This window comes from Jannaschia sp. Os4, from assembly GCF_016820245.1.
Classification (GTDB): Bacteria; Pseudomonadota; Alphaproteobacteria; order Rhodobacterales; family Rhodobacteraceae; genus Jannaschia.
The window spans coordinates 205001-260832 of the sequence record NZ_JAFCAR010000003.1 but is presented as its reverse complement, the minus strand read 5'-3'; the positions used below and the strand labels follow the sequence as shown (position 1 = coordinate 260832).

The 55832-nt window shown below is 71.9% G+C and carries 52 protein-coding genes, 1 tRNA gene and 2 rRNA genes (2 of these 55 running past the window's edge); 29 read left to right on the top strand and 26 right to left on the bottom strand.

From position 1 onward, the window contains the following. The 7 genes from JQC91_RS06265 to JQC91_RS06235 all read left to right on the top strand — a co-directional run. Positions 1–542, top strand: partial view of a TRAP transporter small permease gene (locus JQC91_RS06265; RefSeq protein WP_203285953.1) — the 3' portion only. It extends 94 nt beyond the left edge of the window; only the last 542 of its 636 coding nucleotides appear in the window; its start codon lies off the left edge, out of view; the stop codon is at positions 540–542. Continuing rightward, positions 539–1942: a TRAP transporter large permease gene (locus tag JQC91_RS06260; protein ID WP_203285952.1), complete on the top strand. Its 1404-nt coding sequence runs from the start codon at positions 539–541 to the stop codon at positions 1940–1942. Before JQC91_RS06265 ends, JQC91_RS06260 begins: the two co-directional genes overlap by 4 nt. 77 nt (positions 1943–2019) lie before the next feature. Then, positions 2020–3120 carry a polysaccharide biosynthesis protein gene (locus JQC91_RS06255; RefSeq protein ID WP_203285951.1) on the top strand — a complete coding sequence of 367 codons (1101 nt, stop codon included), beginning with the start codon at positions 2020–2022 and terminating at the stop codon, positions 3118–3120. Continuing rightward, entirely contained in the window at positions 3120–4274 is a 1155-nt protein-coding gene (locus tag JQC91_RS06250) for an NAD-dependent epimerase/dehydratase family protein (protein ID WP_203285950.1), read from the top strand. The genes JQC91_RS06255 and JQC91_RS06250 overlap by 1 nt, the downstream gene beginning before the upstream one ends. Positions 4275–4312: 38 nt before the next feature. Further along, positions 4313–6334: a hypothetical protein gene (locus JQC91_RS06245; protein WP_203285949.1), complete on the top strand. Its 2022-nt coding sequence runs from the start codon at positions 4313–4315 to the stop codon at positions 6332–6334. Further along, the gene (locus JQC91_RS06240) at positions 6331–7251 is read left to right on the top strand and encodes a hypothetical protein (RefSeq protein ID WP_203285948.1); all 921 of its coding nucleotides are present in this window, start codon (positions 6331–6333) and stop codon (positions 7249–7251) included. Before JQC91_RS06245 ends, JQC91_RS06240 begins: the two co-directional genes overlap by 4 nt. Further along, positions 7248–7556 carry a hypothetical protein gene (locus tag JQC91_RS06235; RefSeq protein WP_203285947.1) on the top strand — a complete coding sequence of 103 codons (309 nt, stop codon included), beginning with the start codon at positions 7248–7250 and terminating at the stop codon, positions 7554–7556. Before JQC91_RS06240 ends, JQC91_RS06235 begins: the two co-directional genes overlap by 4 nt. Here JQC91_RS06235 and JQC91_RS06230 read toward each other — a convergent pair. The 5 genes from JQC91_RS06230 to JQC91_RS06210 form a co-directional block, all read right to left on the bottom strand. After that, a complete protein-coding gene (locus JQC91_RS06230; RefSeq protein WP_203285946.1) occupies positions 7549–8679 on the bottom strand; it encodes a glycosyltransferase family 2 protein in 1131 nt (376 codons plus the stop codon). The genes JQC91_RS06235 and JQC91_RS06230 overlap by 8 nt on opposite strands. Continuing rightward, positions 8676–9440, bottom strand: a complete 765-nt coding sequence (locus JQC91_RS06225) for a lysophospholipid acyltransferase family protein (RefSeq protein WP_203285945.1) — start codon at positions 9438–9440, stop codon at positions 8676–8678. The genes JQC91_RS06230 and JQC91_RS06225 overlap by 4 nt, the downstream gene beginning before the upstream one ends. 68 nt (positions 9441–9508) lie before the next feature. Then, positions 9509–11038: a phytoene desaturase family protein gene (gene crtI, locus JQC91_RS06220; RefSeq protein WP_203285944.1), complete on the bottom strand. Its 1530-nt coding sequence runs from the start codon at positions 11036–11038 to the stop codon at positions 9509–9511. Further along, entirely contained in the window at positions 11035–12606 is a 1572-nt protein-coding gene (crtI, locus tag JQC91_RS06215) for a phytoene desaturase family protein (protein ID WP_203285943.1), read from the bottom strand. The genes crtI (JQC91_RS06220) and crtI (JQC91_RS06215) overlap by 4 nt, the downstream gene beginning before the upstream one ends. Continuing rightward, on the bottom strand, positions 12603–13028 hold the full coding sequence (locus tag JQC91_RS06210) for a DUF2141 domain-containing protein (protein ID WP_203285942.1): 426 nt from the start codon (positions 13026–13028) through the stop codon (positions 12603–12605). Before JQC91_RS06210 ends, crtI (JQC91_RS06215) begins: the two co-directional genes overlap by 4 nt. A gap of 95 nt (positions 13029–13123) precedes the next feature. Between JQC91_RS06210 and JQC91_RS06205 the strand changes: the two genes are divergently transcribed. From JQC91_RS06205 to hpnE, 3 genes are read left to right on the top strand one after another with little or no spacing between them, the layout of a single operon-like run. Continuing rightward, positions 13124–13981, top strand: a complete 858-nt coding sequence (locus JQC91_RS06205; RefSeq protein WP_203285941.1) for a squalene/phytoene synthase family protein — start codon at positions 13124–13126, stop codon at positions 13979–13981. Continuing rightward, positions 13978–14838: a squalene/phytoene synthase family protein gene (locus tag JQC91_RS06200; protein ID WP_203285940.1), complete on the top strand. Its 861-nt coding sequence runs from the start codon at positions 13978–13980 to the stop codon at positions 14836–14838. The genes JQC91_RS06205 and JQC91_RS06200 overlap by 4 nt, the downstream gene beginning before the upstream one ends. Beyond that, positions 14835–16067 carry a hydroxysqualene dehydroxylase HpnE gene (hpnE, locus tag JQC91_RS06195; RefSeq protein ID WP_203285939.1) on the top strand — a complete coding sequence of 411 codons (1233 nt, stop codon included), beginning with the start codon at positions 14835–14837 and terminating at the stop codon, positions 16065–16067. Before JQC91_RS06200 ends, hpnE begins: the two co-directional genes overlap by 4 nt. Here the strand turns inward: hpnE and JQC91_RS06190 are convergent. After that, positions 15999–16688: a hypothetical protein gene (locus JQC91_RS06190; protein ID WP_203285938.1), complete on the bottom strand. Its 690-nt coding sequence runs from the start codon at positions 16686–16688 to the stop codon at positions 15999–16001. The genes hpnE and JQC91_RS06190 overlap by 69 nt on opposite strands. Before the next feature lie 106 nt (positions 16689–16794). Between JQC91_RS06190 and ltaE the strand changes: the two genes are divergently transcribed. Beyond that, a complete protein-coding gene (gene ltaE, locus JQC91_RS06185; protein ID WP_203285937.1) occupies positions 16795–17841 on the top strand; it encodes a low-specificity L-threonine aldolase in 1047 nt (348 codons plus the stop codon). A gap of 4 nt (positions 17842–17845) precedes the next feature. On the opposite strand, the gene JQC91_RS06180 is transcribed toward ltaE, so the two are convergent. Beyond that, entirely contained in the window at positions 17846–18757 is a 912-nt protein-coding gene (locus JQC91_RS06180) for a zinc ABC transporter substrate-binding protein (RefSeq protein WP_203285936.1), read from the bottom strand. 63 nt (positions 18758–18820) lie between these two features. Here JQC91_RS06180 and JQC91_RS06175 point away from each other — a divergent pair, with 63 nt between their 5' ends. Genes JQC91_RS06175 through JQC91_RS06165 form a run of 3 tightly spaced genes read left to right on the top strand, consistent with a single transcriptional unit; the run spans position 18821 to position 20798 of the window. Next, a complete protein-coding gene (locus JQC91_RS06175) occupies positions 18821–19300 on the top strand; it encodes a Fur family transcriptional regulator (RefSeq protein WP_203285935.1) in 480 nt (159 codons plus the stop codon). Next, positions 19297–20007 carry a metal ABC transporter ATP-binding protein gene (locus JQC91_RS06170; RefSeq protein ID WP_203285934.1) on the top strand — a complete coding sequence of 237 codons (711 nt, stop codon included), beginning with the start codon at positions 19297–19299 and terminating at the stop codon, positions 20005–20007. Before JQC91_RS06175 ends, JQC91_RS06170 begins: the two co-directional genes overlap by 4 nt. Continuing rightward, a complete protein-coding gene (locus tag JQC91_RS06165) occupies positions 20007–20798 on the top strand; it encodes a metal ABC transporter permease (protein ID WP_203285933.1) in 792 nt (263 codons plus the stop codon). The genes JQC91_RS06170 and JQC91_RS06165 overlap by 1 nt, the downstream gene beginning before the upstream one ends. Before the next feature lie 27 nt (positions 20799–20825). Here JQC91_RS06165 and JQC91_RS06160 read toward each other — a convergent pair whose 3' ends face one another. The 6 genes from JQC91_RS06160 to JQC91_RS06135 all read right to left on the bottom strand — a co-directional run bounded on the left by JQC91_RS06160 (position 20826) and on the right by JQC91_RS06135 (position 26637). Beyond that, positions 20826–21287, bottom strand: coding sequence for a hypothetical protein (locus JQC91_RS06160; protein ID WP_203285932.1), 462 nt, complete (start codon positions 21285–21287; stop codon positions 20826–20828). After that, complete coding sequence (locus JQC91_RS06155) at positions 21284–21769, bottom strand: RNA pyrophosphohydrolase (protein WP_203285931.1); 486 nt, start codon at positions 21767–21769, stop codon at positions 21284–21286. The genes JQC91_RS06160 and JQC91_RS06155 overlap by 4 nt, the downstream gene beginning before the upstream one ends. A 26-nt stretch (positions 21770–21795) precedes the next feature. Further along, complete coding sequence (bktB, locus tag JQC91_RS06150; RefSeq protein ID WP_203285930.1) at positions 21796–22971, bottom strand: beta-ketothiolase BktB; 1176 nt, start codon at positions 22969–22971, stop codon at positions 21796–21798. Positions 22972–23044: 73 nt separating this feature from the next. Beyond that, positions 23045–23827, bottom strand: coding sequence for a metallophosphoesterase family protein (locus tag JQC91_RS06145; protein ID WP_203285929.1), 783 nt, complete (start codon positions 23825–23827; stop codon positions 23045–23047). Continuing rightward, positions 23824–25419, bottom strand: a complete 1596-nt coding sequence (gene serA, locus JQC91_RS06140; RefSeq protein ID WP_203285928.1) for a phosphoglycerate dehydrogenase — start codon at positions 25417–25419, stop codon at positions 23824–23826. Before serA ends, JQC91_RS06145 begins: the two co-directional genes overlap by 4 nt. A gap of 87 nt (positions 25420–25506) precedes the next feature. After that, positions 25507–26637 carry a phosphoserine transaminase gene (locus JQC91_RS06135; protein ID WP_203285927.1) on the bottom strand — a complete coding sequence of 377 codons (1131 nt, stop codon included), beginning with the start codon at positions 26635–26637 and terminating at the stop codon, positions 25507–25509. A gap of 108 nt (positions 26638–26745) precedes the next feature. Here JQC91_RS06135 and serB point away from each other — a divergent pair, with 108 nt between their 5' ends. From serB to JQC91_RS06120, 3 genes are all read left to right on the top strand, one after another. Next, positions 26746–27621 carry a phosphoserine phosphatase SerB gene (gene serB, locus JQC91_RS06130; RefSeq protein ID WP_203285926.1) on the top strand — a complete coding sequence of 292 codons (876 nt, stop codon included), beginning with the start codon at positions 26746–26748 and terminating at the stop codon, positions 27619–27621. A gap of 268 nt (positions 27622–27889) precedes the next feature. Then, positions 27890–28696: an alpha/beta hydrolase gene (locus tag JQC91_RS06125; protein ID WP_203285925.1), complete on the top strand. Its 807-nt coding sequence runs from the start codon at positions 27890–27892 to the stop codon at positions 28694–28696. A 23-nt stretch (positions 28697–28719) separates the two neighbouring features. Next, on the top strand, positions 28720–30063 hold the full coding sequence (locus JQC91_RS06120; protein WP_203285924.1) for a PAS domain S-box protein: 1344 nt from the start codon (positions 28720–28722) through the stop codon (positions 30061–30063). On the opposite strand, the gene rlmN is transcribed toward JQC91_RS06120, so the two are convergent. Beyond that, a complete protein-coding gene (rlmN, locus tag JQC91_RS06115; protein WP_203285923.1) occupies positions 30060–31235 on the bottom strand; it encodes a 23S rRNA (adenine(2503)-C(2))-methyltransferase RlmN in 1176 nt (391 codons plus the stop codon). The genes JQC91_RS06120 and rlmN overlap by 4 nt on opposite strands. 69 nt (positions 31236–31304) lie before the next feature. Then, positions 31305–31820, bottom strand: coding sequence for an invasion associated locus B family protein (locus JQC91_RS06110; RefSeq protein ID WP_238941352.1), 516 nt, complete (start codon positions 31818–31820; stop codon positions 31305–31307). 143 nt (positions 31821–31963) lie between these two features. Between JQC91_RS06110 and JQC91_RS06105 the strand changes: the two genes are divergently transcribed. Further along, on the top strand, positions 31964–32944 hold the full coding sequence (locus tag JQC91_RS06105; protein WP_203285921.1) for an asparaginase: 981 nt from the start codon (positions 31964–31966) through the stop codon (positions 32942–32944). On the opposite strand, the gene JQC91_RS06100 is transcribed toward JQC91_RS06105, so the two are convergent. Beyond that, a complete protein-coding gene (locus tag JQC91_RS06100) occupies positions 32926–33297 on the bottom strand; it encodes a DUF4260 family protein (RefSeq protein ID WP_203285920.1) in 372 nt (123 codons plus the stop codon). The two genes, JQC91_RS06105 and JQC91_RS06100, sit on opposite strands and share 19 nt — an antisense overlap. Before the next feature lie 89 nt (positions 33298–33386). Here JQC91_RS06100 and JQC91_RS06095 point away from each other — a divergent pair, with 89 nt between their 5' ends. After that, the gene (locus tag JQC91_RS06095; RefSeq protein ID WP_203285919.1) at positions 33387–34238 is read left to right on the top strand and encodes a LysR family transcriptional regulator; all 852 of its coding nucleotides are present in this window, start codon (positions 33387–33389) and stop codon (positions 34236–34238) included. Positions 34239–34268: 30 nt separating this feature from the next. Here JQC91_RS06095 and hspQ read toward each other — a convergent pair whose 3' ends face one another. Then, positions 34269–34595, bottom strand: a complete 327-nt coding sequence (hspQ, locus tag JQC91_RS06090; protein ID WP_203285918.1) for a heat shock protein HspQ — start codon at positions 34593–34595, stop codon at positions 34269–34271. Between the two features lie 83 nt (positions 34596–34678). Here hspQ and JQC91_RS06085 point away from each other — a divergent pair, with 83 nt between their 5' ends. Both JQC91_RS06085 and JQC91_RS06080 read left to right on the top strand, forming a co-directional pair. Beyond that, complete coding sequence (locus JQC91_RS06085; protein ID WP_203285917.1) at positions 34679–35560, top strand: AEC family transporter; 882 nt, start codon at positions 34679–34681, stop codon at positions 35558–35560. Between the two features lie 83 nt (positions 35561–35643). Beyond that, complete coding sequence (locus tag JQC91_RS06080) at positions 35644–36246, top strand: lytic transglycosylase (protein WP_203285916.1); 603 nt, start codon at positions 35644–35646, stop codon at positions 36244–36246. Positions 36247–36303: 57 nt separating this feature from the next. Here the strand turns inward: JQC91_RS06080 and ubiB are convergent, their stop codons facing one another. Continuing rightward, a complete protein-coding gene (gene ubiB, locus JQC91_RS06075; protein ID WP_203285915.1) occupies positions 36304–37833 on the bottom strand; it encodes a 2-polyprenylphenol 6-hydroxylase in 1530 nt (509 codons plus the stop codon). After that, complete coding sequence (gene ubiE, locus JQC91_RS06070) at positions 37834–38598, bottom strand: bifunctional demethylmenaquinone methyltransferase/2-methoxy-6-polyprenyl-1,4-benzoquinol methylase UbiE (protein WP_203286453.1); 765 nt, start codon at positions 38596–38598, stop codon at positions 37834–37836. 40 nt (positions 38599–38638) lie between these two features. On the opposite strand from ubiE, the gene mutM reads away from it, so the two are divergent. The 8 genes from mutM (at position 38639) to gyrB (ending at position 47894) form a co-directional block, all read left to right on the top strand. Further along, the gene (gene mutM / locus JQC91_RS06065; protein ID WP_203285914.1) at positions 38639–39487 is read left to right on the top strand and encodes a bifunctional DNA-formamidopyrimidine glycosylase/DNA-(apurinic or apyrimidinic site) lyase; all 849 of its coding nucleotides are present in this window, start codon (positions 38639–38641) and stop codon (positions 39485–39487) included. Positions 39488–39627: 140 nt separating this feature from the next. Beyond that, positions 39628–40404, top strand: coding sequence for an enoyl-CoA hydratase-related protein (locus JQC91_RS06060; protein ID WP_203285913.1), 777 nt, complete (start codon positions 39628–39630; stop codon positions 40402–40404). 396 nt (positions 40405–40800) lie between these two features. Continuing rightward, on the top strand, positions 40801–41067 hold the full coding sequence (gene rpsT / locus JQC91_RS06055; protein WP_203285912.1) for a 30S ribosomal protein S20: 267 nt from the start codon (positions 40801–40803) through the stop codon (positions 41065–41067). A 213-nt stretch (positions 41068–41280) separates the two neighbouring features. Beyond that, a complete protein-coding gene (locus tag JQC91_RS06050; protein ID WP_203285911.1) occupies positions 41281–41727 on the top strand; it encodes a rhodanese-like domain-containing protein in 447 nt (148 codons plus the stop codon). Between the two features lie 25 nt (positions 41728–41752). Beyond that, positions 41753–43111, top strand: a complete 1359-nt coding sequence (dnaA, locus tag JQC91_RS06045) for a chromosomal replication initiator protein DnaA (protein ID WP_238941350.1) — start codon at positions 41753–41755, stop codon at positions 43109–43111. Between the two features lie 70 nt (positions 43112–43181). After that, on the top strand, positions 43182–44300 hold the full coding sequence (gene dnaN, locus JQC91_RS06040) for a DNA polymerase III subunit beta (RefSeq protein WP_203285910.1): 1119 nt from the start codon (positions 43182–43184) through the stop codon (positions 44298–44300). A gap of 4 nt (positions 44301–44304) precedes the next feature. Continuing rightward, positions 44305–45399: a DNA replication/repair protein RecF gene (gene recF / locus JQC91_RS06035; RefSeq protein ID WP_203286451.1), complete on the top strand. Its 1095-nt coding sequence runs from the start codon at positions 44305–44307 to the stop codon at positions 45397–45399. A gap of 83 nt (positions 45400–45482) precedes the next feature. Continuing rightward, on the top strand, positions 45483–47894 hold the full coding sequence (gene gyrB, locus JQC91_RS06030) for a DNA topoisomerase (ATP-hydrolyzing) subunit B (RefSeq protein WP_203285909.1): 2412 nt from the start codon (positions 45483–45485) through the stop codon (positions 47892–47894). A gap of 73 nt (positions 47895–47967) precedes the next feature. On the opposite strand, the gene JQC91_RS06025 is transcribed toward gyrB, so the two are convergent. The 7 genes from JQC91_RS06025 to JQC91_RS05995 all read right to left on the bottom strand — a co-directional run. Then, positions 47968–48044 (bottom strand) — tRNA-Met (locus JQC91_RS06025). Between the two features lie 72 nt (positions 48045–48116). Further along, positions 48117–48929: a glycosyl transferase gene (locus tag JQC91_RS06020; RefSeq protein ID WP_203285908.1), complete on the bottom strand. Its 813-nt coding sequence runs from the start codon at positions 48927–48929 to the stop codon at positions 48117–48119. Beyond that, complete coding sequence (locus JQC91_RS06015) at positions 48926–49708, bottom strand: glycosyltransferase (RefSeq protein WP_203285907.1); 783 nt, start codon at positions 49706–49708, stop codon at positions 48926–48928. The genes JQC91_RS06020 and JQC91_RS06015 overlap by 4 nt, the downstream gene beginning before the upstream one ends. Then, positions 49705–51426, bottom strand: a complete 1722-nt coding sequence (locus tag JQC91_RS06010; protein ID WP_203285906.1) for a hypothetical protein — start codon at positions 51424–51426, stop codon at positions 49705–49707. Before JQC91_RS06010 ends, JQC91_RS06015 begins: the two co-directional genes overlap by 4 nt. Positions 51427–51494: 68 nt before the next feature. Further along, a complete protein-coding gene (locus tag JQC91_RS06005) occupies positions 51495–52694 on the bottom strand; it encodes an NAD-dependent epimerase/dehydratase family protein (RefSeq protein ID WP_203285905.1) in 1200 nt (399 codons plus the stop codon). Between the two features lie 182 nt (positions 52695–52876). Continuing rightward, positions 52877–52991 (bottom strand): 5S ribosomal RNA (rrf, locus tag JQC91_RS06000). A gap of 70 nt (positions 52992–53061) precedes the next feature. Further along, positions 53062–55832: ribosomal RNA gene (locus JQC91_RS05995) — 23S ribosomal RNA — on the bottom strand (it continues 55 nt past the right edge of the window).

Sequence of the window (55832 nt, the reverse complement as noted above, 5' to 3'; positions counted from 1 at the left end):
CGGGCCTCCTGATCCTCTCGCTGATGGGCCTTGCGGTCGTGTCGGTCGGCGGGCGCAACTTCCTCGGGGCGCCCCTGCCCGGCTACGTCGACTGGATCGAGGCGATCATGCCCGCCATCGCGCTGCTCGGCGTCGCCTACACGATGCGCCTCGGGGGCCACATCCGCATGGACCTCGTCGTGGGCCAGTTCCGGGGCCGCGGGCTCTGGGCGGTGGAGTGGATCACCACCTTCGTCGTGCTGCTCGTGGTCCTCGCCCTCATCTGGGGGTCGTGGAGCCACTTCGGACGCTCCTTCGACCTGTCCCAGCCGCTGTGGTCGCGCGACAGCTCCATCGACATCGGCCTGCCGATCTGGCCCGCCAAGCTGGTCGTCCCCGTGGCCCTCGCGGTCCTCGCCATCCGCCTCGTGATCCAGCTGGTCGGCTACGGGCGCGGGTTCCGGACGGGCGAGACGCCCCCCGCCGTCCCCCTGATGGAGACCGCGGAGGAGCAGGCCGCCGCCGAGGCCGCCGTCCTCGCCGGTCGGGAGGACGCGCGATGACCGAGCTGGACATCGGCCTGTGGGTCACCGGCGGCCTCCTCGCGCTCGTGCTGCTGGGCATGCGCGTGGGCTTCGCCGCCGCCACGGCCGGGCTCGCGGGGCTGATCTGGATCTTCTGGGAGAAGAAGGACTACGCTTGGGGCGAGCTGGGCTGGGCGCTCGGCGTGGCGGTCAAGACCGCCGGCCAAGTGCCCCACGCCAAGACCGCGTCCCAAGCCCTGTCCCTGATCCCGATCTTCATCCTGATCGGCTACCTCGCCTATCAGGCGGGCCTGACCCGCGCGCTGTTCGAGGCCGCCAAGCGCTGGGTCGGCTGGCTGCCGGGCGGCCTCGGGGTGGCCTCGGTCTTCGCCACGGCGGGCTTCGCCGCCGTCTCGGGCGCCTCCGTCGCCACCTCCGCCGTCTTCGCCCGCATCGCCATCCCCGAGATGCTCGCCATCGGCTACGACAAGCGCTTCGCGGCGGGCGTCGTGGCCGCCGCCGGCACGCTGGCCAGCCTCATCCCGCCCAGCGCGATCCTCGTGATCTACGCCATCATCGTCGAGCAGGACGTGGGCGCGCTGCTGCTGGCGGGCTTCCTGCCCGGGGCGGTCTCTGCGCTGATCTACGGCGGCCTCGTCGTCGGCCTCGCGCTGGTGTGGAAGAAGCTCGGGCCCCCCGTGGGCGGCTTCTCGTGGCGCGAGCGCTTCGCCGCCCTGCCCGGCGCGCTCCCGATCGTCGCGGTGATCCTCCTGATCATCCTCTTCGTCTACAACCCGTTCGGCGAGGCGTTCGGCACGCCCACCGAGGGCGGCGCCCTGTCCGCCGCCCTGATCCTCGCCATCGCGCTGTGGAAGGGCACCCGCTGGGCGGAGCTGAAGTCCGCCCTCCTCGAGACCGCCAAGCTCACCGCGATGATCTTCACGATCATCTGGGGCGTGCTGATCTACGTCCGCTTCCTCGGCTTCGCCGACCTGCCCAACGCCTTCGCGGGGTGGATCGGCGGGCTGGAGCAGTCGCCGATGCTCACCCTCGTCCTCATCCTGCTGGCCTATGCGGTCCTCGGCATGTTCATGGACGCGATCGGGATGCTCCTGCTGACGCTGCCCATCGTCTATCCGGCGGTGATCGCGCTCAACGGCGGGCCGGGCGTCGCGGCGGTCGACAGCCCGTTCGGCCTGTCCTCCACCGAGGTCGGCATCTGGTTCGGCATCCTCGTGGTGAAGATGGCGGAGTTCTGCCTGATCACGCCCCCCATCGGCCTGAACTGCTTCGTCGTCGCGGGCGTGCGCGAGGATCTCAGCGTGCAGGACGTGTTCCGCGGCGTGACGCCGTTCTTCCTCGCGGATGCGGCCACCATCGCCTGCCTCGTGGCGTTCCCGGGCATCGTGATGTGGCTCCCCCGCCTGTTGGGCGTCTGAGCGCGCCCCCCCCCGTTGCCTTCGCCCCGCGGGGTGCCTACTCGCCCGTCGTGGAACGACGAAATCGGGGGGCCGTCATGGCGTTGAGCGAGGACTTCAAGGGCGCGGCCATCGCGATCACAGGCGGCGCCGGTTCGGTCGGCCGCACCGTCGTGCGCAAGCTGATCGACGACGGTGTGGGCCTCCTCCGGGTCATCGACAACAACGAGGCGCTGCTCTTCGACATGGAGCAGGAGTACCGCGACGTCTCCGGGATCGAGTTCTACTGCTGCGACGTCGCCGACGAGAGCGAGCTGACCCGCTGCTTCTCCAACATCCGCTACGTCTTCCACATGGCCGCGCTCAAGCACGTGCCGATCTGCGAGCGCAGCCCCTTCAGCGCCGTCAACGTCAACATCCGCGGCACCGAGACCGTGATCCGCGCCGCCGTCCGGTCGGGCGTCCGCCGGGTCCTGTTCACCTCGACCGACAAGGCGGTGAACCCGACCAACGTGATGGGCACCTCCAAGCTGATGGGCGAGCGCCTGTTCACCGCCGCCGACTCGATGGGCGGGCGCGACGGCGAGCGCCCGATCTTCGCCTCCACCCGCTTCGGCAACGTGGCCGGCACCCGCGGCTCCGTGATCCCCCTCTTCGCCGAGCAGATCGCGCGCGGCGGCCCCGTGACCCTGACCGACGAGCGCATGACCCGCTTCGTGATGACCCAGTCGCGCGCCGCCGAGCTGGTCATCGAGAGCATCCGCCACGCCCAAGGCGGCGAGGTCTTCATCACCAAGATGCCCGCGCTCAACGTCGTCGATCTCGCCCGCGTGATGATCGACATGCTGGCCCCGCTGCACGGCCACGACCCGGCATCCATCGAGACCCGCGTCATCGGCGCCCGCCCCGGCGAGAAGCTGTGGGAGGAGCTGTCCACCGACGAGGAGTCGGCGCGCATCTTCGAGGGGACCGAGTACCTCGTGGTCAAGCCGCCCTTCGAGCGCATCACCCACGCCGAGGCCCGCCGCCTCTACCCGACGCTGGACCTGCGGGACACGTCGATGACCTACCACTCCGAGCACGTCGAGCGGATGACCGACCGCGAGATCGCGGACTTCCTCCTCGAGGAGGACGTGCTCGACGCGGAGACGCGCGCGCGCCTCCTCGAATCCCAAGCTCCCCGGAAGGAGGCCGTCTGATGCGCGTCCTGATCCTCGGCGGCGACGGCTACCTCGGCTGGCCCACCGCGATGCACCTGTCGGCCCAAGGCCACGAGGTCATGGCCGTCGACAACTACCTCCGCCGCCGCCTCGCCCGCGAGGAGGACAGCGAGGCGCTGATCGACCCCCCGAACCTGCACCAGCGCGCCAAGCTCTGGCAGGAGGTCTCGGGCCGCGAGATCGCCGTCCGCGTGGGCGACCTCGACGACTGGACCACCATTTCGTCGATCTTCGAGGAGTTCCGCCCCGAGGGCATCGTCCACTACGCCGAGCAGCCCTCCGCGCCCTACTCCATGAAGGACCGCGCCGCCGCGGACCTGACGCTGCGCAACAACCTCGGCGTGACCTTCAACGTCATCCAGGCGATGGCCGCCCACGCGCCCGACGCCCACATGGTGAAGCTCGGCACGATGGGCGAGTACGGCACGCCCAACATCGACATCGAGGAGGGCTGGCTCGACATCGAGCACAAGGGCCGCAAGGACCGCGTCCTGTTCCCGCGCGCCGCCTCCAGCCTCTACCACACCACCAAGGTGCTCGATACGGATCTGCTGTGGTTCTACGTGCGCACGTGGGGCCTGCGCGTGACCGACCTGATGCAGGGGCCGGTCTACGGCGTCGAGACCGACGAGAACGCGGGCCACGAGGCGCTCCAGCCCTTCCTCAACTACGACGAGCTGTTCGGCACCGTCCTCAACCGCTTCGTCGTGCAGGCCGTCGCGGGCTACCCGCTCACCGTCTACGGCAAGGGCGGCCAGACGCGCGGCTACCTCAACATCCGCGACACGCTGCAATGCGTCCGCCTCGCCCTCGAGACCCCGGCGGACGAGGGCGAGCTGCGCATCTTCAACCAGTTCACCGAGACCTTCTCGGTCAACCAGCTGGCGGAGATCGTGCGCGCCTCCGGCGAGCGGCTGGGCCTCTCGGTCGAGGTGAAGTCGATCGAGAACCCCCGCAAGGAGCGCGAGGAGCACTACTACAACCCGGTGCATACCGGCCTGCTCGACCTCGGGCTGGAGCCGAACCTGCTGACCGACGAGGTGATCGATTCGATCATGCGCTTCGTGATGCGCCACAAGGACTCCATCCACGCCGACCGGATCTTCCGCGGCGTGACGTGGAAGAAGGGCTGACGCGCCCCGCGACGGAGCGAGGGGGGGACACGGACGAGATGGACGCGACCGCCCCGACCCCCACGCGGATCGCGCTCGACCTGCGCCGCGACGGGTTCCACCTCGTGCAGGTGCTGCTCGCCGATCCCGCGTCCGGCCGCGTGACCTTCCCCGCCCTGGCTTGGCGGATCGAGGACGAAGCGGGCCGCGCGATGCCGCCCGCCGGGGCCGTCGGCGCGGCGGCGGGCGTCCCGCTCGACGTGGCGGGAACCTACCGCACCGTATGCATCCCCGGCGCGGCGGACGGTGTCGACCTCCTCGACCGGTGCCCGCCGCCGATGCTGCTGCTGATGCCGCCGCCCGGGGCCGCGCGCATCTTGCTGGACATGCCGCCCGGCTGCGCGGCACGCCGCGCCACGGCAGAGGCGCTGCGGGTCAACTGGCGCTTCGACGCCCCCCGCGTCGCTGCGGCCGCCCGGCGCGTCGCGGCCTTCTGGAGCGGCGTCGCCGCCGACCAAGGGGACGCGCCGCCCGACGACCTCGCCGCGGCGGTCGGGGCAGCCAGGCGCCTCGGGCGCGACGGGTCGACCGTGGACAACTGGATCCGGACCCTCCGCGCCATCGTGGCCGACGGGGACGCGGCCGCCCCCCCGCCCGGTCCGGCCGATGCGGAAGGACTGGTCGGCCTCGTCGGCGACGCGCCCATCCCGCCGCTCCTCGCCGGCCGCGCCTCCACGGTCCGCCTCCGCCCCGGCACGTGGCGGGCGCAGCTCGCGATGCCGGGGCTGGACGCGGTCTGCCTGCTGCCCGCGACGCCCGACGCGCGCCCCGACCCCGCGGAGGTGGCCGCCCATGCGACCCGGCGCGGGCTGCGCGTCCTCGCGTGGGATCCCGACGGCACGGCGCCCGTCCCGGACGGCGCGACCCCTCTGCGGGGCCACGACCCGGCCCCCTGCGATCCGGCCCTCCTCCCCCTCGACCCCGTCGCCGCCGCGCCCGCCCCGCTCCGTCCCGGCGACGAGCCCCGGACGCTCGCCGAGGCGCCCGCCGGCCGCCCGCCGAGCGCGGGCTTCGTCCAGCTGACGGCCGTGCGGGGCCGCCACGCCGTGCTCATGGTCCCCGACGCCGACATGCCACCGGAGGCGCTTCCCGACCGCGCGGAGACGCGCCTGCCCTTCCACCGCAGCGGCCCGCTCGCCCCCGGTCAACGCGCCGAAGCCCGGCGGACCGCGCGGCTCGCCCTGATCGACACCCCGGCGGGGACCGGGGGCGCCGCGATCGCCGGGGCCTGCTACGACGCGATCCTCCACGGCGCGCTCCCCGTCCTCGTGGGGCGCCGCCCCGCCACGGCCTGCCCCGTCCTCGCGGGCGTGGACGTGGCCGTGCACTCCGCCGACCTGCGCTACCTCCAAGCCCTCGTCGCCGACCCGCTCCGGCACGAGGCGCGCTGGATCGGCCCATGGGCCGACCTCGTCCTGCGCCATGCCGCGGCGACCGCCCCGCTCCGCGCGGCCTTGGGGGACCGGGACGCGACGGCCCTCGGGCCTGGCCTCGCGGCGGTCCTCGCCGGCCCCGGCGCCGACCCCGCCCCCCTCGCCGCGCTCGCCGCGCGCGAGGGGACGGTCCACCTGCTCCACCCCGCCGCGGCCCCGCCGCGGGGGCCGCGCCCCGGCGGCGTCGTCGCCCACCCGACCGACGACCCCGGCGCGACGCTCACCGCCCTCGCCGCCGCCGCCCGGCCCGGCCCGTGGCAGATCCTCTGCGCCGACGACGCCCGGCCCGACCACTTCGACGTGGGGCGCGCGGCCCTGCACGTCCACGGGGCGGACCTGATCCTGCGCGGCGACGCGGGCGCCCCATGGTCCGGCGACGCCCCCGGCGCCCGCCTCGCCCTCGCGCGGGAGGCCGATCCCGGCGCCGTCGCCGGCTGCGGCGGCCTGATCGACCCCGCCGACCCGCCGCGCTTCGCGGGCGCCACCTTCGACGCCATCCTCGCCGACCGCCTCGCCCGCACACGCGCGGGCGGCGGGCGCGTCTGGCGCGCCGACGCCGCCGCCGCCCGCCGGAGGGCGCCGCGATGACCCCCTCGACCGGCCTGCGGGTGGGCACCATGGCCACCTTCCCCGCCCGCTTCGGCATCATCCGCGAGGTGGTGGCCTCCATCGCGCCGCAGCTGGACCGCCTCTACCTCTACGTCAACGAGACGACGGACGGGCTGCCCGACCTCTCGGACCTCGGCGACGTGGTCGTGGTCGACGGGCGCGCGGCCGGGGGCGACCTCTCGGCCAACGGCAAGATCTGGCCCCTGCGCCTGATGACCGACTGCCAAGTCTTCGTGCTGGACGACGACTTCCTCTTCCCGCCCGCCTACGTCGCGCGCACCGGCGCGGTGCTCGACGCCTTCGACCAGCGCTGCTGCGTCACGACCCACGCCTCGGTCCTGCCCGCGCACACCGACTGGTACTACGAGCGCAACGTCATCTGGATGAGCACCCGCCCGCTGCGCCACGCGCACGTCGCCAACCTCGCCGGCTCGGGCACCTTCGCCTTCCACCAGTCGACCCTGCCGCTCGACGCCGAGGCGTTCTTCGAGAACATCATGGTCGACCTCCGCCTCTCGCTGGCCGCGCGGGCGGCGGACCTCCCGATCTGGGTCCTGCCCCGCGCCGAGGGCTGGCTCCGCAACCTCAAGACGCCCGGCCTCTTCGCCCTTTTCACCTCCGGCGTCGTCACCCACCACAGCGAGGAGGCGCGGCGCCACGACTGGTCCTTCGACCGCTACGCGCCGATGGTGCGCGCGGCGCTCGACCGGCTGGGCGACGACGCGGCGGCGCGCGCGGTCCGCGCGTCGCTCGACCCCGACCTCGTCGCGGCGCTGGAGGAGGGGCGGACCCCGATGGCGTGGGCGCCGTCGCGCCTCCTCCTCGAGAAGCAGGCCGAGTATCTCGACATCGTCGAGGAGATCAGGACGCGCGCCCCGGAGGAGCAGGCCCCATGACCACCGACCCCGTCGCGCCCGAGGCGCGGGCCCCCGGCCCCGATCCGACCCCCGAGGAGCTGCGCGCCGCCGTCCGCAGCCTGAGCCTCGACCTCGACCGCGCCGAGGCGCGGATGGAGGAGATGCGCGCCCGCCTCCTGACCGAGCGCGAGCTGGCCCGCCGCCAAGCCGCCAACCTCCGCAGCAAGGTCGAGCGCCTGACCGAGCAGCTGGACGAGGCGGCCGCCGCCGGCCCCGCCCGCAAGGAGCGGCTGCTCGCGCGGATCCTGCGTCGCGCCAAGCGGGGCGGAGCGCCGCTCAGTTGACCTCGTAGCTGCGCCCCCGCCACGTCGCGGTCTCGCCCCGCCGGGCGGCGGCGAGCGCGCGCCACTGGATCCACAGCGTCACGACCACGCCCGCCGGGTGCAGCAGCACCGCGCGCCAGCCTTGGCAGACCCGCCACGCCAGCAGCGCCCGCGCCGCGAGGACGAGGCCCAGCGCGGAGGCCGAGAACGTCACCGCGTCCTCCGCCCCGAAGAGCAGCCCCAGCGCCAGCGTCAGGAACGGCAGCAGGTGCCCCCCCGCCAAGAGCACCGTCCAGACCGGCAGGGCGACCGGCTTGGCCATCCCCTCGGTCGCGTTCTTCGAGAAGCCCGACACGATGTCCGGCCAGTTGTCGTACATCCGCGTCACCGCCAGCGGGGTGGCGTCGAGGATGTCCGTCCGCCCGCCCGACAGCCGCACGTTGCGCGGCAGGTTCAGCCCGTCATGCATCCGGTCGCGGAAGGCCGCGTGCCCGCCCGCCGCCGCGTAGGCGCCGGCGGTCACCATCATCAGCTGGCCGCACCCGGCGGCGAACCCCGGCGAGTTCGACAGCCGGGCGAAGGCGAAGGGCAGGTAGCCGAGCAGCAGCATCAGGATCTGCGGGATCGCGACCCGCTCGGCCAAGGAGCCGGTGACCTGGCGCGGGAAGCCGGACACGAGATCGAGCCCGCGCGCCTGCATGTAGCCCCGCATCCGCGCCGCCGCGTCGGGCGCCAGACGCACGTCCGCGTCCACGAACAGCAGCACCGGGTGCGACGCCGCCTGCGACAGCTGGTGGCAGGCGTGCTGCTTGCCGTTCCACCCGGCGGGAAGGTCGGCGCCCCGCACCAGCCGGACGCGCGGGTCGCGCGCCGCGTACTCGGCCACGATCCCGTCCGTCCCGTCGGTCGAACCGTCGTCGAGCACGACGACCTCCACCTCGACGCCCCATTGCGCGAGCGCCCCGTCGAGCGCCGCGCGGATGTTGTCCGCCTCGTCGCGGGCCGGGATCAGGACCGAGACCTCCGGCATTCCCTCGGCCACCGCGCGGGGGGCGCGGAACAGCACGAGGTTCACGAAGGTCGTGGACACGTAGATCGAGGCCAGCACGAGCGCGGCCAGCGCGAGGTATCCAAGCAGGGTCATCGGCTCTCGTCCGTCAGATGCGCGGGATCGTGCCGCTCGCCCCGGAACATCGCATGGAGGCGCTTCCAAGCGCCATAGACGCCCCCCGTCCCCTGTGCCCCCCGCGACACGGTGTCGAAGGGCGCGGGGTCGCGCGCGACGGCGGCGGCGGCGAGGCGGTCCATCGCCCCCTCCAGCGCCTCGGCCAGCCCGGCCGGGTCCTCCTGTATCGTCCCGAACGCGGCCAGCGCCTCGGGCCGCTTCTCGGACCAGAACGGGTATTCCAGCGCCAACGGCAGCGCGACCGCGCCCGTCCGCCCCATCAGCGCGGACAGCCCGCCCATCAGCGCCACGGGCCGCTCGCGCGGGTCGGCGAAGCGCCCCTGCGCCGTCATCCAGATCATCCGTCCCGGATCGGAGAGCACGCGCTCCCCCACCCGCAGGAACCGCGCCGCCCCCGCCCGCGTGCCCGGCGCCACGCCCCACATGCCGATCCGCTTCATGAAGCCGTAGCGCTCCAGCGCCGCCGCCTCCATCGGCCCGTAGGCGTGGCGGTCCCCGAACCGCGCGACGTGCAGGCACAGGAACACCGCCGGATCCCACCAGCCGGGGTGGTTCGCGTAGACGATCAGCGGGCGCGCCGGGTCCGTCGCGGGCACGCTCGGGCGCAGCACGCGCAGCGCGCGGAAGCCCGCGCGCACCTGCCGCGCCATGATCCACTCGAAGAAGCGGACGCGGCGGGGGTCGCGCAGCGCGACGGGGTCGTCGTCGATCCGCTCCATGCGGCCTCCTCCGGTCGGCGGACCCTTCGGAAGGGTCCGCCCCGCAGATCCTCAGCTAAGGATCTGCCTCACTCCGCCGCCATCGCGGGTTCGTTGGCGATGGCGTCCTGATGCAGGCTGTCGGCGGCGATCCACCCGGACATCAGCGCCATCGGCATCCCCGGCCCCGGATGGGCCGAGCCCCCCGCGAGGTAGAGGTCGCCCACCTGGCGCGAGCGGTTCCCCGGCTTGAACGCGCCCATCATCTTGCCGTGGCTCACCAGCCCGTAGATCGCCCCGTCCAGCACCTTGTAGCGGTCGTGGATGTCCTGCGGCGTCAGCGTCCGCTCGAACACGATCCGCTCCTCCAGGTCCTCCATCCCGGCCGCGCGGGCCAGCTTGTCCATGATGACCTGCCGATACTCCGGCAGCATCTTGGACCAGTCGTGCCCGTCGCGCAGGTGCGGCGTGTGCACGAGGATGTAGAGCGCCTCGCCCCCCTCCGGCGCGCAGGCCGTGGGCGACCCCGCCTCGGTCCGCATCGGCGCGGCGATGTAGGCGGTCGGATCGGGCGCGGGGACGCCGCGGTCGTAGATCGCGTCGAACTCCTCCTCCGGGTCGCGCGAGAAGACGAAGTTGTGGTGCGCGATGTGCTCGTAGGCCTTGTTCAGCCCGAGGTAGAGCACCACGCCCGAGCACGCCGCCTCCCGCTTCTGATAGCCGAAGTCCGTCCACGCCGAGCCGCCGATCAGCTCCTTGTATGTCCGCACCGAATCCATGTTCGACACGACCTTGTCGAAGCGCATCACCTCGCCGTCCGCCTCCACGGCCACGGCGCGCCCGTCCTCCACGACGATCCGCTGCACGTCGACGCCGGTGCGGTAGTCGACGCCCAGCTCCTCGCCCAGCCGGGTCAGCGCCACGGGCACGGCGCGGGTGCCGCCCATCGGATACCACACCCCCTCGCCCTGCTGCATCTGCGCGATCCCGCAGAGCACCGCCGGCGACGCCAAGGGCGACGAGCCGACATACTGGATGAAGTGCTCCAGCATCTGCCGCACGCGCGGGTCGCGTATGTCCTTCTTGATCTGCCCCGCCACCGTGCGGTGCATCCGCAGCGCCATCACGTCCGACAGGGTCGAGAGCGAAAAGTTCTCCTTCATGTTCATCGTGTCGCGAAGGTCCTCGACCGACTTCCAGAAGAAGAACTTGTCCGACACCGTGGACAGGCGGTTCGCGACCTCCATGAACCGGTCGAAGCCCGGCCCGTCCTCGGCGTTCAGCGCCGCGATGGCCGCGCGCGCCTCCTTGGGGTCGTTGCGCAGGTCCAGCACCGTGCCGTCGTCGTAGAAGCACCGCCACTGCGGGTCGAGGCGGCGCAGGTCGAGGTAGTCGCCCAGATTGCGCCCCGACTCGCCGAACACGCGCTCCAGCACGCGCGGCATCGTCAGGATGGTCGGCCCCATGTCGAAGCGGAACCCCTGCTCCTCCAGCACGGCCGCCTTGCCGCCGAGCCACCCGTTCTTCTCCAGGAGCGTGACCTTGTGGCCCCGCGCCGCCAGCGTCGCCGCCGCCGCGAGCCCGCCGAGGCCGCCGCCGATGATCCCGACCGTGCTCATTCCGCGGCCTCCTTGAAGGTGCTGTTGGGCAGAGGCTGCGTCGGCAGCTTCTGCGGAAGTTGGGAGCTGTCCAGTCCGAGGTCGTCCGCCGCCAGCCGCGACGCGATCCGCGCGCTCTCGAAGATCGTGGGCAATCCGCTCCCCGGATGCGTCCCGCCCCCGGTCAGGTAGACGCCGTCCACGTCCTCGAACCGGTTCCGCGGCCGCCAGTGCAGCATCTGCCCGAGGTTGTGGGCGAGGTTGAACGTGGCACCCCGGAAGATGCCCATCTCCGACTCCCAGTCGGCCGGCGTGAGCATCCGCTCGGTCCGGATGCGGGGCCGGATGTCGTGGCCCGTCAGCTTCGACAGCCGGTCGAGGATGCGCTCGCGGTAGACGGGGCCGAACTCCGCCCAGTCGACGCCGCCCGACAGGTTGCCCGTCGGCACCAGCACGTAGAGCGTCGAGTGCCCCTCCGGCGCCAGCGTCGGGTCCGTGACGGACGCGTTCTGGACGTAGATCGTCGGCTCCTCGGGCGCTTGGCCGTCGTCGATCTCCTGGATGTTCTTCAGGTAGTCGCCCGACATGTAGATCGTGTGGTGCGACAGATCCTTATAGACCCCCTCGATCCCGAGATAGAGCATGAAGGTCGAGCAGGAGTACTTCTTCGAGTCGATCTTCTCGTCCGTCCACCGCTTGCGCTTGGCGTTGGGGATCAGCTTGCGGATCGTGGACGCGAAGTCGGCGTTCACGATGATCGCGTCCGCCTCGTAGGTGCCCGTCGCGGTGCGGACGGCCGTGGCGCGGCGACCGTCGAACTCGATCTCCTCGACCGGCTCGTTCAGGCGCACGTCCACGCCGATCTCACTGGCCACCCGCGCCATCGCGCGGGGGATCGCGTTGCAGCCGCCGATCGGGTGGAACACCCCGAACCCGTACTCGACATGCGCCACGATCGTGAACAGCGAGGGGCACTTGAACGGCGACATGCCGAGGTATTTCGACTGGAAGCTGAAGGCGAGGCGCAGGTCCTCGGACTTGAAGAAGCGCCGCAGGTCCTGGTCCACCGTGAGCCACGGGCGGAACAGCGGGAACGCCTTGAGCATGTCCGGCTTCACGAGGTCCGCCGGACCGTTGAAGGGGCGCTGCAGGATCGGCTTGAAGACGGCGAACTTGTCGATCTGCTCCTGCAGGTAGGCGGGCACGTTGACCGCGTCCGTGGGGTCGATCTTGGCCGCCTCCGCCGTCAGCCGCTCGACGTCGGGCGTCGCGTCGAACGTGACCCCGCTGTCGAACTGGAGCCGGTACATCGGGTCCAGCTTCACCATCTCGACCTCCTCGAAGAGGTCGCGTCCGCAGGCTTGGAAGATCTCCTGCAGCACCTCCGGGTAGAGGTAGAAGGTCGGCCCGTAGTCGAAGGTGAACCCGTCCTGCGTGAACGACGCGGTGCGCCCGCCGACGCGGTCCTCCCGCTCGATCAGCGTGACCTCGGCGCCCGCGGCGCGCATCAGCATCGCGGTGGCGAGGCCACCGGGGCCGGCGCCGACGACGACGGCCTTCTTCGGGGTGATGCCGGAGACGGCATTCATGGGAAGTACCTCACGTTCAGTCTGATCGATCCGCCCCCGGTGACCCGCACGGCGGCGTCCCGGAAGCGAGGGGGGCCCATCCGCATGGGCGCGTCGTTGGAGAAACCGAGGCCCTCGGTCGGCCAGAACCCGTTGCGGTCCAAGGCGCCGTCCGCGTCCTCGTCGTGGAAGACCTGCACGGCGTAGACGCCGTCGGGCACGCCGGTGACGGTGACCCGCCCTCCGGACGCCCGCGCCGCGCCCACGTAGGGACAGCCCGGCTTGGTGAACGTCTCCGGCGGGCACACGGCGGCGCGGATCAGGCCCGCGCCGTTGCGCAGCCCCTCCACGGTCACCGTCACGTCCCCCGCCGCCGCAGGCGCGGCGATCCCTGCGGACAGGGCGAGCGTGGCCAAGGCGGCGCGCGTCGATGTAAACCGCATGTTACACCCTTCCTCCATGCGAAGGGCGACCTAGAACAGCGAAACGGCTTGTCACGGCCTTGACCTTCCGGAGATCGCGCAAAGGCATGTCCATCGTGGATGACATTCCCGGCAACGCCCCCGCGCGCCCCGGCGCCGCGCCCGACCCGTGGGCCAAGGCCGCGTCCGAGAATTTCCCCGTGGCGTCGAGACTTCTGCCCCGCGGAACCCGCGCCCGCGTGGTCGCGTTCTACCGCTTCGCCCGCGCCGCCGACGACGCGGCGGATGGCGGCGACCATTCGCCGGAATCGCGCCTCGCGCGCCTCGATTCGCTCGAGGCGGGACTCGACGGAACCGCCCGCAACGAGGGATCGGACCTCCGCGCCCTCGTCGATCCGCCCGCCTTGGCGGAGGCCCGCGCCCTCCTGCCCGCCTTCCGCCGCGACGTGACCCTGACCGACTGCGCGGACTGGGACGACCTGATGGCCTACTGCGCCTCCTCCGCGGTGCCCGTCGGGCGCTTCCTGCTCGCCGTCCACGGCGAGGGCGAGGACGCGCAGGCCCCCTCCGACGCGCTGTGCGCCGCGCTGCAGGTGCTCAACCACTGCCAGGACATCGCGGCGGACGAGCGCGGCCTAGGCCGCTGCTACCTCCCCCTCGACCTGCGCGAGGCGGCGGGGGTCGCCCGCGCCGACCTCACCGCCCCCGCCATGTCCCCCGCGCTGCGCGCCGTCGTCCGGCGCACCCTCGACGCCACGGACGACCTGCTCGCCGCCGCCGCGCCCCTGCCCGCCCGCATCCGCGCGCGCGGCCTGCGGGCGCAGGCCACCGCGACCCTCGACCTCGCCCGGCGCCTGTCGCGCCGCCTGCGCCACGGCGACCCGCTCGCGCGCAGGATCGCGCCCAGCCGCCTCGACTTCGCCCGCGCGGGCCTTGCGGGACTGGCCGCCGCCGTGGTCGGATCGCGCCGATGATCGTCCCGCCGACCACCGCCACCGCCGACGCAGAGGAGGTCCGCCGCGTCGTCGCCGCCGCAGGCTCCAGCTTCGCGGCGGGGATGCGCGTGCTGCCCCGCGCCCGCCGCCGCGCGATCCACGCGGTCTACGCGCTCTGCCGCGTGGTCGACGACATCGCGGACGGCGACGCGCCCGGCTCCGACACCGCGCAGGGCCGCAAGGCGGGGCTCGACCGCTGGGCCGACGAGATCGACGCCGCCTTCCGCGGCGCGCCCCGCTCCGCGATCGGGGCCGAGGTGGCGCGCTCCGCCGAGGCGTTCGACCTGCCGCGCGGCGAGTTCGACCTCGTGATCGACGGGATGCGCATGGACGCCGTCCCCATCGTCGCCCCCTCCGACGCCGAACTGCACGCCTACGTCCGCCGCGTCGCGGGCGCGGTGGGCATCCTCTCGATGCGCTGCTTCGGCGCGTGGATCGGCGCCCCGTCCGAGCGCTTCGCCCTGTCCCTCGCCCGCGGCCTGCAGCTCACCAACATCCTGCGCGACGTCGAGGAGGACGCGGGCCGCGGCCGCCTCTACCTGCCCGCCCCCGCCCTGACGGCGGTGGGCATCCCCCACTGCGCCACGGACGCCCCCGCGCACCCGTCGCTCCCCGCGGCCCGCGCCCTCGTCGGCGCGCAGGCCCGCGCCGCCTTCGACGAGGCCGCCGCGCTGGTCCCCGTGCACCGCCGCCTTCCGCTGCTGCCGGCGCTGCTGATGATGGGCCCCTACGAGCGGATGCTGGCCACCATGGAGCGCGACTGGTCCGCCCCGCCGCCCCGCCCCTCCACGGTCGCCAAGCTCCGCCACGGCCTCGCACGGGCCGCGAAGGGGTGAGGGCATACGTCATCGGCGCGGGCCTGTCCGGCCTCGTCGCCGCGGAGGCCCTGTCCCGCACCCGCCCCGTCACGCTGCTGGAGGCGTCGCCCAAGGCCGGCGGGCGCTGCCGCTCCTACCGCGACGAGCGGCTGGGCCGGGTGATCGACAACGGCAACCACCTGATCCTGTCGGCCAACGCCCGCGTCCTCGCGTGGGCCGAGCGCATCGGCGGGGCGGACGGGCTGCGCACGGGCGATGCCGCCTTCCCCTTCCTCGACCTCGCCTCCGGCGACCGCTGGACCATCCGGCCCGGCAGGGGGCCGCTCGGGGCCGCCGCCGCGGAGGCCCGCCCCCCCGGCACCTCGCTGGCGAGGCTGGGCCTCCAGATCGCCCGCGCCCTCGGCCATCCGGGCACCGTGGCGCAGGCCATCCCCGACCGCGGCCCGCTCTGGCGCGCCTTCTGGGATCCCATGACCCGCGCCGTCCTCAACGAGGATCCGCAGGACGGCAGCGCCCGGCTCCTCGCCCGCACCATGCTCCGCTCCTTCGCGCGCGGGGCGCGGCACAGCCGCCCGGTCCTCGCCCCCGACGGCCTCGGCCCCGCGCTGATCGACCCCGCCCTCGACCTCCTCGCCGCGCGCGGCGCGGACCTCCGCCTCCGCACCCCCGTCACGGCGCTCCACGGCGCCGACCGCCTCGCGCGCATCGAGACCCGCGACGGCCCCGTCGATCTCGGCCCCACGGACGTCGCCGTCCTCGCCACCCCGTCCCACCACGCCGCGCAGCTGCTCGGCCACGACGCCCCGCCGGCGGGCAAGACCATCGCCAACGCGCACTTCCTCCTGCCCGACAGCGGGCTACCCCCGATCCTCGCCCTGCTGGGCGGCACCTCCCACTGGCTGTTCCGGCGCGGCGACGTCGTCTCCGTCACCGTCTCCGCCGCCGAGAGCGCGGGCCTGCCCGCCACCCGCGAGGCGGCCCTCGAGACCCTCTGGCGGGACGTCGCCGCCGCGGCCCGCGCCCACGGCGCGGCGGTCCCCGACGCCATGCCCACGGCCCGGCTCATCAAGGAGAAGAACGCGACCTTCGACCAGTCCCCGCAGGCCATCCGCACCCGCACCGGCCCGGGCACCAAGTGGCCCAACCTCGCCCTCGCGGGCGATCACGCCGCGACGGGGCTACCCGCCACGCTGGAGGGCGCGGTCCTCGCCGGGGAGCGGGCGGCGGCCCGCCTCGAACGGGCCTGACCACAGCGGGTAGAGCACCGGGTTCAGCGCGATCCAGTCCAGCAGAAGCCCCCCCGGCACCCAGCCCCGCCCCCGCACCAGCGCCACCGCACCGGCCGCCGCGCCCCAGAGCGCGCCGACCGCGTTGGCGATCACGTCCCACATCGTGTCGTCCAGCCCGGTGTCCTGCGTCTCGAACCCGAAGGCCGCGTCCAGCCCGAACTCCATCACCTCCCACAGCGCGCCCACCATCATCGCGAAGCCGAAGGCCAGCGTCGCCAGCACCCAGACCGGCGTCCGGGGCCGCGCGCCCCCGGTGGGCAGCAGCGCCAGCGCCGTCCCCACCACCGCGAGCGCGGCCATCGACACGACGTGCAGCGCCATGTCCCACCACGGCACCATCTCGTAGCCGTCGCCGAGTTCCCCGAACAGCAGCGCGCCCGCGCAGAACGCCGCCACCCCCACCGTCAGGCGCACCGGGAAGCGCAGCCCCGACACGGCGGTGAACGCGGGCAGCAGCGCCGTCAGCGCGAGGCAGGCCGCCGCCACGGCGGCCCACGCCCACCACCCCAGGACCGCCAGCGCCAGCAGCGCGGCGGCCGCGGCGGTCCAGAACGCGGTCTCCAGTCGGGATTGGGGCATCGGCTTCCCTTCCTTGGGCCAACGCGGCACGGCACGGCGGGTTGCTTGGCAGCCCGCCTCCCCCGACCTAGGGTTCCGCGACCCCCGCGCCAACGGACCCGCCCCCATGACCTACCCGATCCGCCAGACCGCCCGCACGAACGGCACGATCGCCGACCTCCGCTCCGACACGGTGACCCGCCCCGATGCCGCGATGCGCGCCGCGATGGCCGCCGCCGAGGTGGGCGACGACGTCTACGGCGAGGATCCCACCATCGCCGCGCTGGAGGAGCGGGTGGCCGGGACCTTGGGCAAGGCGGCGGCGGTCATGTTCCCCACCGCCACCCAGTCCAACCTCGCCGCGCTCCTGTCGCACTGCGCGCGGGGCGAGGAGGTGCTGACGGGCCACGACTACCACGTCCGCAAGTACGAGGCCGGGGGCGGCAGCGTCCTCGGCGGGCTGGTGTTCCACGACCTGTCCGTCCGGCCCGACGGGGGCCTCTCGGCGACCGACGTCGCGGCGGCGGTCAAGGAGGACGACAGCCACTTCGCCGTCACCCGCCTGCTCGTGCTGGAGAACACCCACAACGGCCGCGCCGTCCCCTTGGACACCCAGGGCGCCGCGCTCGCCGCCGCCCGCGACGCGGGCCTCTCGACGCATCTCGACGGCTCCCGCCTGTTCAACGCGGCCGAGGCGCTGGGCGTCCCGCCCGCCCGCGTGGCCGAAGGGTTCGACACGGTCACGATCTGCCTGTCCAAGGGCCTCGGCGGCCCGGCCGGCGCGGTCCTGTCCGGTCCGGCGGACCTCGTGTCCAAGGCGCGGCGCTGGCGCAAGATGCTCGGTGGCGGGATGCGGCAGGCGGGCGTGATCGCCGCCGCCGGCCTCCACGCGCTCGACCACAACCTCGCCGGGCTGGCGTCGGACCGCGCCCGCGCCGAACGCCTGCGCGCCGCCCTCCGCGCCCTGCCGTGGGCCGAGGTCGAGGACGGCGAGAGCAACATGGTCTGGCTCGCCCTGCGCGACCCGTCCCATGCCGACGCCCTCGCCGCGCATCTCGCGGACGCGGGCATCACCGTCTCGCCGGGGGCCAAGATGCGCCTCGTCCTGCACCGCGACGTGGACGACGCGGCGCTCGACGCGGTGGTCGCGGCTTTCGAGGGCTTCGCCCCCTGACGCCCTACTCGACGCAGCCCGCCAGCGCCGCCGCCACCGCGCGCAGCGTCGCCGCGTGGTGCCCCGGCCCGACCGGCACGTCCGCGCCCAGCGGATCGGCCACGACCTGCACCACCTCGGTCCCCTCGAGCACCGTCTCCATCAGGCGCGCCGGCTCCTGCGGCTCCGTGACCGCGCAGGCCGCGCCCGCGGCCACCTCGCGCAGTTCCGCCATCCGCGCGGCGCCCGGATCGCCCGTGGCGCTCACGTGGATCGCCGCCGGCTCCTCCAGCCCGTAGCGCACGACCAGCGGCGCCCACGCGTCGTGCGCCGTCACCCACGCCATCCCGCGCAACGGGGCCAGCGCGACCGCCATCTCCCGGTCCAGCGCCGTCAGGTCGGCGGCGGCGGCCTCGGCGTTCGCCGCGTAGGCCGCCGCGTTGGTCGGGTCGGCCTCGGCCAAGGCGGCGGCGATCGCGGCCACCTTCTCTGCGGACTCGATGGGGTCGAGCCAGAAGTGGATGTCCGCCGCGTGCGCGTGGTGGTCGTGCTCCCCCTCCGCGTGATCGTCGTGGCCGGCCTCCTCCTCGCCGTGATCGTGGTCGTGGTCTTCGTGATCCTCGTGCCCCTCCCCGGCGACCAGCTCGACCGACGCGGCATCCGGCGCCAGCGTCCCGACCGCGTCCTCCAGCGCCGGGGTCAGGCCCGGCCCGGTCCAGACCACGACGCCCGCCGACTCGAGCAGCGCGGCCTGCGCGGGGCGCATGGACCAGCCGTGGGGCGAGACGCTGCCGTCGAGCAGCAGCTCGGGCGCGCCCACCCCCGCCATCACCTGCGCGACGAGCGAGTGGACCGGGGCCACGTCGACGACGACGCGGGGCGCCTCGGCGGATGCCGCGGTCGCGAAGGGAATCAGGGCGAGAGGGGCGAGGCGCATGACGGACCTGTTATGTTGTAACGCCACGTTGCTAGCCGCCCCGTTACATAGTAACAAGTCCCCATGGAGACCTTCTACCCCCCCTCCGGCTTCCACCGGCACGACCACGACGCCTGCATCGAGGCGGTCATGGAGGCCGTCGAGGCCCGCATCGCGGCGCGCAAGCTGCGGATGACACCCGTGCGCCGCCGGGTCCTGGAGATGCTTCTCGAATCCCATCGGGCCATGGGCGCCTACGACGTCCTCGCGCGGCTGAAGGAGGAGGGCTTGGGCTACCAGCCCCCCATCGCCTACCGCGCGCTCGACTTCCTCGTGCGGCACGGCTTCGCCCACCGCATCGAGAAGCTGAACGCCTTCGTCGCCTGCGCCCGCCCCGACTGCGCCGACCCCGCATTCCTGATCTGCCGCTCCTGCGCCGCCGTGTCCGAGGCCGACGCCCCCGCCGGCCTCGACCGGACGGCCCGGCTGGAGGGCTTCGCCGTGGAGCGCGCCATCGTCGAGGCCGAGGGCCTCTGCCCCGCCTGCCGCCGCGAGGGCACGTGACGCCGCTGGTCGAGATCGAGCGGCTGGCGGTGCGGCACGGCGGGACCCGCGTGCTGCACGACGTGTCGCTCTCGGTGGCGCCGGGCGAGATCGTCACGATCGTGGGGCCGAACGGGTCGGGCAAGTCGACGCTGCTGCGCGCGATCATCGGCGCGGTGACGCCGGACGCGGGCACCGTGCGGCGCGCCGACGGGCTGCGCATCGGCTACGTCCCGCAGAAGATGCCGCTGGACCCGTCGCTGCCGCTCACGGTGCGGCGCTTCCTGTCGCTGCCCAAGCGCGGTGGCGACGCCGGCCGCGCCTTGGAGGAGGCGGGGGCGGCCGACCTCGCCGAGCGGCAGATGACGGCGCTCTCGGGCGGGCAGCTCCAGCGCGTGGCGCTGGCGCGCGCGCTGATGGAGGCGCCGGACCTGCTCCTGCTGGACGAGGCGACGCAGGGCCTCGACCAGCCCGGCTCGGCGGCGTTCTACAAGCGGATCGAGGCCGTGCGGCGGGAGACCGGCTGCGGCGTCCTGATGGTCAGCCACGAGCTGCACGTCGTCATGGCCGCCTCGGACCGCGTGGTCTGCCTGAACGGGCACGTCTGCTGCGAGGGGACGCCGAACCAGATCGTCGACGCCCCCGAATGGCGCGCGCTGTTCGGCACCGGCACGGCGGGCGCGCTGGCCCTCTACCGCCACCAGCACACGCACGAGCACCACCACTGATGGACCCGCTCGGCAGCTTCTTGGTCCGCGCGGCGCTCGCGGGGGTCGGGGTCGCGCTCGCGGCCGCGCCCTTGGGCTGCGTCGTCGCGTGGCGGCGGATGGCGTTCTTCGGGGACGCCACGGCGCACGCGGCGATCCTCGGGGTGGCGGGCGCGCTGACCCTCGCGGTGGCCCCGGTCTGGGGCGCGCTCCTCGCGGCCTTGGCGATGGGGGCGGGGGTGGCGTGGCTGTCCGAGCGGGGCTGGGCGGCGGACACGGCGCTGGCCGTGCTGTCCCACGGCGCCTTGGCGGTGGGGCTCGTCGCGATCTCGCTCGTGGGCGTCCGGGTGGATCCGGAGGCCGTGCTCCTCGGCGACGTGCTGGCGGTGTCGCGCGGCGACCTCGCGGTGATCTGGGGCGGGGCGGCGGTGGTCGGCGCGCTGCTCTGGTGGCGCTGGGACCGCATCCTCGTGGCGACCTTGGGCGACGACCTCGCGCGCGCGTCGGGCGTGGACCCCGACCGGGAGCGGGCGGCCCTGACCTTGGCCCTCGCCGTGGTGATCGCGGTGGGGATCGAGGTGGTGGGCGCGCTGCTGATCGCCGCGCTCATGGTGGTGCCCGCCGCCGCCGCGCGCCCGTGGGCGGGGACGCCCGAGCGGATGGTGGCGGTGGCGATGGGGATCGGCGCGACCGCGGCGCTCGCGGGGCTGTGGGGGTCGTGGGCGTGGGACGTGCCCACGGGGCCCGCGATGGTCTGCGCCGCGACGGGGGCCTTCGCGGCCTCTGCGGCGTGGGACCGGCTGCGCGGGTAGCGCTACCCCCCCCCGCGCCGGGCCGGCCTAGCCGCAGGCCCCTCGGACGCAGCGGCGCAGCTCGGCCAGCACCTCCGGCGTGGCGGGGAAGGACCACATCGGGCAGGCGGCCTCGTCCAGCACGAGCGTCCCGCCCGCGTCCCGCAGGAACAGCACCGCCTCCCCCGCCGGCGGCGCGCCGCACCAGTGGGCGACGCACCCGACCTCGATCGTCACGCGCACCGGGCGGGGCGCGGACCACCCGTCGCGCGTGGCGAAGCGGAGCGCGCCGGTCGCCTCGACCGCGTAGCCGCGCCGATCCGGCGCGCCGGGATCCTCGGACGCGGGCGCGGTCCAGCCCTCCGGCGGCGCCAGCGTGCCCCGCGCGATGCGATACCCCGCGGGCGACGCGTCCGCCTCCGCGAAGGTGCGGGCCGGCTCCGGGCGCAGGCAGGAGAGGGCGTGCGCCGGCTGGGCCGCGAGGGCGAGGAGGAGGACGAGCGCCCTCACAGCAGCCCGAAGCCGCCGAGCACCGCCGCGTAGACGTCGCGCTTGAACGGGACGATGCCGTCGAGCACGGCCCGCGGCTCCGACCAGCGCCATTCCGAGAACTCCCGCTCGTGCGCGTCGAGGTCCACCGCCGCGTCCGGGCCGTCGTAGGAGAGCCGCACCCAGTCCTGCATCTGGCCCCGGTAGCGGCCCTTCCAGAGCTTGGGGACCAGCTCGGCGGGCAGGTCGTAGGGCACCGGCTCGGGGAGCTGCGCGACGAAGGCCACCGCCCCGCGGGCGAGGCCGGTCTCCTCGTGCAGCTCGCGGTAGGCGGCGTCCATCACCGCCTCGCCGGGGTCGATGCCGCCTTGGGGCATCTGCCATGCGGGGGCCTGCCCCATGCGGTCGAGCCGCTGGCCGGTCCAGACGCGCCCGTCCGGGTTCGTCAGGCAGATGCCCACGCAGGGGCGGTAGGGGAGGGCGGCGATCTGGTCGGGTGTCATGGGGGCACAGGGGGGCCGCGCCGCGCTCAGGTCAAGCGCTCGATGGCCACCGCGATGCCCTGCCCGCCGCCGATGCACATGGTGGCCAGCGCGCGGGCGCCGCCGACGCGCTCCAGCTCGTGCAGTGCCTTGCACAGAATGATGGCGCCCGTGGCCCCGACCGGGTGGCCCAGCGCGATGGCCCCGCCGTTCGGGTTCACCCGCTCGGGGTCGAGGCCCAGTTCCCGCGTCACGGCGACGGCCTGCGCGGCGAAGGCCTCGTTCGACTCGACCACGTCGAAGTCGTCCGGCCCGAGCCCCGTGCGCGCCATCAGCTGCCGCACCGCCGGGACCGGCCCCATGCCCATCACGTCGGGGGCCACGCCGCCATGGCCCCATCCCACGATCCGGGCGCGGGGCGTCCAGCCCGCCCGCGCGGCGCGCTCCGCCGTCGCCAGCACCAGCGCCGCCGCCCCGTCGTTGATCCCGCTCGCGTTGCCCGCCGTCACGGTGCCGTCCTTCTGGAAGGCCGGGCGCAGCCCCGCGAGCGCCTCCGCCGAGGTGGCCTTGGGATGCTCGTCGGTGTCGAAGGCCACCTCCTCGCGCTTGCGCCTCACGGTGACGGGGACGATCTGGTCGGCGAAGCGGCCCTCGGCGATGGCCTGCGCCGCGCGCTCTTGGCTGCGCAGCGCGAAGGCGTCCTGATCGGCCCGCGACACGCCGTGGCGCGCGGCCACGTTCTCCGCCGTCACGCCCATGTGCCCCGTGCCGAAGGGGCAGTTCAGCGCCCCCAGCATCATGTCCATCACCTGCGCGTCGCCCATCTTGGAGCCCCAGCGCATCCCTTGGATGGCATGGGGCGAGCGGGACATGCATTCGGCGCCGCCGACCAGCGCGACCTCGGCGTCGCCCGTGGCCAGCGCCTGCGCGCCGGAGACCACCGCCTGAAGGCCCGAGCCGCAGAGCCGGTTCACGTTCATCGCGGGCACCGTCTCGGGGACGCCCGCCTCCATCGCGGCGACGCGGGACAGGTACATGTCGCGCGGCTCGGTGTTGATGACGTGGCCGAAGACCGTGGTGCCGACCTCCCCGGGGGCCACGCCCGCCCGCCCCAGCGCCGCGCGCGCGGCCGTGGCGGCGAGCGCCGTCGGGGGGCTCGCGGCGAGGCTGCCGCCGAAGGTGCCGATGGCGGTGCGGGCGGCGGAGAGGATGACGACGTCCATGGGGCGGCTCCGGGGTCTGGGGTCCGGGCCGAGTATTCGGGGAACGGCGGGGCGGGGGAAGAGGGACGTGCCGTCAGGCGCGGGCGCGCCGCACCGGCGGCCTGATGGGGACGCGGCCCGCCTCCGTGAGGTGCCACGCCTCCGGTCCGTCGAGGGCGGCGGCGGCGGCGGGGCGCCCGTAGCCCGCGCCGGTGTCGAGGTTCAGCCGGTTGCCCCGGTGCTCGGGCCGGTCGACGGGGGTGTGGCCGTGCACGACCAGGCGCCCGTGGTCGGTGGGGTCCGACAGGAACGGCTCGCGGATCCAGACGAGGTCGTCCTCGACCTGCTCCCCGAGCGGCACGTCCGGACGGATGCCCGCGTGGACGAAGGCGTGGTCGGCGGCGAGGTGCATCGGGACGAGCGCGTCGAGGAAGGCGAGGTGGCGCTCGGGCACGGCGGCGGCCATCGCGGCGCGCAGCTTGGCGAGCCTCGGGTCGGCCTCGTCGGGCACCTCCTCGTCCCACCGCCCCGCGCGGGGCCGGTCGCGCCAGCGCAGGTAGGACTTCAGCGTGTCGCGACCGCCGAGGCGGGGATGCAGCCACGTCAGCCCCTCGCGCAGGCCCGGATCGCGCAGGGGGCCGCCCGTGACGGCGCTGCGGAACATGCGGTCGTGGTTGCCCAGCAGGAAGGTCCATGGGCGTCCCTCGGCCCAGCCCGCCGCCAGCCGGTCGATCACGGCCCGCGCGTCGGGGCCGCGATCCACGTAGTCGCCGAGGAACACGATCTCGGCGTCGGGACCGCCGTCGGCTTCGATCAGCGCGAGCACCCGGTCCAGCTGGGCCGGGTGCCCGTGGATGTCGCCGACGGCGTAGATCATGCCGCCTCGAAGCGGAGAGGGGCGACCGACTGGAACAGGCCGGTCTCGCGCAGCGCGTCGAGCGCCTCCGCCGGCGGCTGGTCGTCGAGGTAGAGCAGCGCGATGGCGTCCTTCCCCCGGTCCGAGCGCCCCAGCGTGAAGTTCGCGATGTTCACGCCCTTCTCGCCCATGGTCTGGCCCAAGGCGCCGATGATGCCCGGCACGTCCTCGTTGGTGGTGTAGAGCATGTGCGCGCCCACCTCGGCGTCGATGTTGATGCCCTTGATCTGGATGAAGCGCGGCTTGCCGTCCGAGAACACCGTGCCCGCGATGGACCGCTCGCGCTGCGCCGTCTTGACGATGACCTTGATGTAGCCGTCGAACACGCCCGACTTGTCCTGCCGCGTGGTGGAGATCTCGATCCCCCGCTCGCGGGCGATGACCGGCGCCGAGACCATGTTCACGTCCGGGTTCACCGACTTCATCAGCCCCGCGATCACGCCGCAGTTCAGCGCGTCGAGGTTCATGTCGGCGACAATGCCGTTGTAGACGATTTCAATGGAATCAACGGCTTCCTCGGTCAGCTGACCCACGAAGGCGCCGAGATGATCGGCCAGCCTCAGCCACGGCCCCATCACCTTGGCCTCCTCGGCGGTGACCGAGGGCATGTTGAGCGCGTTCGTCACCGCGCCCGTCAGCAGGTAGTCCGACATCTGCTCGGCCACCTGCAGGGCCACGTTCTCCTGCGCCTCGGTGGTCGACGCACCCAGATGCGGGGTGCAGACGACGTTGGGCAGGCCGAAGAGCGGGCTGTCGGTGGCGGGCTCCGTCTCGAACACGTCGAAGCCCGCGCCGGCCACGTGGCCGGACTTGAGGAGGTCGGCCAGCGCCGCCTCGTCCACGAGGCCGCCCCGTGCGCAGTTGACGATGCGCACGCCTTTCTTCGTCTTTTCAAGGTTTTGGCGGGACAGGATGTTCTTCGTCTGGTCGGTCAGCGGGACGTGCAGGGTGATGACGTCCGCCTTCGCGAGCAGCTCGTCCAGCTCCACCTTGCGGATGCGCAGCTCGGTCGCGCGCTCCTCGGAGAGGAAGGGGTCGTAGGCCACGACCTTCATGCCCAGGCCCACGGCCTTCTGGCAGACGATGCCGCCGATGTTGCCCGCGCCGATCACGCCCAGCGTCTTGCCGGTCAGCTCGACGCCCATGAAGCGGGACTTCTCCCACTTGCCCGCCTGCGTGGACGCGTCCGCCTCGGGGATCTGGCGGGCCACGGCGAACATCAGGGCGATGGCGTGCTCGGCCGTCGTGATCATGTTGCCGTAGGGCGTGTTCATCACGATCACGCCCTTCTTGCTTGCTGCCGCCTTGTCGACGTTGTCGGTGCCGATGCCCGCGCGGCCCACGACCTTGAGGTTCGTGGCGCGCTCCAAGAGCTTCTCGGTCACCTTGGTGGCCGAGCGGATGGCGAGGCCGTCATACTGGTCGATCACCTCGGCCAGCTTCTCCTTGTCCTTGCCCAGCGAGGGGTCGAAGGTCACGTCGATGCCGCGGTCGCGGAAGATCTGCACGGCGGTCTCGGACAGCTTGTCGGAGACGAGGACTTTGGGGGCCATGATGGGCTCCTGATATGCGTGGTATGCGTGGGCTGTCGCCCACCCTACGGGGGTGGGCCGATGTCGTGGGGTGGGCAAAGGCCCACGTTATGCGGCGGCGGCCTGCGTCTCCTGGGCGTAGGCCCACTCGATCCAAGGCATGAGGGCGGCCACGTCGTCGGGCTCGACGGTCGCGCCGCACCAGATGCGCAGACCCTCGGGCGCATCTCGGTAGCCCTTGACGTCGAGGGCCACGCCCTCCGCCTCCAGCCGCTTGGCGATCTTGGCGGCGACGCCCTCGCCCCGGATCGTCAGGCAGATCGACGTGGTGGAGCGGGTGGCGGGATCGACGGCGAGGTTGGCGATCCAGTCGCGGGTCTCGCAGAACTCCCAGATGGCCCGCGCCGAGCGCCGCGAGCGGTCGATCAGCCCGTCGAGCCCCACGCCCTCGGCCCAGTCGAGCGCCGAGAGGTAGTCCTCCACGCACATCATCGACGGCGTGTTGATCGTGGCGCCCTCGAAGATGCCCTCGATCAGCTTGCCGCCCTTGGTCAGGCGGAACACCTTGGGCAGCGGGCGGTCGGGCGCGTAGCTCTCCAGCCGCTCGACCGCGCGGGGGCTCAGGATCAGCACGCCATGCGCGCCCTCGCCGCCCAGCACCTTCTGCCACGAGAAGGTGGTGACGTCGCACTTGTCCCACGGCAGGTCCATCGCGAAGCAGGCGGAGGTGGCGTCCACGAAGGTCAGGCCCTCGCGGTCGGCGGGGATCCACTCGCCGTCGGGCACCGCCACGCCGGAGGTCGTGCCGTTCCACGTGAAGCCGACGTCATGGGACCAGTCCACCACCGACAGGTCCGGGAGGTGGCCGTAGTCGGCCTCCATCACGGTGGCGTCGAGGTCCAGCTGCTTCACGGCGTCCGTGACCCAGCCCTTCCCGAACGACTCCCACGCCAGCATGGTGACGGGGCGGGCGCCCATCATCGTCCACATCGCCATCTCGTAGGCGCCGGTGTCCGAGGCGGGCACGATGCCGACGCGGTAGTCCGCGGGCAGGCCGAGCAGCGCGTGGGTGCGGTCGATCGCCTCCTTCAGCCGCGACTTCGCGGGCTGGGCGCGGTGCGAGCGGCCCAAGGAATTGGTGGCGAGGTCGGAGAGCGAGAAGCCCGGATGCTTCTTGCAGGGCCCCGAGGAGAAACGGGGATCGGCCGGACGGGTGTCCGGTTTCGCGGGTCCAGTCATGGTATCCTTCCAGATATTCGCCCTCCGTTGGGGGAGGGTGTCCCGCCGCCGTCGCTATTCGCCGCCGAGGGGTCGCGCAAGGCCCCATCGCGCGCTATGCGCCGCCCCATGTCGCAGACCCGCATCTTCGTGCTCGCCGCCGCCGAGGGGGCGCTGGACCCCGGCACCGTCGAATCCCTGCGCTCCGCATGGGGCGGCACCGCGCCCCGCTGGCTGTCGCCGCGCCAAGCGGCGGAGTTCGAGGCGCCCCTGCCCGACAGCTTCGAGGAGGCACGCGCGGGGCTCGACGCGCAGGGGATCGACCTGAACGCCGTGCGGCCCGAGGGGCGGCGCAAGCGGCTGCTCTTGGCGGACATGGACAGCACCATGATCGCGCAGGAATGCATCGACGAGCTGGCCGTCCACGCGGGCGTGGGCGAGCGGGTCGCGGCGATCACCGCGCGGGCCATGAACGGCGAGATCGGGTTCGAGGGCGCGCTGCGCGAGCGGGTGGGCCTCTTGGCGGGGCTGCCGGTGGCCGCGATCAACGAGACCATCGCCGACCGCCTGACGCTGGCCCCCGGCGGGCGGGCGCTGGTGGCGACGATGCGGGCGCAGGGCGCGCGGGCCGAGCTCGTGTCGGGCGGCTTCACCGCCTTCACCGCGTGGGTCGTGGACCAGCTCGGCTTCGACGGGCACCGCGCGAACGTGCTGGAGGTGGAGCGCGGGCGCCTGACGGGTGGCGTGGGCGAGCCGATCCTCGGGCGCGACGCCAAGGTCGAGCGGATGCGCGACCTCTGCGCCGAGATGGGGATCGCGGCTGCGGACGTGCTGGCGGTGGGCGACGGGGCCAACGATCTCGGCATGATCCGGGCGGCGGGGATGGGCGTGGCCGTCCACGCCAAACCCGCCGTGCAAGCCGAGGCGCCGCTCCGGGTCAACCACGGCGACCTCTCGGCGCTCCTCTACCTGCAGGGCATCGCGCGCGACGACTTCGCCGCCTGACCGGCAGCCGTCCGCCGCCGCCGCGCGCGCCGGGGAACCGTCGCAGCGCATCCCTCGTTGCGCCCTCGATACCGTCCCGAACCCGAGGAACCCGACATGGCCGAGATCGACAGCCTCCAGTGGCTCAAGACCGTCCTGATGCCGCGCAAGCGCGACAAGCGCTGATCCGCCCCACCCGCCCCCGGCGAACGGCCCGGGGCGGCGCCATCGGCGGTTGATCCGACCGCCCGTCCCTGCTTGGTAGACCCGACCCGAGCGGAGGCCCGAGATGGACATCAAGACCCGCCACGCCGTCACGGTCGACGGCTCCGGCGACCGGGCGATCGTGTTCGTGCACGGCTACGGCTGCGACAAGACGATGTGGCGCAAGGTGGCGCCCGCCTTCGAGGACGCGTTCACGGTCGTGACCTACGACCTCATGGGATGCGGCGCCTCGGCCACCTCGGACTACGACGCCACCCGCTACGGGACGCTCGCGGGCCATGCCGACGACCTCGTGGCCGTGCTGGAGGGGCTCGGCCTGCGCGACGTGATCGCCGTCGGCCATTCCGTCAGCGCGATGATCGTGGCCCTCGCCGCCAACGCCCGGCCCGACCTCGTCGAGCGCCTCGTGATGGTCTGCCCCTCGCCCTCCTACATGGACGACGGGGACTACGTCGGCGGCTTCGCCCGCGCCGACCTCGAGGGCCTGCTGGAGGTGCTCGACGCCAACTACCTCGGCTGGTCCTCCGACATGGCGCCCGCGATCATGGGCACGCCCGACGCGCCCGAGCACGGGCAGGAACTGGTCAACAGCTTCTGCCAAGCCGATCCCGACATCGCCAAGCACTTCGCCGAGGTCACGTTCCTGTCCGACCACCGCGCCGACGTGAAGGCGGTGCGCCAGCCGACCTTGGTGCTGCAGTGCCGCGACGATATCCTCGTGCCGCCCCCCGTCCGCGACTGGCTGTCCGAGAACATGCCCCGCGCCGACATGGTGATGCTCGACGCCACCGGGCACTGCCCCCACGTCTCCTTCCCGCAGGCCACGATCGCCGCGATCCGCGCCGCCGTCGCGCCCGTCGCGGCCCGGTGACGCGGACCTGACGGGCGGCGGCGATGGACGACCCCGCCCACGACGGGACGCGGATCGACGCGGACCTCCTGCCCTGCGGCATCGCGGGGATCGACGGCGAGGGGCGCGTCACCTTCGCCAACGCGGCCCTGCGCGACTGGCTGGGCCGGGAGGGGCAGGACTTGGAGGGGACCCGGCTGCTCGACCTGCTGACCCCGGCGGGGCGCATCTACTTCGAGACGCACCTGCGCCCGCTCCTCGCCGTGCAGGGCGAGTTCGCCGAGGTCGCGATCGAGCTGCGCCGCCGGGACGGCACGCGCATCGGCGTCACCATGGCCGCCCGCGCCGAGGCGGCGGACGGGACCATGCGCGCCGCCCGGATCTGCGTCCACCGCAACGAGCAGCGCCGCGCCTACGAGCGCGAACTGCTGACCCGCCGGATCGAGTCCGAGCGCTTCGCCGCGACGGTGCGCTCGGCGCCCGACGCCATCATCGTGATCGCATCGGACGGGCGGATCGAGGCGTGGAACCCCGCCGCGACCGCCCTCTTCGGCTGGACCGAGGCCGAGGCCACGGGCCGCCGCCTCGACGACCTGCTCGTCCCCGCCGACGAGCCGCCCCTCCCCGACGCGGTCCTCGCCGCGATCCGCGCGGGCGAGGACCTGCACGACGAGGTGGAGCGCCTGCACCGCGACGGGCGGTCCATCCCCGTGCGCCGCTCCGTGGCCGAGGTGCGCGACCCCGTGGGCCGGTCGTCGGGCCGCGTCGTCACCTACGGGGACATCTCCGAGCAGCGCCGCGCGCGGGCGCGGGTCGACGTGCTGGTGCGCGAACTGGCGCACCGCACCAAGAACATCCTCGCGATCGTCGGCGTGGTCGCCCGCCAGACGGCCCGCCACCACGCCGGCGCGGACTTCACCGCCGCCTTCGACGCGCGCCTGTCCAGCCTGTCGCGCAACCAAGACCTCCTGACCGTGGGCGGCGGCGAGCGGGCCGACCTCGGCGCCCTGATCCTAGGCCAGCTCCGGCCGCTCGACGCGGGCGCCCGCATCGCCACGGACGGCCCGGCGGTCGACCTCGGGCCGCGCGCGGCGCAGGCCGTGGGCATGGCGATCTACGAACTCGGCACCAACGCCGCCAAGTACGGGGCGCTCTCGACCCCCGCCGGTCGCCTGTCCGTCACGTGGCGGACCGCCGACGGGCGCCTCCGGCTCGACTGGGCGGAGACCGGCGGCCCCCCGGTGTCCCCGCCCGTCCGCCGGGGCTTCGGCTCCCGCGTCACGGGCGCCCTCCTCGACAGCGCGCTGGCCGGGCGCGCGACCCACGACTACGCCCCCGGCGGGCTGCGGTGGCGGCTCGACGCGCCGTTGGCGCGGCTGGCCGACTAGAGCCCCGCCTCGGCGGCGATCTCGCGGCGCGACTTGCGCGCGCGCTCCGTCTCCGACTTCAACTGGCCGCAGGCGGCCATGATGTCCTCGCCCCGCGGCGTGCGGATCGGGCTGGCATAGCCCGCCTGCATCAGGATCGTCGCGAAGGCCCGGATGCGGTTGTTGCTCGACCGCTTGTAGGGCGCGCCCGGCCACTCGTTGAACGGGATCAGGTTCACCTTGGCCGGGATGCCGTCCAGCAGCCCCACCAGCCGGTGCGCGTCCGCGTCCGTGTCGTTCACCCCGTCCAGCATCACGTACTCGAAGGTGATCCGCTCGCTGTTCGTGGCCTTGGGATACTCCCGCAGGGCGTCGAGCAGCGTCTCGATGTTCCAGCGCTTGTTGATCGGCACCAGCACGTCGCGCACCGCGTCCGTGGTCGCGTGGAACGACACCGCCAAGAGGCAGCCGATCTCCTCGGCCGTGCGCGCGATCTCGGGCACCACCCCGCTCGTGGACAGCGTGATGCGGCGGCGGCCCAGCGCGATCCCCTCGTTGTCCATGACGATCTTCATCCCGTCGCGGACGTTCTCGAAGTTGTAGAGCGGCTCGCCCATGCCCATCAGCACGATGTTCGACAGCAGGCGCGGCCCCGCCTCGCCGGTGCCCACGCCCGGCTCGGGCCACTCCCCGAGGTCGTCGCGCGCCAGCATGACCTGCCCCACGATCTCCGCCGCGGTGAGGTTGCGGACGAGCTTCTGCGTGCCCGTGTGGCAGAACGAGCAGGTCAGCGTGCAGCCCACCTGGCTGCTGATGCAGAGCGTCCCGCGCCCCTCCTCGGGGATGTAGACGGTCTCCACCTCGTGCCCGCCCGCGATGCGGATCAGGTACTTGCGGGTGCCGTCCGCGCTGACCTGCCGCGTCATCACCTCGGGCAGCGCGATCACGAAGCGCGCGGCCAATTCGGCGCGATACCCCTTGGCGAGGTTCGTCATCGCGTCGAAGTCGCGCACGCCCCAGTGGTAGAGCCACTGCCACACTTGGTTCACGCGCATCTTCACCTGCTTGGGCGGGGTGAACTCCGCCAGCGCCCCGGCCATCTGCGCGCGCGTGAGGCCCACGAGGTTCGGCAGCCCCGCCGCAGCCGCGCGGGGGATCGTCAGGACGTCTTGCGTGATCGGCGCTTGGGTCATGTCGCACCCCGGAATGGCAGAAGGCGCCCCATATAGGGACGCCCTCGGGAAATTGACAGGCGGGGGAGGTCAGCCGCCGCAGCGGGTCTCCGCGTCCTCGACCGCCGCCGTGAAGCCGAGCAGCGAGAACGTGTCCTCCGTGCGCGTGCCGCGGCCCGAGGTGCCGGTGACCACCGCCTGCGCGCCGCGCTTCATCGCGGTGACGATGCGCTGGTCGTCCGTGGGCGAGGCGGCCCATGCCAGCTCGCCGTCGGTGAACAGCTCGAAGGTCGTGGAGCCGATCGCCAACTGCACGGTCGAGCCGTCGCGGTACGGGTAGCCGCCGGTGACGGAGACCTCGCCCTTGCGGTCGTTGCCCGGCCAGTAGGAGACGAACATCCGGATGTCGCCGCGCCGCGCCGCGACCTCGCGCCCGTCGCGGGTGTTCTTCACCGACTTCGGCGCCGAGACGATCCAGCACTGTGTCGGGCTGTCCTCCACGAAGATGGACCAGTCGGTCTCGGTCCCCACGCGGTTGGTGCTCTCCTGTGCCCCGGCGAGGGTGCCCGCCCCCGCGATCAGCGCGGCGGCGGCGAAACGGATCATGCTGTTCATCGTGCCCCGGTCGTCCTCTGGGCGGCCCCCGCGTTCCCCGGAGTGCCGCGTTTGAAACTGTGCGGCGCGATGATAGGCGCCGTCTCGCGGGGTCGCCACCCCGCGCGGCGGAATATCGCGCAAGGGAGCGGCACATGGACCGGGCCATCGTGGAAGTCATCCGGGGGGACCGGGTCGAGAGCCTGCACCGCGTGCACGCGGTCGTGCATGACGGCGCATCCGTCGTCGAGGCGTGGGGCGACCCGGCGCGCGTCACCTACCCCCGCTCGTCCTGCAAGATGATGCAGGCCCTGCCCTTGGTCGAATCGGGGGCCGCCGACGCGGCGGGGCTGACGGACGCCCATCTCGCGCTGGCCTGCGCGTCCCACCAAGGCGACGCCGTCCACACGGACATGGTCGCCGCGTGGCTGGCCGCCGAGGGGCTGTCGGACGACGACCTGCGCTGCGGCGCGCACGAGCCCTACGGCACCGCCGCGCGCGACGCGCTGATCCGCGCGGGCGAGGCGCCGTGCCAGATCCACAACAACTGCTCGGGCAAGCACGCCGGGTTCCTCACCCTCAACCGCCGCCTCGGGGGCGGGGCCGACTACGTCGGGATCGACCACCCCGTGCAGCGCGCCGTGCGCGCCGCCTTCGAGGAGGTCTGCGAGGAGGAGAGCGTGGGCTGGGCCGTCGACGGCTGCTCCGCCCCGAACTTCGCCGTCTCGCTGGAAGGGTTCGGGCGCGGCCTCGCCCGCTTCGCCCGCGCGGGGACGGACGCGCGCGGCACCGCGATGCGGCGGCTGCGCGACGCGATGGCGGGCCACCCGGTGATGGTCGCGGGCGAGGGCCGGGCCTGCACCGGGCTCATGCGCGCGATGGACGGCGTGGCGGTCAAGACGGGCGCCGAGGCGGTGTTCGCCGCGATCCTGCCCGACGCGAACGGCGGCCCCGGCCTCGGCATCGCGGTCAAGGTCGAGGACGGCGCGACCCGCGCCGCCGAGGCGGTGATCGCCGCCCTCCTCGTCCGGCACGGCGCGCTGGACGCGGCCCACCCGGAGGCGGTGCGCCTGACGAAGGGGCCGATCACCAACCGCCGGGGGATCGTGACGGGGGGCTACCGCGTCACGCTCTGAGCGCGCCCGATCCGCCCCAGATGCGTGTCGCGGAAGCCGCCGGTCTTGAGGCCGTAGCCCAGCATCCGGTCCAGCCCGCAATGCGCGGCCCACGCCCACGCGAGGACCACCGCCACGTCCGACCCCGCCCACAGCCCCCAAAGGCTCAGCGCCGCCGGGCCGACATAGGAATGCGCGAGGTTGTAAACCCACGCCCCCGCCCGCGCGCCGCCGAGATAGGCCAGCAGCGCCACATCCGGCAGCAGCAAGAGCGGCACGAGCACCCCCCAGCCCCCGCCCCACAGGCGGTAGCCCGCGAGCGACAGGATCAGGATGGCGGCGCCTTCGGCGCGGAGCAGGGGACGGACGGGCATCGGGTCTCTCCTTCGGTTCGCCCCCAGCCTACCGGACGGCCCGATGATACGGACTTGCCCATGAACGTGCCCCTTCCATACGATACCGTATGACCGACATCTCCGATTGGACGCGGTTCCGCACCCTGCTGGCCGTGCTGCGGACCGGCAGCCAGTCCGCCGCCGCGCGCGATCTCGGCCTCGCCCAGCCCAGCGTGAAGCGCCATCTCGACGCGCTGGAGCGCGACCTCGGGCGCCCGCTCTTCGTCCGGTCCCGCACCGGCCTGTCGCCGCTGCCCGCCGCCGAGGCCCTGCGCGCCCCCGCCGAGGCGATGGAGGCCGCCGCCGCCCTCGCCGCCCGCCGCCTCGACGCCAGCGCCGCGGCGGGCACCGTCCGGCTCGGCGCCAGCCCCACCGTCGCCGCCACGCTGCTGCCGCCGATCCTCGCCGACCTGCGCCGCGCCCGCCCCGGCCTGCGGATCGAGGTGGAGGCCGCCGTCGCCGAGACGGACCTGCTCGCCCACGGCGCCGACCTCGCGCTGCGCCTGACCGCGCCGCGGCAACTGGACCTCCTGCGCCGCAGGGTCGGGACGCTGGAGATCGGGCTCCACGCCCATCCCGGCTGGGTCGCCCGCCACGGCGCGCCCGCGACGATGCGGGACCTGCACGGCCACCTCCTCGGCCCCGACCGGGACACGACCCTGCGGCGGCTGTGGGCCGGCGCGCAGGTGCCGGACGAGGCGTGGGCGCTGCGCTGCGACGACGACGCCGTGCTGCGGGCGGCGATCCATGCGGGGGTGGGGGTGGGCGCGCTTCCCGTCGCCGCCGCGGACGGGCTGACGCGGGTGCTGCCGGAGGCGGGGATGGCCCTCCCCCTCTGGCTCACGGCCCATGCGGACGCGCGCGCCGACCCGCATGTCGCGGCGGTCTGGGATGCGCTGGCGGCGGGGGTCGGTGCGTGACCCACGCGCCCCGGACGCGCCGCTAGCGACTCAATTCAGCTGAAAATGCAGCGGATAGCCCGCGCCGTCGAACGAGCCGAACAGGTCGGGCAGGTCCGGGTGGGTCACCGGCTCGCCCGACTCGTCGGGCACGAGGTTCTGCTCGGACACGTAGGCGACGTAGTAGCTGTCGTCGTTCTCGGCGAGCAGGTGGTAGAACGGCTGGTCCTTGGCGGGACGCGCCTCCGGCGGGATCGCCTCGTACCACTCCTCGGTGTTCTCGAACTGCGGGTCCACGTCGAACACCACGCCCCGGAAGGGGTGCGAGCGATGCCGGACCACGGTCCCTAGTGCGTAACGGGCTTCCCGATTCAGCATGATTGCGCCTCCACGGCCCCGTCCCTAGACCCGCCCGCGACGCACTGTCCATGCCGGGCGGCGCGAATCGGCGGAAACACTCTGTGACTCTCCTCCTCACGGTGCTGGAGATCGTGGCCCCGGTCTTCCTGCTGGCGGGGGTCGGATTGACGTGGGTGCGGCTCGGATTTCCCTACGACACGGCGTTCGTCACCCGCCTCGCGATGACGCTCGCGGTGCCCGCGCTGATCTTCACCGCGCTGATGGGGACGGAGCTGGACCCCGCGGCCATCGCCACGGTCACGCTGGCCACCTTCGCCGCCTACGCCGCCGTGCTGGCCGCGATGTGGGCCGTCACGCTCGTGCTGCGGCTCGACCGGCGCACCTACCTCGCGCCGCTCACCTTCGGGAACACCGGCAACCTCGGCATCCCGCTCGCGGGCTACGCCTTCGGGCAGGCGGGGCTGGAGCTGGGCGTCGTCACCTTCGCGGTCTCCGCCGTGCTCGTGTTCACCGTGGGCCTCGCGCTGGTGGCGGGCGCGGGCAACCCCAAGGCCCTGCTGCGCGAGCCGATGGTCCCCGCCACCCTGCTCGGCGCGCTGTTCCTGTGGCGCGGCTGGGAGACGCCCGCCTTCCTGACGAACGCGCTCGAACTGATCGGGCAGATGGCGATCCCGCTGATGCTCATCACCTTGGGCGTCGCGGTGGGGCGCCTCCGCCCCGTGGGACTGGCCCGCGTGGCGGCCCTCTCGGTGCTCAAGGTCGTCGCATGCGCCGCCATCGCCTTGGCCGTGGCCGCCGCCTTCGGGCTGGGACGCGAGGCGACCGGCGTGCTCACGCTTCAGATGGCGACCCCCGTGGCGGTCACCTCCTACCTGCTGGCCCAGAAGTACGGGGCCGACGCCGAGGCGGCGGCGGGGCTGGTGGTCGTCTCCACCGCCCTCTCCGTTGCCGCGATTCCGCTCCTTCTCCTGATCGTGCTCTGACCGGCTTGGAAGAATCGCCGCCGCCGCGCTAGGGTCCCGCCAACGCCGCGGCCAACGACGGCGACGACGATGGGCAGACAGACATGAAATTCCTTCTCTCCTTGGCTCTGCTGATGGGCCTCGCGGCCTGCGGGGCGGGCTACAAGGGCACCGTGGGGCGCGGCGCCTCGCCCGCCTTCCTCGACGACGCCTGCGCGATCCTGCAGGACCGGCGCGGCTACGGGCGGGCCTTCGCCGCCACGCAGCGCAAATGGGGCGTCCCCGTCCACGTGCAGATGGCGATCATCCACCAAGAGTCGAAGTTCGTCTCCGACGCCCGCACGCCCTTCCGCTACGCCCTCGGGGTGATCCCGTTCGGGCGCCAGTCCTCGGCCTACGGCTACAGCCAAGCGCTCGACGGGACGTGGAAGGAGTACCTCGCCGAGGAGGGGCGCGGGGCGCGGCGCGACCGCATCGCGGACGCCACGGACTTCATGGGCTGGTACATGGAGAAGAGCCGCCGGGAGCTGGGCCTGCCGATGACGGACGCGCGGTCGCACTACCTCGCCTACCACGACGGGCGCACGGGCTACCGGCGCGGGACGTGGAAGCGGAAGGCGTGGCTGGTGGACGTGTCCGCGCGGGTCGCGTCGCGCGCCTCCATGTACGAGTCGCAGCTGCAGGGCTGCCGCCGCCTCTGGCGGTGACGCCGGAGCCTTCGAAAGGCTCCGTCCCGTAAATCCCTCCGAGGGATTTGCCTTCGCTCAGACCGCCAGCCCCAGCAGCACCGCCGCCACCCCCACCGCGCCCCCGGCGAGGAACAGGGCCACCGCGTTGCGCTTGGGCCGGGTGTTGACCACCACGGGCGGCGTCCCCGCCTGCGCCAGCGCGCGCTCCACTATCTCCGGCAGGCGCGGCCCGAAGCGGGCCACCACCTCCGCCGTGCGGTAGAGGTCGCGCGCTAAGGCGGACGGGCCGAGGTTCTTGCGGATGTAGGACGTCACCTCGGGCTGGGCGCTGGTCCAGATGTTCATCGACGGGTTCAGCGAGCGCGCCACCCCCTCGACCACCACCATCGTGCGCTGCAGCAGGATCAGCTCGGTCCGCGTCTCCATGCCGAACCGCTCCGTCACCTCGAAGAGGTAGGCCAGCAGGCGGCCCATGGAGATGCGGTCGGCGTCCATGCCGAAGATCGGCTCGCCCACGCTGCGCAGCGCCTGCGCGAACAGGTCCACGTCGCGGTCGGCGGGCACGTAGCCCGCCTCGAAGTGCAGCTCGGCCACCCGGCGGTAGTCCTTGCGGATGAACCCCATCAGGATTCCCGCGTAGACGCGCCGCGTGTACTCGTCCAAGCGCCCCATGATCCCGAAGTCGAACACCGCGATGTCGCCGCCCGGCGTCACCTTCATGTTCCCTTGGTGCATGTCCGCGTGGAAGTAGCCGTCGCGCAGGGCATGGCGCAGGAACATGCGCATCACCCGGTCCGACAGGTCCGCCCGGTCGTGGCCCGCCGCCTCGATGGCGTCGACGTCGCCCATCGGCACGCCCTCGACCCATTCCAGCGTCATCACCGCCCGGCCCGAGAGCATCCATTCCACCGCAGGCGCCGTGAACCCCTCATCGCGCTCGATGTTGGCGCGGAACTCCGAGGCGGCGGCGGCCTCGGTGCGCAGGTCCAGCTCCTGCTGCACGGTGGCGTCGAAATGCGCGATCACGTCCATCGGGCGCAGCCGCCGGAACGCGGGCGCGACCAGCTCTAGCATCCGCGCCCCGAGGTAGAAGGCGTCGATGTCGCGCCGGAACGCCCGCTCGATCCCCGGGCGCAGGACCTTCACGGCGACCTTCTGCCCGTTGTCGGCGCGCCGTGCCTGGTGGACCTGCGCGATGGAGGCGGCGGCCACGGGCTCGGAGAACTCGGAGAACAGCGCGTCGACCGGCTGCTGGAGGTCGCGCTCGATCATGCGGCGCGCCTCCGCCGTGGGGAAGGGCGGCAAGCGGTCCTGCAGGACGCGCAACTGCGTGGCGAGGTCGCCGCCCACCACGTCGGGCCGGGTCGACAGGATCTGGCCCAGCTTGATGTAGGACGGGCCAAGCGCCTGGATCGCGCGCGTCACCGGCGGCAGGGCCGGGTCGCCCGCGTAGCCCAGCCACTGGAACGGCCAGCCCAGAACGCGCAGCATCGCCCGCGCGCCGGCGGGGGCGTCCAGCTGGTCCAGCACCACGTCCATGGCGCCGGTCTTCTGGAACGTCCCGGCGGTCCGCAGCAGCCGCCAGATGTTGTGGGGTCCGCGCACCTAGAGCTTCCACCCGCTGTGCAGCGCCGCGATCCCGAAGGTCAGGTTGCGGTACTTCACGTTCCCGAACCCCGCGTCGGCGATCATCGCCGCGAACCGGTCCTGGTCCGGGAAGTTGCGGATCGACTCCACGAGGTACTGGTAGCTGTCGCGGTCGCCCGTCACCGCCTGCCCCATCCGGGGGATCACGTTGAACGAGTAGAGGTCGTAGGCCTTCTGCATCATCGGGTTCGGCAGCTGGCTGAACTCCAGCACCATGAGCCGCCCGCCGGGCCGCAGCACGCGATACGCCTCGCGCAGCGCGTCGGGGATGCGGGTCACGTTCCGGATGCCGAAGGAGATCGTGTAGAGATCGAAGCTCGCGTCCGGGAAGGGCAGCGCCATCGCGTCGCCCGTCACCCAGTCGAGGCGGTCCGACAGCGCCTCGGCCTCGGCGCGGCGGCGGCCCTCGACCAGCATCTGCTCGGTCATGTCGCAGACGACGGCCGTGGCGCCGGGCGCGCGTCTGAGGACGCGGAACGCCACGTCCCCCGTGCCGCCCGCCACGTCCAGCTGCCGCGTGCCGGGGCGGGGCGCGATCCAGTCGATCATCGCGTCCTTCCAGACGCGGTGGATGCCGCCCGACATCAGGTCGTTCATCAGGTCGTAGCGCGAGGCGACGGAGGTGAAGACCTCGTGGACGAGCCCGGCCTTCTCCTCCTCGGCGACGGTGCGCGCGCCGAAGTGCGTGGTCTTCTCGGTCATCTTTGAACTCCGTCGATCCATCGCCATATACGCCGCCCGCCCGCAGCCTCAACGTGACGTCATGCCCGAACTGCCCGAAGTCGAGACCGTCCGCCGCGGGCTGGCCCCCGCCTTGGAGGGCGCGCGGCTCACGAAGGTCGAGGTGAACCGCCCCGACCTGCGCTGGCCCTTCCCCGAGCGGATGGCCGAGCGGCTGACCGGCGCGACGGTCCGCGCGCTGGGCCGTCGCTCGAAGTACCTGCTGATGCACCTCGACACCGGCGAGACCCTGATCGTGCATCTCGGCATGTCCGGCCGCATGGTGGTGGACGACGTCCAGCAGGGCGCCTTCCACCGCGACGCGGGCTGGCACGCGCGCCACGACCACGTCCTGCTCCACACCGCCGATCACCGCGTGACGTTCAACGACGCCCGCCGCTTCGGCTTCATGGACCTCGTCCCCACCGACGCGCTGGAGGAGAGCCGCCACTTCGCCGCGATGGGGCCGGAGCCGCTCGGCAACCACTTCCACGCCGACCACCTGATCGCTGCATTCCGCGGCAAGGCGACGCCCGTGAAGGCAGCGCTGCTGGACCAGCGGATCGTCGCCGGGCTGGGCAACATATACGTCTGCGAGGCGCTGCACCGCGCGGGGATCGCGCCGATGCGCAAGGCCGGGCGCATCGCGGCCCACCGGGTCGCGGCGCTCGTCCCCATCGTCCGCGACGTGCTGGAGGAGGCCATCGCGGCGGGCGGCTCGTCGCTGCAGGACCACCGCCAGGCCGACGGCACGCTGGGCTACTTCCAGCACGGCTTCCGCGCCTACGACCGCGAGGGGATGCCTTGCCCCACCGACGGCTGCGCGGGCACCATCCGCCGCATCGTGCAGGCGGGGCGCTCCACCTTCCACTGCCGCGACTGCCAGCGCTGAGGCGCCCCTCCTCCCGGCCGGAGCCGCCCCGCGGAGCCGGCCGGAGCCCCCCCCGCGCGCCCGTAACAATCTGACACCCCGCTTGATCCCCCCGCCCCCCCGGTGCAGGGCAGGGGTCCGGGACAACCGAAGGGATTCCCATGGGATACCAGACGCTCAACGTCGACGTGACGGACCACGTGGCCGTCATCCGGCTGGACCGCCCCGAGGCGCTCAACGCCCTCTCCACCGAACTGCTCGGCGAGCTCGCCAAGGCGCTGAAGGCCGCGCAGGAGAACGACAAGGTCCGCTGCATCGTGCTGACCGGCTCGGACAAGGCCTTCGCGGCGGGCGCCGACATCGTGGAGATGTCCGAGAAGTCCTTCGCCGACGTCTTCATGGGCGACATCTTCGGGGCCGAGGTCGGCCAGCTTATGCGCATCCGCAAGCCGATCATCGCCGCCGTCTCGGGCTACGCGCTCGGCGGCGGGTGCGAGCTGGCGATGATGTGCGACTTCATCATCGCCTCCGACACCGCGAAGTTCGGCCAGCCCGAGATCAACCTCGGCGTCATCGCGGGGCTCGGCGGCACCCAGCGCCTGACCCACGCGGTCGGCAAGGCCAAGTCGATGGACATGAACCTGACGGGCCGATTCATGGACGCCGCCGAGGCCGAGCGGTCGGGCCTTGTGTCCCGCGTGGTCCCCGCCAAGAAGCTGATGGACGAGGCGATGTCGGCCGCCGGCAAGATCGCCGAGAAGTCGATGATCGCCGTCACCGCCGTCAAGGAGGCGGTCAACGCCAGCCAAGAGGTGCCGCTGAGCCAAGGCCTCCTCTTGGAGCGCCGCATCTTCTTCGGCCTCTTCGGCACGGACGACCAGTCCGAGGGCATGGCCGCCTTCGTCGACAAGCGCGAGGCGCAGTTCCGGGACCGCTGAGCCTGCGGCGCGCCGATCGCGGCCCCGGCCCCCGCGCCGGGATCCCGCAGGTCGGGGGGCGACCGCCCCGCGCGGCATCCGACCCGGCCTCCAGATGGTTAACGGAAGATGGACGCGCGTTCATACGCGCGTATGCACGGCGTATGCACGCGGTATGCACGGGGGGCGCACGGGACGCGCGCCCCGGATTCGGGGGCGCGCGCCGTCCGATCGGGGAAGATTTCCCTCCCGCTCCATGACCACGGCGGCGGGCTTGCGTCATCCGCGCGGAGGGTCTACCTGCCCCGCCATCATGCGCGTGAGGGCCGCTTTGCCCGGAAGTGCCGGTCCCGAACCCGGCCCGGTCGACCTCTCGTCGCGCAAGCCAACGACACGTGAACGAGAGAGACCGACGACATGGCCAACTCCCCCCAAGCCAAGAAGCGCGCCCGCCAGAACGAGCGCCGCTTCGCCGTGAACAAGGCGCGCCGCTCGCGCATCCGCACCTATCTCCGCAAGGTCGAGGAGGCGATCGCGAGCGGAGACAAGGCCGCCGCCGAGGCCGCGCTGAAGGCCGCCCAGCCGGAACTGATGCGGGGCGTCACCAAGGGCGTGCTCCACAAGAACACCGCGTCCCGGAAGATGTCCCGGCTCGCCTCCAGGGTGAACGCCACCGGGGCGTGACACGCGGCCATCGTGGCCCGCCCGCCCAGGTCAAGAGATTCGATGAAGCCCGCCTCCGGCGGGCTTTTTCATGCGCGGTATCAGCGGGTTGGCGCTGCCCCGGCGATTCCTTTCCGCCGACTTCCGAGTCAACAGAGAAGAGTCGTGGACCCCCCGCGCGAGCGGACGATATCTCCCCGACCAGCGAGTCAAATCGCCTGAGGGGACAGTCGAATGAGCACGGGGGACACCCCGCGCGTCCGGGAGGTATCGCCTTCCGACGCCTGGAAGATGTTGTCTGACGACGACGGAGCCGTGCTGATCGACGTCCGATCCGCCCCCGAATGGGGATTCGTGGGCGGGCCGGACTTGTCCGGGTTGGACCGCGGCGTCGTGCGCGTCGAATGGAAGGTCTGGCCGGGCATGGTCCCCAACCCCGCGTTCGTCGGGGCGGTGCTGGAGGAGGTGTCGGATCTGCCATCCGCCCTTCTCTTCATCTGCCGCTCCGGCGTGCGTTCGATGCAGGCGGCGCGTGCCGTCTCGGAGCACCTCTCTGCCAAGGGGACTCCGGTGGAGTGCATCAACGTCGCCGAGGGGTTCGAAGGGGACTTGGACGAGCTGCATCACCGGGGGGGCCTCAACGGTTGGAAGGCCCGCGGACTGGCATGGCGCCAGTCCTGAACAAGAAGAACGAGGGGGCCGAGACTTGACCGACGACACCTGGACCACGGTCCTCGACGGCGTGAAGCGCGACGTCGGGGCGAACTCCTTCTCCACATGGATCGCGCCGCTGCGATACCGGGGGCTGGAGGGCGGCATCCTCTCGCTGGGGGCCCCGACGGACTTCATGGGCAAGTGGGTGGTGCGGAACTACTCGGACGTCCTGCTGCGCCATGTGGCCGCCTCCGGGGCCTCGGCGAGCCGCGTGATCTGCCACGTCGGCGAGACGGGCGACGCGGACCCCGCGGGCATGGCCGCCGCCGCCGCCCCCGTCGCCGGGGCAGCGGCCTCCACCGCCAAGGGCGGCGTGGACGGGCGCCTCGACCGGCGCTTCACCTTCGACAGCTTCGTGGTCGGCCAGTCGAACGAGCTGGCCCATGCGGCCGCCAAGCGCGTGGCCTCGCCCGGCCCGGTCGCCTTCAACCCGCTCTTCCTCTACAGCGGCGTGGGCCTCGGCAAGACGCACCTGATGCAGGCCATCGCCCACGAGATCTCGGAGACGCAGCCCAACCGCAAGGTCCTCTACCTCTCCGCCGAGCAGTTCATGTACCGCTTCGTCACGGCGCTCCGCACGCAGTCCACGATGGACTTCAAGCACCTGTTCCGCACCGTCGACATCCTCCTCGTGGACGACGTGCAGTTCATCGCGGGCAAGGACAGCACGCAGGACGAGTTCTTCCACACGTTCAACGCGCTGGTGGACGCGGGAAAGCAGGTGGTGATCTCCGCCGACCGCTCCCCCAACGAGATCAGCGACCTCGAGGAGCGCATCCGCACCCGCCTGCAGGCCGGCCTCGTCGTGGACCTGCACCCCGCCGACTACGAGCTGCGCCTCGGCGTGCTGCAGCAGCGGGTCGAGGCGCTGCAGGAGGCCAACCCGGACTTCACGCTGTCCCACGGCGTGCTGGAGTGGATGGCCGGTCGCATCACCCAGTCGATCCGCGTCCTCGAGGGCGCCGTCACCCGCCTCTTCGCCCATGCCGACCTCGTGAAGCGCGAGGTCACGCTGGAGCAGGCGCAGGAGGCGCTGGTCGACCTGATCCGCGCGCAGGAGCGCAAGCTCACCATCGAGCAGATCATGCGGACCACCTGCGAGCACTACAACCTGCGCATGAACGACATGACCTCGGCCCGGCGGTCGCGCTCCATCGCGCGGCCCCGGCAGCTGGCCATGTACCTCGCCAAGAAGCTGACCCCCCGCTCCTACCCCGAGATCGGGCGCCGGTTCGGCGGCAAGGACCACACCACGGTCCTCTACGCCGTGAAGCGCATCGAGGAGTTGATGCAGACCGACCCGCAGCTCCGCGAGGACGCCCAAGTCCTGCAGCGGCGGCTGGAAGGCTGATTGCGCGGACGAAGATTGCGTAGGCGGGGGCGCACGCTATGGTGCGCGTCCCGGCACGGACGAGGATGACATGAAGATCACCATCGAGCGCGCGGCCCTGCTCAAGGCCGTGTCCCAAGCCCAGTCCGTCGTGGAGCGCCGCAACACGATCCCGATCCTCGCCAACCTGCTGCTGCAGGCGGGCGGCGAGACGCTGTCGATCAAGGCGACGGACCTCGACATCGAGGTGATCGACGAGACCGAGGCCCGCGTCGACCGCGAGGGCGCCACCACCGTCAACGCGCAGCTCTTGGGCGAGATCGTCCGCAAGCTGCCCGACGGCGCGCAGGTCACGCTCGACGAGGACCAGTCCAAGGGCCGACTCACGATCACGGCCGGGCGCTCCAACTTCGAGCTGGCGACGCTGCCGAAGGACGATTTCCCGGTGATGACGTCGCCCGATTACGACGCCACCTTCACCTGCCCCGCCCCCACCCTGCGCAGATTGTTCGACAAGTCCCGCTTCGCCATCTCCACCGAGGAGACGCGCTACTACCTGAACGGGGTCTATCTTCACGTGGCCGAGGGCGCGGATGGCCAAGTGCTGCGCGCCGTGGCGACGGACGGGCACCGGCTGGCGCGGATCGACGCGGAGGTGCCCGAGGGCGCCGAGGGGATGCCGGGCGTGATCGTGCCGCGCAAGACCGTGGGCGAGCTGAAGAAGCTGCTGGAGGACGACGAGGCGCAGATCGAGGTGTCGGTCGCCGAGACGAAGATCCGCTTCAAGACGACCGGCATCGTCCTGACCTCCAAGGTCATCGACGGCACCTTCCCCGACTACGCCCGCGTGATCCCGACCGCGAACGAGCGCACGCTGAAGGTCGATGCCGCCGACTTCGCGCGCGCGGTGGACCGGGTGGCGACCGTGTCGTCCGAGCGGTCCAAGGCGGTGAAGCTGTCCCTCGACGACGACAAGCTCGTCCTGTCGGTCAACGCGCCCGACGCCGGACAGGCCGAGGAGGAGCTGATCGTCGACTACGGCGACGAGAAGCTGGAGATCGGCTTCAACGCCAAGTACCTGCTGGAGATCGCGAGCCAGGTGGACCGAGAGAACGCCGTGTTCTTGTTCAACAACCCCGGCGACCCGACGCTGATGCGCGAGGGCGAGGACACGAGCGCGATCTACGTCGTGATGCCGATGCGGGTGTGACGCGCTGGCCTACGTCGCCCGCCTCGCGCTCTCGCACTTCCGCTCCCACCGCTCGACGCGGCTCGACCTCGACGGGCGGCCCGTGGCCGTGTTCGGGCCCAACGGCGCGGGCAAGACCAACCTGATCGAGGCGGTCTCGCTGCTCTCGCCCGGTCGGGGCATGCGGCGGGCGGCGACCGAGGATCTGACCCGCAGGCAGGAGGCCATCGGCTGGCGCATCGCCGCCGAGGTGGAGGGGCCGGAGGGCACCCGCGAGGTGGAGCTGCGCGCCGAGGCCGGGCGCCCCCGCACCACGCAGGTCGACGGCAAGGCCGCGCCGCAGGTGGCGCTCGGACGCGTCCTGCGCGTGCTCTGGCTGGTGCCGTCGATGGACCGGCTCTGGATCGAAGGGGCCGAGGGGCGCCGACGGTTCCTCGACCGGATGACGCTCTCCTTCGACCCGTCCCATGCCGAGGGCGCGATCGCCTACGAGAAGGTCATGCGCGACCGCAACCGCCTGCTGCGCGACGGGGTGCGCGACGCGCGCTGGTTCGAGGCGCTGGAGGCGCAGATGGCCGGGTTCGGGGCGCGCATCCACGACCGGCGGCGCGCGGCGCTGGCCAAGCTCGTCGCCGCGCAGGAGGCGGCGGGGGCGTTCCCCGCTGCCGACCTGACGCTGTCGGGACCGGACGAGGAGGAGCCCACCACCGAGGAGGCCTTGGCCGAGGCGCTGGCCGCCTCGCGCTCGCGCGACATGGCGGCGGGGCGCACGCTGGTCGGCCCCCACCGCTCCGACCTCGACGCGACCTATGCGGCCAAGGGCGTGCCCGCCCGCCTCTGCTCCACCGGCGAGCAGAAGGCGCTGCTGATCTCGCTCGTCCTCGCCAACGCGCGGGCGCTCTTGGCCGGCACCGGCGCGCCGCCGGTCCTGCTGCTCGACGAGGTCGCGGCCCATCTCGACGCGGGCCGCCGGGCCGCGCTCTACGACGAGGTGTGCCGCCTCGGCGGGCAGGCGTGGATGACCGGAACGGGGGCCGAGCTGTTCGCGGAACTGGGCGATCGGGCCGTCCGCTACGAGGTCACGGAGGCAGACGGGCGCAGCGCCGTCACGGAGGCCTGATTCCCCACAAGATATAGGGGTTTCGCGGTGACATGGCCGCCGCGAACGCCTATATCGTGGGCAACGCATACGAGGGGTCCAGAATGGCCGACGACGCCCGCGCGCCGGAGGAATACGGCGCAGATTCGATCAAGGTTCTCAAAGGCTTGGAGGCGGTCCGCAAGCGCCCCGGCATGTATATCGGCGACACCGACGACGGGTCGGGCCTGCACCACATGGTCTACGAGGTCGTGGACAACGGCATCGACGAGGCGCTGGCCGGCCACGCCGACCGCGTGACGGTCACGATCCATGCCGACGACAGCGTCTCCGTCTCCGACAACGGGCGCGGGATCCCGACCGACATGCACCCCGAGGAAGGGGTCTCGGCGGCCGAGGTCATCATGACCCAGCTGCACGCGGGCGGTAAGTTCGACAGCAACTCCTACAAGGTGTCCGGGGGCCTGCACGGCGTGGGCGTCTCGGTGGTCAACGCGCTGTCGGACTGGCTGGAGCTGCGCATCTGGCGCGCCGGCAAGGAACACGTCGCCCGCTTCGAGCGGGGCGAGACGGCCGAGCACCTGAAGGTCGTTGGCGACACGGACCGGACGGGGACCGAGGTGCGCTTCCTCGCCTCGACGGACACGTTCTCGAACCTCGAATATCAGTTCGACACGCTGGAGAAGCGCCTGCGCGAGCTGGCCTTCCTCAACTCCGGCGTCCGCATCGTCCTGCGCGACGAGCGGCCCGCCGAGGCGCGCGAGGTCGAGATGCACTACGAGGGCGGCGTGAAGGAGTTCGTCCGCTACCTCGACCGCAACAAGACCGCCGTGATGGACGACCCGATCTACTTCGACGGCGAGCGCGACGGCATCGGCGTCGAGATCGCGATGTGGTGGAACGACAGCTACAACGAGATGGTCCTGCCCTTCACCAACAACATCCCCCAGCGGGACGGGGGCACGCACCTCGCGGGGCTGCGCGGCGCGCTGACCCGGACGCTGACGCGCTACGCGCAGGACAGCGGGATCGCCAAGCGCGAGAAGGTCAACTTCTCGGGCGACGACGCGCGCGAGGGGCTGACCTGCGTCCTGTCGGTCAAGGTGCCGGACCCGAAGTTCAGCAGCCAGACGAAGGACAAGCTCGTCTCGTCGGAGGTCCGGCCCGCGGTCGAGAACCTCACCAACGAGGCGTTGTCAGACTGGCTGGAGGAGAACCCGCAGATCGCGCGCCAGGTCGTCGGCAAGATCGTCGAGGCCGCCTTGGCCCGCGAGGCGGCGCGCAAGGCCCGCGAGCTGACGCGCAAGAAGTCCGCGAACGACGTGGCGAACCTCCCCGGCAAGCTGGCCGAGTGCCAGGAGAAGGACCCCGCCAAGCGCGAACTCTTCCTCGTCGAGGGCGACTCCGCCGGCGGGTCGGCCAAGCAGGGGCGCTCGCGCTCGGACCAAGCGGTGCTGCCGCTTCGGGGCAAGATCCTGAACGTGGAGCGCGCGCGCTTCGACCGGATGCTCTCGAGCCAAGAGATCGGCACGCTGATCACCGCGCTCGGCACGGGCATCGGGCGCGACGAGTTCGACCTGTCCAAGCTGCGCTACCACAAGATCGTCATCATGACCGACGCCGACGTGGACGGCGCGCACATCCGGACGCTGCTGCTGACCTTCTTCTACCGGCAGATGCCGGAGCTGATCGAGGCGGGGCACCTCTACATCGCGCAGCCGCCGCTCTTCAAAGTGGCGCGCGGCAAGTCCGAGGTCTACCTCAAGGACCAGACCGCGCTGGAGGACTACCTCGTGGCGCAGGGCACCGAGGGGGCCGTGCTGCGCCTGCCCTCGGGCGAGGAGATCGCGGGCCGCGACCTCGACCGCATCGTGCAGGCCGCGCGCCTCTTCCGCCGCATCCTGCAGGCCTTCCCGACCCACTACCCGCGCCACATCCTCGAGCAGGCGGCGCTTGCGGGCGCGTTCGACCCCGAGGGGCTGGGCGACCTGCAGGGCGTGGCGGACACCGTGGCCAAGCGGCTGGACCAAGTGGCGAAGGAGTACGAGCGCGGCTGGACCGGACGGATCACGCAGGACCACGGCATCCGGCTGTCGCGCGTCCTGCGGGGCGTCGAGGAGTTGCGGACGCTGGACGGCGCCGTCCTGCGCTCGGGCGAGGCGCGGCGTCTGAACGAGGTGTCCTCCGAGACGCGCGACGTCTACGCCGAGCCGGGCAAGCTGGTCCGCAAGGACCGCGAGACCCCGGTGCACGGGCCGATCGAGCTGTTGGAGGCGGTGATGGCCGAGGGCGAGAAGGGACTGACGCTGCAGCGCTACAAGGGCTTGGGCGAGATGAACCCCGACCAGCTCTGGGAGACCACGCTTGACCCGGAGGCGCGCACCCTCCTGCAGGTCGAGGTGGAGGACGTGGCCGAGGCCGACGACACCTTCACCAAGCTGATGGGCGACCTCGTCGAGCCGCGGCGCGAGTTCATCCAGGACAACGCGCTGAACGTCGAGAACCTGACGGTGTGACGCGGGGCGCCCACGGGGCGCCCCTCCCCCGAACGCGAAACGCCGCCCCGAGGGGCGGCGTCTTCGTGAGGACTGGTTGCGGGGGTAGGATTTGAACCTACGACCTTCAGGTTATGAGCCTGACGAGCTACCGGGCTGCTCCACCCCGCGCCAGTGAGGGGCAGGTATCGCCCCGCCCCGCCGACTGCAAGAGGCCGAACGGCCCGAAGGGCGGCTTTTTCGTCATTCCCGCCATGCCTCCGCGACCCAGCGGGTCGGGCGGACGAAGCGGCGCAGGCCGCGGAAGCCGCCGCGGGTCCGCCACACGCGGGCGAGGTGCGCCCGGAGGGTCGAAGCGCTCGGCTCGTCGGGTGCCCATCGGCCCGCCACCGCGTCCTCCGGGTTCAAGCGCCCGGCGAAGATGACGACGCGGGTGCCCGCCGGCTTGCGCGGCTCGGTGAAGAGGTTGAGCGGGAAGGTCCGGATGCATTCGATCCGGAAATGGCGCACCCAGCCCTTCGGCCAGAACCGCACGCCCCCCGGCGCGGCGGCGGTGACGTAGTGCTGCTCGTAGCGATACTTGGCGCCGACGCCCTGCGGATCGGCGGCGAAGGCGTCCTGGATCGGCTTCAGCTTGCCCACCGGGAAGCGGTAGATCGAGGTCTGGCCGAGCCTGTGGAGCGGCTTGGCGACGTTGCGGGCGAGGATGACGTCCTCGGGCGATCCTTCTGAGAAGAACGGGTCGAGGCTGTCGACGATGACCACGTCGAGATCGACGAACAGGACCGGCCCGGTCAGGCCGCCCAGCGTCGCGCCCCAGAGCCGCGACTTCGGCCACTTGCCCGGCACCCCCGTGGGCATGTCGCAGGGCAGCGGCGGCAACGGCTCGGTGCGGATGCCGTCGGCCAGCCCCTCGGGGCGGTCCGTGAAGCACGTGAAGGTGTAGGGCGGCGTGATGTTGCGCGCGACCATCGCGTGAAGACGGTTCACGTAATGCGGGCCGTACTTCGTCCCCCACGAGATGCAGATCACCTGCTTGACGGGCGCGTCGCTCATCCCGGTCCCCCCTTCGGATCGGCCTTCCCTCCCACGACGGGCGCCCCGGCGCCATCGCCGTCGGGCGGCGTCCAGTCCCACCGCAGGGGCGGCGCCCAACGGGGGATCACGTTGGCGGCTTGGGCCTGCGCGTTGCGGGCGCCCGCCCGGGCGCGCTTGAAGATCACGGTGCCCGGCGCGACCCGGTGCGAGGCGCCCGCCGCCGCGACGGTCATGGCCCAGTGCCAGTCCTCGTAGGCGAACCCCCCGCGCAGGTCGCGCGCGCCGAACGGATGGGCCCGGTAGAGGTCCGCCGGCGCCATGCAGAGCGCGTCGTAGACGTTCTCGCAGCGCAGGATCGCCCAGTCGAAGTCGGGATCCCGCATGTCCGGCGGGAAGGTCGCCGCCGCGAGGCCGTCGAAGGTCCAGCGGATCTCGGGATGGGCGACGGCGCGGCCCGGCGCCGCGGCGCAGCATCGCCACGCCTCCACCAGCCAGTTCGACGACCACAGGTCGTCGCCGTCGAGGAAGGCGATGCACGCCCCTCCCGCGCGCGCGGCCGCTCCGTTGCGCACGGCGCCTTGATCGCCGAGGTCGGTCTCGATCACGGCGGCGGCCCGCGCGGCCAGGTCCGCCACGGCGTCCCGGGTCGCGGCGTCGGCCCGGTCGAGGCAGAGCACCGTCTCGACCGCGAGCCCCTCGGCGCGCGCGCGGGCCACGGCGGCGTCGAAGCTGCGGACCGTCGGACGCGCCAAGCTGCCCTCGTCGTGGACCGTCAGGATGCAGGTGACGTCCCTCACCGCACGACCGTCGCCCAAGACGGCACTTGGACGTCCGGCTCGAACGCGACGACCTTCGGGCCGAGCCGCGCGCGGAGCGCCGGGACGTCCGCCGGGTCGGCGTAGGCGTCGCGCAGGGCGTCGATGCCGCCCCGGAGCGCCCACACCGCCGGGCCGTCGCGCTCCTCTGCACGCGGGGGGAACCATGCGCGGAGGTCCGTCTCGTGCCGCAGCGCCCGACCGTGCGTCGAGATCACCTCCCACCCGGCGCGCGTCCCGAAATCGGTCACCCGCGCGGCCCCGGTCGCGCGGATCAGCCCCAAGAGGGCGACGGCGCGCTCCGCCGCGCCCGCGTGCGGAAGGGCCTCGGGCAGCGAGAGAGCGTCCTCGCCCGTCCCGCCGCCCGCGTCGCAGACCACTTCCAACGCCGGGGGGAGGCCGTTCCGCCGCATCGCCGCGCGGACGGCATCGACCGCGGACCGCGCGGCCGCGTCGGCGGGATCGGACAGGAGGAGCAGGTCGGCGGATGGCCTTCCGCCGCGCGCGGCCCGCAGCGCCTCCAGATCCGCGACCCGCTGCGCGCCCGGCATCCGGCGGAGCGGATCGCGGACGTCGCGCGGGCCGCCGGGATGGCGCACGAGGGGATCGAGCCCGGCCGCCTCGTCCACGAGGGCCGCGATCTCCGGCGCCGCCAGCCGCGCGCGGCGCCGGGCGAGCGCGTGGATCTGGGCGGCATGGGGGCCGTGGACGTGCGGCGGCGCATCCCGCGCATCCGACGCGAGGGGCGGTCGCATCGCGGGGGCGGTCCGGTGGCGCGGATCGGCGCGCGCGGTCAAGGCCTCCACCGCCGGCACGCCCCGGGGGGGCGGATGGCGCCCGGCATACCACGGCGGATCGACCCACGGGTGGGCCTGCCTCTCCTCCGAGAGCCCGTGGCGCCAGTAGTGCTCGAAGAGGGGCCCCTTCCACGTCGCGAGATCCGGGTTCGCCGCGCGGTAGTGGTCCGCGTCGAAGAAGGGGGACGGATCGACGCCATGGGACGCCCCCTCGGCGAGCCAGTGGAGGAACCGGTCCGTCTTGGGTCCGAGGGGCCGCCGGGGATGCGCGGCGTCCCACGCCGCCGCGTAATGGGCGCCGTCGAAGCTCGCCGGAGGCCACGCGCCCGCATGCGCGCCCGCGGCGCAGTGGATCAGCGCCTCCACGGACGGGAGGTCCGACGGCAGGCCGACCCGGGCCCGGTAGAGGGGGGCGTTCATCCGCGCGGCGAGCGGATCGGCCTTCTTGGCGTCCAAGGCCGCCAACAGCGCGGGCGGGCACCGCTCCAGCAGGTCCACGAGACGGGTGCCGGGCTCGGCATAACGGAGCAGGCGGTCCACGACGGGGAGGGGACGGCGCCCTTCGGCGATCCCGCGCGTGAGCATGTGCCCATAGGGGTCGCGGACGCGCCAGAGGTCGGGGTTCGTCGCCAGGTACCACCGGCGGCGGAAGTAGGGGACCGGCGGGCGCCGGAGCGGATCGGGCCGGGCGAGCCACGCCGCCACCGCGCCCGTCGAGCTGCCGGCCCGGGGATCGTGCCGCTGGAGGTGCGCGGAGTCGAACCAGACGGATCGGTCGGCGATGTCCGTGACGCGGGCGAGCAGCGCCTCGTCCGCGGGGAGGTCCTCGCCCGCCGCCTCCATCTCGGCCCGGACGGCGGCGTCGGCGTCCGCCCGCGCGTCCGGCCGGTCGGCCCGGTCCATCGCCGCCCGCAGCACCGCGAGGGCCCCGGGGCGGGCGGTCGCCCGCGGACGCCGGACGCCGGGGCCGATCACGTAGGCTCGCCCGCCTCGCCGATCCGGGAGGCCGCCGCCCTGTTCCACGCCGCCCGCGCGGGGATCTTCGACAGGTCGCACCGGTCGCGATGTCGCAGCGCGACGTCGCGGATCTCCTCGAGCAGGCCGGCCTCCAAGCGAACGGGATCCAGTCCCAGCGCGAGGAAGCGATCGTTCGCGACGCGAAGCTCGTTCTCCGCCGTCTCGTTGCGCGGATTGGGCAGGTACGCGACCTCGCCCCCCATGCGCTCGGCCACCATCCGCGCGAGGTCGCGGACCCGATGCGTCTCCGTGGTCTGGTTGAGGATGTTCACCCGGTCGCCCGGCGCCGGAGGGTTCGCGGCGGCGAGCTCGATGCATCGCACCGTATCCTGGATGTGGATGAAGGCGCGCGTCTGCCCGCCCGTGCCATGGACGGTGATCGGGTGCCCGACGGCCGCCTGCATGACGAAGCGGTTGAGCACGGTGCCGTAGTCGCCGTCATAGTCGAAGCGGTTCACGAGCCGGTCGTCGCGCTTCGTCTCCTCCGTCTGCGTGCCCCACACGATCCCTTGGTGGAGGTCGGTGATCCGCAGGCCGTCGTTCCGGTTGTAGAACGCGAAGAACAGTTGATCCTGGCTCTTGGTGAGGTGGTAGATCGAGCCGGGGTCGGTCGGGTACAGGATGTCCTTCGGCGTCGCTCCCGCGGGCGTGTCGATCCGGACGTTGAGATAGCCCTCGGGGATGGTCACGCCGGCGGTTCCGTAGCCGTAGACGCCCATCGTTCCGAGATGGACCAGATGCGCGTCGAGCCCCGCCTCGACCATCGCGGCGAGGACGTTGTGCGTCGCGTTGAGGTTGTTGGAGACGGTGTATCGCTTGTGGGCGCTCGACTTCATCGAGAACGGCGCGGCGCGCTGCTCCGCGAAGTGCACAATCGTGTCGGGACGCTCGGCGAGGAACAGGTCGAGGAGGCGGTCGTAGTCGGTCGCGACGTCGAACTCGTGGAAGCCGATCGACCGCCCGGCCACCTCGGCCCATGCCGCGAGGCGCTGCTCCATGGATCGGATCGGCGTGAGGCTCTCGACGCCGAGCTGCGCGTCGATCGCCCGGCGGGACAGGTCGTCGACGATGGCGACCTCGTGCCCCCGCGCCGACAGGTGCAGCGCGGTCGGCCAACCGCAGAAGCCATCCCCTCCCAGCACGATCGTCTTCATCGGTCGGTCCCCGGATGCATCCGCCTCGGTGGTCGCGGCGCGCTACGCCTCATTGGAGAGAGCACCCTTCCCCCGCAGGCACAAGCCGCTGCCCCGGGCCCGAAACGCGGACGCCCCCGCGGGCCGAAGCACGCGGGGGCGTCAGGGTTCATCGTACGAGAGATACGGCGGAGCCTTTCTAGGTTTGGCGATGACCTACTCTCCCACGTCTTAAGACGCAGTACCATTGGCGCAACGGCGCTTAACGGCCGAGTTCGGGATGGGATCGGGTGTTTCGCTCGCGCTATGATCACCAAACCGAGAAAGGCTCCACATTCCAAGTCGCACACTGTGCATGCTGATCGCGGAAGCCTGGCTTCCACTGGATCAAATCAAGCCTATCGGACAATTAGTACTGGTCAGCTGAACGCGTCACCGCGCTTACACCTCCAGCCTATCGACGAGGTCGTCTACCTCGGTCCTCAGGGATACCTTGTTTCGAGGGGGGCTTCCCGCTTAGATGCCTTCAGCGGTTATCCTGTCCGGACATAGCTACCCTGCACTGCCGTTGGCACGACAACAGGTCCACCAGTGGTCCGTTCACCCCGGTCCTCTCGTACTAGGGGCAACTCCTCTCAAGTATCCTACACCCACGGAAGATAGGGACCGAACTGTCTCACGACGTTCTAAACCCAGCTCACGTACCTCTTTAAACGGCGAACAGCCGTACCCTTGGGACCTGCTCCAGCCCCAGGATGAGATGAGCCGACATCGAGGTGCCAAACACTGCCGTCGATATGGACTCTTGGGCAGTATCAGCCTGTTATCCCCGGCGTACCTTTTATCCGTTGAGCGATGGCCCTCCCACTTGGGACCACCGGATCACTATGGCCGTCTTTCGACTCTGCTCGACTTGTCAGTCTCGCAGTCAGGCTGGCTTTTGCCATTGCACTCAACGAGCGATGTCCGACCGCTCTGAGCCAACCTTCGCGCGCCTCCGTTACTATTTAGGAGGCGACCGCCCCAGTCAAACTACCCGCCACACAGGGTCCCGGATCCGGATAACGGACCGCGGTTAGACACCAAGCGATGCAAGGGTGGTATCTCAAGGGTGGCTCCACCGAAACTGGCGTTCCGGTTTCAAAGCCTACCACCTATCCTGCACATGCATGGCCTGATGCCAGTGTGAAGCTGTAGTAAAGGTGCACGGGGTCTTTCCGTCTAACCGCGGGTAGCCTGCATCTTGACAGGCAATTCAATTTCGCTGAGTCGATGTTGGAGACAGCGGGGAAGTCGTTACGCCATTCGTGCAGGTCGGAACTTACCCGACAAGGAATTTCGCTACCTTAGGACCGTTATAGTTACGGCCGCCGTTTACCTGGGCTTCAATTCAGAGCTTGCACCCCTCCTTTTAACCTTCAGGCACCGGGCAGGCGTCAGACCCTATACGTCGTCTTGCGACTTCGCAGAGCCCTGTGTTTTTAGTAAACAGTCGCCACCCCCTGGTTTGTGCCCCCGACCAACAGTTGCCTGCCAATCGGGCCTCCTTCTCGCGAACTTACGGAGGTATTTTGCCGAGTTCCTTCAACATCGTTCTCTCAAGCGCCTTGGTATTCTCTACCAGTCCACCTGTGTCGGTTTAGGGTACGATCTCATGGAGGGCTATTTCCAGGAACCCCTCAGCAGCCCAGTCAATCCGATAAGACTGAACTACACCCGGGATCCGTCACATCCTCCTGGCCCAGGAATATTAACCTGGTTCCCATCGACTACGCCTTTCGGCCTCGCCTTAGGGGTCGGCTCACCCTGCTCAGATTAGCTTTAAGCAGGAACCCTTGGACTTTCGGCGACAGGGTCTCTCACCCTGTTTGTCGCTACTCATGTCATCATTCTCGCTAGTGATCTCTCCACCGGATGGCTCACGCCCCGGCTTCATCGATGACACCATGTCTCCAACGCACCCGAAGGTACGAAAGAGACGCGGTGTGCGTCACACTACGCTCCGCTACCATGCCTTACGGCATCCTCAGCTTCGGCTCATGGCTTGAGCCCCGTTACATCTTCGCCGCAGGACAACTTGTTTAGACCAGTGAGCTGTTACGCTATCTTTAAAGGATGGCTGCTTCTAAGCCAACCTCCTGGTTGTTTTGGTCGTCCCACCTGCTTTCCCACTTAGCCATGAATTAGGGGCCTTAGCTGGAGGTCAGGGTTGTTTCCCTCTTGACGACGGACGTTAGCATCCGCCGTCTGTCTGCCATCTAGTACTCCCGGGTATTCGGAGTTTGGTTAGGATCAGTAAGCCTGTGGGGCCCCATTACCCATCCAGTGCTCTACCCCCCGGGGTATTCGGATGACGCTCTACCTAAATAGATTTCGCGGAGAACCAGCTATCTCCGAGTTTGATTGGCCTTTCACCCCTAGGCACAACTCATCCCGACCTTTTTCAACAGGTGTGGGTTCGGTCCTCCAGTTGGTGTTACCCAACCTTCAACCTGGTCATGCCTAGATCACTCGGTTTCGGGTCTGATCCCACGAACTCGACGCCCTATTAAGACTCGCTTTCGCTGCGCCTACGCCTAGCGGCTTAAGCTTGCTCGTGAGACCAAGTCGATGACCCATTATACAAAAGGTACGCCGTCAGCTCTCATGGAGCCTCCGACTGCTTGTAGGCGTTCGGTTTCAGGTACTGTTTCACTCCCCTCGTCGGGGTGCTTTTCACCTTTCCCTCACGGTACTGGTTCACTATCGGTCAGCAAGGAGTACTTAGCCTTCGAAGGTGGTCCTCCGATCTTCAGACAGGATTTCACGTGTCCCGCCCTACTTAATACGTCCGATCATGCTTCTTGTACGGGGCTGTCACCCACTCTGGCCCGTCTTCCCAAACGGTTCCAATCACACTCACGGCTCGGCTGGTCCCCGTTCGCTCGCCGCTACTAGGGGAGTATCAATTGATGTCCTTTCCTCCGGGTACTTAGATGTTTCAGTTCCCCGGGTTCGCTTCTATAAGCCTATGTATTCAGCCCATAGATACCTGGTTCAGCTCACTGATGGCTTCCCGAGGGAAGTATCAGCAAACTGTCAGGTGGGTTGCCCCATTCGGAAATCGATGGATCAAAGCCTATTCTCGGCTCCCCATCGCTTATCGCAGAGTATCACGTC

What these genes read in the sequence shown, in the direction of transcription:
- JQC91_RS06260 (WP_203285952.1), top strand. Translation starts at nt 539, where the DNA reads ATGACCGAGCTGGACATCGGCCTGTGGGTCACCGGCGGCCTCCTCGCG.
- JQC91_RS06255 (WP_203285951.1), top strand. Translation starts at nt 2,020, where the DNA reads ATGGCGTTGAGCGAGGACTTCAAGGGCGCGGCCATCGCGATCACAGGC.
- JQC91_RS06250 (WP_203285950.1), top strand. Translation starts at nt 3,120, where the DNA reads ATGCGCGTCCTGATCCTCGGCGGCGACGGCTACCTCGGCTGGCCCACC.
- JQC91_RS06245 (WP_203285949.1), top strand. Translation starts at nt 4,313, where the DNA reads ATGGACGCGACCGCCCCGACCCCCACGCGGATCGCGCTCGACCTGCGC.
- JQC91_RS06240 (WP_203285948.1), top strand. Translation starts at nt 6,331, where the DNA reads ATGACCCCCTCGACCGGCCTGCGGGTGGGCACCATGGCCACCTTCCCC.
- JQC91_RS06235 (WP_203285947.1), top strand. Translation starts at nt 7,248, where the DNA reads ATGACCACCGACCCCGTCGCGCCCGAGGCGCGGGCCCCCGGCCCCGAT.
- JQC91_RS06230 (WP_203285946.1), bottom strand. Translation starts at nt 8,679, where the DNA reads ATGACCCTGCTTGGATACCTCGCGCTGGCCGCGCTCGTGCTGGCCTCG.
- JQC91_RS06225 (WP_203285945.1), bottom strand. Translation starts at nt 9,440, where the DNA reads ATGGAGCGGATCGACGACGACCCCGTCGCGCTGCGCGACCCCCGCCGC.
- crtI (WP_203285944.1), bottom strand. Translation starts at nt 11,038, where the DNA reads ATGAGCACGGTCGGGATCATCGGCGGCGGCCTCGGCGGGCTCGCGGCG.
- crtI (WP_203285943.1), bottom strand. Translation starts at nt 12,606, where the DNA reads ATGAATGCCGTCTCCGGCATCACCCCGAAGAAGGCCGTCGTCGTCGGC.
- JQC91_RS06210 (WP_203285942.1), bottom strand. Translation starts at nt 13,028, where the DNA reads ATGCGGTTTACATCGACGCGCGCCGCCTTGGCCACGCTCGCCCTGTCC.
- JQC91_RS06200 (WP_203285940.1), top strand. Translation starts at nt 13,978, where the DNA reads ATGATCGTCCCGCCGACCACCGCCACCGCCGACGCAGAGGAGGTCCGC.
- JQC91_RS06190 (WP_203285938.1), bottom strand. Translation starts at nt 16,688, where the DNA reads ATGCCCCAATCCCGACTGGAGACCGCGTTCTGGACCGCCGCGGCCGCC.
- ltaE (WP_203285937.1), top strand. Translation starts at nt 16,795, where the DNA reads ATGACCTACCCGATCCGCCAGACCGCCCGCACGAACGGCACGATCGCC.
- JQC91_RS06180 (WP_203285936.1), bottom strand. Translation starts at nt 18,757, where the DNA reads ATGCGCCTCGCCCCTCTCGCCCTGATTCCCTTCGCGACCGCGGCATCC.
- JQC91_RS06175 (WP_203285935.1), top strand. Translation starts at nt 18,821, where the DNA reads ATGGAGACCTTCTACCCCCCCTCCGGCTTCCACCGGCACGACCACGAC.
- JQC91_RS06165 (WP_203285933.1), top strand. Translation starts at nt 20,007, where the DNA reads ATGGACCCGCTCGGCAGCTTCTTGGTCCGCGCGGCGCTCGCGGGGGTC.
- JQC91_RS06155 (WP_203285931.1), bottom strand. Translation starts at nt 21,769, where the DNA reads ATGACACCCGACCAGATCGCCGCCCTCCCCTACCGCCCCTGCGTGGGC.
- bktB (WP_203285930.1), bottom strand. Translation starts at nt 22,971, where the DNA reads ATGGACGTCGTCATCCTCTCCGCCGCCCGCACCGCCATCGGCACCTTC.
- JQC91_RS06145 (WP_203285929.1), bottom strand. Translation starts at nt 23,827, where the DNA reads ATGATCTACGCCGTCGGCGACATCCACGGGCACCCGGCCCAGCTGGAC.
- serA (WP_203285928.1), bottom strand. Translation starts at nt 25,419, where the DNA reads ATGGCCCCCAAAGTCCTCGTCTCCGACAAGCTGTCCGAGACCGCCGTG.
- JQC91_RS06135 (WP_203285927.1), bottom strand. Translation starts at nt 26,637, where the DNA reads ATGACTGGACCCGCGAAACCGGACACCCGTCCGGCCGATCCCCGTTTC.
- serB (WP_203285926.1), top strand. Translation starts at nt 26,746, where the DNA reads ATGTCGCAGACCCGCATCTTCGTGCTCGCCGCCGCCGAGGGGGCGCTG.
- JQC91_RS06125 (WP_203285925.1), top strand. Translation starts at nt 27,890, where the DNA reads ATGGACATCAAGACCCGCCACGCCGTCACGGTCGACGGCTCCGGCGAC.
- JQC91_RS06120 (WP_203285924.1), top strand. Translation starts at nt 28,720, where the DNA reads ATGGACGACCCCGCCCACGACGGGACGCGGATCGACGCGGACCTCCTG.
- rlmN (WP_203285923.1), bottom strand. Translation starts at nt 31,235, where the DNA reads ATGACCCAAGCGCCGATCACGCAAGACGTCCTGACGATCCCCCGCGCG.
- JQC91_RS06110 (WP_238941352.1), bottom strand. Translation starts at nt 31,820, where the DNA reads ATGATCCGTTTCGCCGCCGCCGCGCTGATCGCGGGGGCGGGCACCCTC.
- JQC91_RS06105 (WP_203285921.1), top strand. Translation starts at nt 31,964, where the DNA reads ATGGACCGGGCCATCGTGGAAGTCATCCGGGGGGACCGGGTCGAGAGC.
- JQC91_RS06100 (WP_203285920.1), bottom strand. Translation starts at nt 33,297, where the DNA reads ATGCCCGTCCGTCCCCTGCTCCGCGCCGAAGGCGCCGCCATCCTGATC.
- JQC91_RS06095 (WP_203285919.1), top strand. Translation starts at nt 33,387, where the DNA reads ATGACCGACATCTCCGATTGGACGCGGTTCCGCACCCTGCTGGCCGTG.
- hspQ (WP_203285918.1), bottom strand. Translation starts at nt 34,595, where the DNA reads ATGCTGAATCGGGAAGCCCGTTACGCACTAGGGACCGTGGTCCGGCAT.
- JQC91_RS06080 (WP_203285916.1), top strand. Translation starts at nt 35,644, where the DNA reads ATGAAATTCCTTCTCTCCTTGGCTCTGCTGATGGGCCTCGCGGCCTGC.
- ubiE (WP_203286453.1), bottom strand. Translation starts at nt 38,598, where the DNA reads ATGGATCGACGGAGTTCAAAGATGACCGAGAAGACCACGCACTTCGGC.
- mutM (WP_203285914.1), top strand. Translation starts at nt 38,639, where the DNA reads ATGCCCGAACTGCCCGAAGTCGAGACCGTCCGCCGCGGGCTGGCCCCC.
- JQC91_RS06060 (WP_203285913.1), top strand. Translation starts at nt 39,628, where the DNA reads ATGGGATACCAGACGCTCAACGTCGACGTGACGGACCACGTGGCCGTC.
- rpsT (WP_203285912.1), top strand. Translation starts at nt 40,801, where the DNA reads ATGGCCAACTCCCCCCAAGCCAAGAAGCGCGCCCGCCAGAACGAGCGC.
- JQC91_RS06050 (WP_203285911.1), top strand. Translation starts at nt 41,281, where the DNA reads ATGAGCACGGGGGACACCCCGCGCGTCCGGGAGGTATCGCCTTCCGAC.
- dnaN (WP_203285910.1), top strand. Translation starts at nt 43,182, where the DNA reads ATGAAGATCACCATCGAGCGCGCGGCCCTGCTCAAGGCCGTGTCCCAA.
- gyrB (WP_203285909.1), top strand. Translation starts at nt 45,483, where the DNA reads ATGGCCGACGACGCCCGCGCGCCGGAGGAATACGGCGCAGATTCGATC.
- JQC91_RS06020 (WP_203285908.1), bottom strand. Translation starts at nt 48,929, where the DNA reads ATGAGCGACGCGCCCGTCAAGCAGGTGATCTGCATCTCGTGGGGGACG.
- JQC91_RS06010 (WP_203285906.1), bottom strand. Translation starts at nt 51,426, where the DNA reads ATGGACCGGGCCGACCGGCCGGACGCGCGGGCGGACGCCGACGCCGCC.
- JQC91_RS06005 (WP_203285905.1), bottom strand. Translation starts at nt 52,694, where the DNA reads ATGAAGACGATCGTGCTGGGAGGGGATGGCTTCTGCGGTTGGCCGACC.